We start from the raw sequence: 40,984 nt of genomic DNA, 5'->3' as shown, positions 1-40,984 counted from the left end.
AAAAAATGGAAAATTACGAACAGAAACTAGGTATAAAGTTATGGGCAGAAGAAGATCGCCCGCGTGAAAAACTTTTGTTACATGGCCGGAGACATTTAACAGATGCCGAACTGATTGCGATTTTAATTGGCTCGGGAAGTAGAAATGAAACTGCTGTGGATTTAAGCAAAAGGATTTTATCTTTTTACGATAACAATTTAACAAAACTGGGAAAAGCCTCCATTCTGGATCTTTCGAGGTTTAGAGGCATTGGAGAAGCCAAAGCCTTAACCATTATTGCTGCTTTAGAACTTGGTTTACGTCGGAAGGAAACTGCTGAAGAGTCCATTACCCACGTTACGACCTCTAACGATGTTTATAAATATTTGCATCAAACTTTCGTTAATCTCAATCACGAAGAGTTCTGGATATTACTTCTCAACAGGTCTAACCGGGTAATTGGCAAATTTTTGATCAGTAAAGGTGGGCAGGCAGGTACGGTAGCCGATCCGAAAATTATTTTTAAAACCGCTCTAGAAAACAATGCCGCAAATATTGTATTGGCACATAACCATCCTTCAGGTAATGTAAAGCCCAGCGAGAGCGACGATAAATTGACCAGGAATATGGTTGCCTCCGGAAATTTGCTCAGTTTGTATGTGGTTGATCACGTGATTTTCGCCAATAACCGTTACTATAGTTACAGAGATGAAGATTTAATTTAAAAGATATTTGATTGTTAAAGTACAATTAACCTTAAATTAGTATTATAGCAGCTTAAAATTAGTTGTTATTGGCCTGCCAGCATTAATTAAATGGTGAAATTATATTTATGAATACTTTAAAACTCATCCCTGTTTTTCTTCTATTAACGGTTATGGCTTTCGCTCAGAAAAAAGCGGGCCCAATTAATATCATTACCTATAACATCCGCTTAAATGTAGCATCAGATGGTGTTAACGCCTGGCCAAACCGAAAAGATAATGTAAAAGCTTTGGTGAAATTCCATGATGCCGATATTCTTTGCGTGCAGGAAGCTTTACCAGAACAATTTGATGCCCTGCTCGAAAATTCTAACTTCGATGTAGTAGGGGTTGGGCGTGATGATGGCAAACGAAAAGGAGAATTTTCAGCAGTTTATTTTGATAAAGACAGGTTTGCCAAAAAAGATGGCGGAACGTTTTGGCTTTCAGAAACGCCTGATGTGCCTTCAAAAGGTTGGGATGCCGCTTTAAACCGGGTTTGCAGCTGGGTTAAACTATATGATAAACTGAATAAAAAAGAGTTTATTGTTTTTAATACCCATTACGATCATATTGGTGTTCAGGCGAGAATAGAATCGGCTAAATTGCTCAAACAAAAAATTCAACAGATTGCACCAACCTTGCCTGTTGTTTTTACGGGCGATTTAAATGTTACGCCGGAAACAGAAGCGATCGCCACCATCAAATCTTTTCTTACGGATGCAAAAGAGGTATCGGTAGAAGCGCCGTATGGACCGGCAGGTACCTTTAACGGCTTTCATTTTGATAGCGAGCTAAAAGACAGGATTGATTACGTTTTTGTAAATAAAGGTTTTAAAGTGCAGAAATTTGCTGTGCTTACCGATAGTAAAGACAAAAGGTATTATTCTGATCATTTACCTGTTTTTTGCCGGCTTTTCTTTAAGTAAATGCTATTGAAATCTCTATCGGTATTTCCTTTCCAGTTCGAACTTTTTGGTAGCCAATATCATTATCATTATATTTTCGAAACACTCGCATTTATTGTCGGTGTAAGGCTTTATTATTATTATAAAAAAGGTATTGTAGATCCAATATCTGATGAGAACAGGTTGTGGATTATGTTGGGCGCCATGTTGGGCGCATTGATTGGATCGCGGTTGGTTGCGGTGCTCGAAACGCCAGAGGTTATCCATCACCTTACTTTTTCAATCCTATATCAAAGTAAGACCATTGTTGGTGGTTTGCTTGGCGGCTTATTTGGCGTCGAATTAATAAAAAAGATAATAGGTGTTCATGTCGCCTCCGGAGATATTTATGTTATTCCCATTTTGGTTGCCCTGATTATTGGCCGCATCGGTTGTTTTTCTATGGGGATTGATGAACCGACCTATGGAGTTCCCACGCATTTTTTTATGGGTATGGATCTGGGCGACGGCATTCTTCGGCATCCCATTATGCTTTATGAAATGATTTATCTGTTGCTCTTGATTTGTCTTTTTAAGAGATTAAAGCAAGTGGAATTAATTAATGGAGATCGCTTTAAGTTATTGATGGTACTGTATTTCCTGTTCCGTTTTTTGATAGAATTTATCAAACCTTACCATTCGTTATTTTTAAATTTAAGCAGCATTCATTGGTCGGCATTGTTTATTTTTATTTATTATTATAGATTCATCATCAGAATTTCGAAAAGGATCTTACCTAAACAGTAAATGCTATGGCCAATACAAGAGATTATATATACTACGATTATACCAAAAGTCTTTGTCCCGAATGTTTACAGCTTTGCGACGCAAAAATTGTTTTTCAGGATGCCAAGGTATTTATGCTTAAAAACTGCAGGACCCACGGCGATAGCAAAGTGATGATTGCTGATGATGTAGATTATTACAAACAGATCCGGAATTACAATAAACAATCCGAAATGCCACTTAAGTTTAATACGAAGGTGCATTATGGTTGTCCATACGATTGTGGCTTATGTACCGATCACGAACAGCATTCTTGTTTAACCGTAATAGAAGTTACCGATCGTTGTAACCTGGCTTGTCCTACCTGTTATGCCATGTCGTCGCCAAGTTATGGCAGGCACCGCACTTTGGAAGAAATAGAACGCATGATGGACGTTGTAGTCGCAAATGAGGGTGAGCCCGACGTGGTTCAGCTTTCGGGTGGTGAACCAACAGTGCACCCGGATTTTTTTAAAATCTTGGATCTTGCCAAAACGAAACCCATTAAACATTTAATGGTCAATACGAACGGCATCAGGATTGCGAAAGACATCAACTTTGTGGAGAAATTGGCCAGTTATATGCCCGATTTCGAAATCTACCTGCAGTTTGATAGTTTCAGTGCCGAGGTGCTAACCAAGCTAAGGGGCGAAGACCTTACCGAAGTGCGAAGAAGGGCCATTGATCATCTGAATCAGTTTAATGTATCTACTACCCTGGTGGTTACCTTACAAAATGGGTTGAACGATCACGAAATTGGTGATATATTGGATTATGCGCTAAAACAGAAATGTGTTCGCGGGGTTACCTTTCAGCCTACACAGGTGGCGGGTAGAAATGATAATTACAACGATCAGCAGGGAAGGATTACCTTAACCGAGGTGCGCAGAAAAATTTATGAGCAATACCCAACTTTTACCCCACAGGATTTAATACCGGTTCCCTGTAATCCGGATGCCCTGTGTATGGCCTATGCCTTAAAAATTGGGGATGAGGTAATCCCGATGACTCATTTGATCAATCCTGAAGATTTATTGAACAACTCAAAAAATACCATCGTTTTCGAACATGACGAGAAACTGAAAGAGCACATGCTTAATCTGTTTAGTACAGGTGTTTCGGTAGATTGTGCAGAGGATACCTTTGGCGAACTAATGTGTTGCTTACCAAGGGTGAAATCGGATAATCTAAGCTATGATAATTTATTCCGGATCATCATTATGAATTTTATGGACCCCTTGGATTTTGATGTGCGTGCCGTTAAGAAATCATGCGTTCACATTGTAAGCGATAAATACAAAATGGTTCCTTTTGAAACGATGAATATATTTTACCGCGATAATAAAATAGATCTGATCAGAGAAAAATTAAATATGAACTAGTATGGGCGGTTTATTCTTATTATTGGTTATTTATGTGCTTACCGCCATCGTTCTTTTTGTGGTCGGCATTATCCAGATTATCATTAAATCATCAAGGAACGAACCCGTAAAATCAGGGTTGAAATTGGTTATTATTTCAGTAATCATGGTGGTAATCGGTTTTGGTGCCTGTGCCATATTACTCGCCAACAGTTAATACTTAGCTTAAAGCTTATGGGAATTTTTATCATATATTGGGTAATTGCCGTTTTACTGTTTGTGGTTGGTATTATTCTGATCATCATAAAAGCAATAAATGATCAACCGGTTAAGCCTGGTCTTAAATTGGTGATTGCCTCGGTTATTATGCTGGTCATAGGAGCAGGAGCGTGTGCAGTTATTCTATCCAATCTGAATATTGGTCATTAGTGATTTATATTGTGTACTTGAATCAGGGTTTTAGCCTGCATAAGTCTCAAATCTCATGTCAGGAATCTCAAATCTCAATAATTTAGCTTTCTCCTTTGGGCTTTAAATAATATCTTTGCGTTTTATGAAATTAGAGTATCGGCCGAGCTTGTCTCGGTACTTGATACTTGTTACTTGATTCCCCAAAATGAAAATATCATATAACTGGTTAAAACAATTCGTACAGATCGATAAAACACCTCAGGAGCTTTCGTTAATCCTTACCAATGTAGGTTTGGAAGTAGAAAGTGTAGAAAAGGTTCAGCCTGTGGTGGGTGGCTTGGAAGGTTTGCTGATCGGTGAAGTATTGACCTGTGTGCAACATCCCAATGCCGATCGGTTGCGCATTACTACTGTAAACGTTGGTGCTAAAGAAAATCTTCAGATTGTTTGCGGTGCACCTAATGTGGGCGCTGGTCAGAAAGTTGTTGTGGCCATAGTGGGTACTACCGTTTATCCTTTAGAAGGTGAACCTTTTAAAATCAAAGAATCAAAAATAAGAGGAGAACTTTCTCAGGGAATGATCTGTGCCGAAGATGAAATCGGTTTAGGCAAATCGCACGATGGCATTATGATCCTTTCCGATGATACCGAAGTGGGCATCCGTGCAAAAGACCATTTCAAAATGGATGATGATTATGTTTTCGAAATCGGATTAACGCCAAACCGTGCCGATGCGGCTTCACATTTAGGTGTGGCGAGAGATTTAGCTGCTTATTTCCGAAGTGAATATGAAATGCCTGATCTTTCAGCTTTTAAAACGGATAATGAGAATCTGGTTATTCCGGTAGAAGTGGCAGACTTGGCCGCTTGTCCACGTTATAGCAGCGTGACCATTTCTGGTGTTACCGTGAAAGAATCACCAGAGTGGTTAAAAGATAAATTAAAGGTCATCGGTTTACGTCCGATCAATAATGTGGTGGATATTACCAATTATATTCTGCATGGCCTGGGGCAGCCTCTACATGCTTTCGACGCCGATAAAATTACCGGTGGAAAAGTAATCGTGAAAAAAGTTGCCGAAGGTACACCTTTTGTAACCCTTGATGACGTAGAACGCAAGTTAAGTGCCGATGATTTAATGATCTGCAATACCGAAACCCCAATGTGCATTGCAGGTGTTTTTGGTGGCAAATCATCAGGTGTGGAGGCTGGTACCAAAAACATCTTTTTAGAAAGTGCTTATTTTAATTCCGTATCTGTTCGTAAAACATCGAAAAGACATGGCTTAAAAACCGATGCATCTTTCCGTTATGAGCGTGGTACCGATCCTGAAATTACCGTTACCGCCTTAAAATATGCGGCTTTATTGATTAAGGAACTGGCAGGTGGAGAAATCTCCTCTTCAATTTCTGATATCTACCCAAGCCATATCAAGCCTTTTGAGTTTGAGGTAAGTTATACCAATATCAATAAATTAATCGGCGCGAATATTCCTTCAGCCGAAATCAAACATATCATTACCGCTTTGGGTATTTCGGCAACGAGTACATCAAACGATACGTTGGCTTTAAGGGTGCCGTCATTTAAGGTTGATGTGACCCGCGAATGCGATATTACCGAAGAGGTATTGCGTATTTACGGCTACAACAATATCGAAATCCCAACAAAGGTAAACGCATCACTTTCTTACAGCACTAAACCTGAAAAAGAAAATACGCACAACGTAATTGCGGATATGCTTACCTCAAATGGTTATGCCGAAATTATGTGTAACTCGCTAACCAAATCGGCTTATTCGAAAAATTTAGCGGAAGCCGTATTTATTTTAAACCCTTTAAGCAGCGATTTAAATGTAATGCGTCAAAATTTATTGATGCCTGCATTGGAGAGTGTAGCTTACAACCAAAACCGTAAAAATGCCGATGTTAAGTTTTACGAATTTGGTAAAACCTATCATTTAATTAATGAAAAATACGTAGAACGCTCCCGGTTGTTGCTATTGATTTCCGGCGCGAAGCAAAGTGAGCAATGGAACCATAATGCTAAATCATCCAGCTTCTATAACTTAAAGTCGGCGGTAGATGCTATTGTCTCCCGTTTGGGGATTTCAAGCTATCAAACCGATACGTTGAATGATGAAAATTTTGCCTATGGAATTAAATACTTCCGTGGAGACAAAACCCTGGTAAGTTTCGGAGCAGCATCAAAAGCAGACCGTAAGGTCGCAGATGTAAATGCAGAGGTTTATTATGCCGATTTTGATTGGGCCACCTTGCTGGATATTGTGAAGAAAAATAGAATCATCAATAAAGAAGTTTCTAAATACCCACAAGTGCGCAGGGATTTGTCGTTATTGATCGATCAAAATGTAACCTTCGATACCTTAAAAGGAATTGCTTTCAAAACCGATAAAAAACTGATCAAAGAAGTTGGGGTGTTCGATGTATACGTTGGCGATAAATTGCCCGAGGGTAAAAAATCCTATGCCTTAAATTTCATTTTGCAGGATGAGGAGCAAACCCTTACCGATAAGCAGATCGAAAACACCATGCAGAAGCTAATTGCCAATTTAACGGCACAAGCTGGTGCAGAAATTAGGAAATAAAATATAATTTCGTATTTTTAGAAATAAATTCATGACTTCTGTTGCAGATCAATTAGATAAAGTATTACAAAAAACGGCTCGGGTAATTGAGTTATGTAATGCGCTACAGGAAGAAAATGATTTATTAAAGCTTGAAAATCAATCGTTAAAAGTTGCACTTGATACGGCAAAAGGCAAAAATGTAGAACTTGATGAAAAACTAAGGGTTACAAAATTGGCAAAAAGTATCGAGGGAACAAGTGAAAAGTCACTTGACATTAAACAAAAAATTAACGATTTTGTGCGGGAGATTGATAAAAGTATTGCATTATTGAAAAAATAAATGATGCAAAGAAATCAGAAACTAAGCTAAACAATGGGAGAAATCTCGATTAAAATAACCATTTCCGACCGTATTTATCCCTTAAAGGTGAATATGGAAGAGGAAGAAATTGTGAGACGGGCAGCAAAAATGATCAACGAGCGCATAAAAGATTACCAGGACAATTATGCGGTTAGAGATAAGCAGGATCTTCTTTCTATGGCAGTGTTGCATTACGCAACGGCCGTACTAAGAACAGAAAATAAAGTACAAAACCAGGATACCGCTGTTGCCGATAAAGTTGAAGAATTGGATGTTTTACTCAATAATTTCTTTTCAAAATAAGGTTCGTTCTTTCAAAGCATACGTCATCCTGATGCAGGTCAGGATCTAATGAGTTAAGAGGTTAATCATAGTGATAGGGTTAACATGCCGCATGCTTTAAATATATTAGCACAAAAATATAGCCGCAGCTAGTTTTTGAGTTTCAAATTTTATAAAACTTAACACTTCAATATCTATAGGGTTAAGAGGGCGTATTTCATCTGCTATGGCACCTGAAAATGGCTTAAACCCTAATTATGCTTAGTTGAGGTTTAAAATGTATGAGACTTTAAAAAATTAGTTGCGGTTTTTTTTTACTTAAAAAACAAAATGGAAATAGTTGAAATATTAGGATACGTATTTGCCGTAATAGCGGGTATAGCTATCGGAGTAGTGGTAGGAAGATTCCTCCTGCGTAACTTGCTTAAACAGCAGGAAGTTGCTGCACAGAACAAAGTGAAGAAGATTTTAAAAGATGCAGAGAACAATGCAGAAATCTTAAAAAAGAATAAACTTTTAGAAGCAAAAGAAAAGTTTTTGCAAATGAAAGCGGAGCATGAGCAAGAAGTGAATGCGAAGAACAACAACATTAACCAACGCGAAAATACCATGAAGCAGAAAGAGCAATCGGTAAATCAGCGTATGGAGAATTTCAATAAAAAAGAACAGGAACTCGATAAGCAAAAAAGTATTCTCGAAAAACAGACCGAAATCGCTGTCAAAAAGCAAGAAGAAGTTGAAATACTAAAAAACCAGCACCTCACGCAATTGGAAACCATTGCTGGTTTATCGGCTGAAGAAGCTAAAAACCAGTTGGTCGAAAACTTAAAGGAAGTGGCGCGTACACAGGCCATGATCCAGATTAAGGATATTGTTGATGAGGCAAAACTTACAGCAAGTAAAGAAGCCAAAAAAGTGGTTATCCAAACCATTCAACGTACCGCTACCGAAGCGGCGATTGAAAACTCAGTTTCTATCTTCCATATCGAGAGCGATGAGATTAAAGGCCGTGTGATTGGTAGAGAGGGTAGAAATATCCGTGCTTTAGAAGCTGCCACGGGTATCGAGATTATTGTTGATGATACCCCTGAGGCGATTATTTTATCTGGTTTCGATCCGGTAAGAAGAGAGATTGCCCGTTTGGCCTTACACCGTTTGGTAACCGATGGCCGTATCCACCCGGCACGTATCGAAGAAATTGTAGCCAAAACCAAAAAACAGATCGAAGATGAAATCGTTGAAATCGGCGAGCGTACAGTGATCGATTTAGGTATCCATGGTTTACACCCTGAACTGATCCGTATGGTTGGTCGTATGCGTTACCGTTCGTCTTACGGACAAAACCTTTTACATCACTCACGTGAGGTAGCCAATTTCTGTGCTACCATGGCTGCAGAATTGGGTTTAAATGCAAAAATGGCCAAACGTGCGGGGTTATTGCACGATATTGGCAAAGTGCCTGATGATAATCCTGAATTGCCGCACGCAATTTTAGGGATGCAACTGGCCGAAAAATATAAAGAACATCCTGAAATCTGTAATGCAATTGGTGCCCACCATGATGAAATCGAGATGACTTCAATGATTTCTCCGATCATCCAGGCTTGTGATGCAATTTCTGGCGCCCGTCCGGGAGCACGCCGCGAGGTGGTAGAAAGTTATATCAAACGTTTGAAGGATTTAGAAGAACTGGCTTTATCTTATCCAGGTGTGGAGAAAACGTTTGCTATCCAGGCAGGTAGGGAATTACGTGTTATTGTAGAAAGCGAACGCATCACCGATGCACAGGCAGAACTTTTAGCTGCTGATATTTCTACCCGTATCCAAACCGAAATGACCTATCCAGGACAGATCAAGGTTACAGTAATCAGGGAAACCCGTTCTGTCGCATTTGCGAAGTAAAGAAAATGATTACACCGACTTTGTGATTGTCCTGATTTAATTTTATTTCGCTGGCCTCGGTTAGTGTCTTCACGAAACGAACCCTGCACAGGGTTTGCGAAGGAATAAAGTTCGGTAAAGATTAAACAGAATATAAAGCGATGGATATTCCATCGCTTTTTTTATTTTTACATAATGAGCAAGCAAACCCTAACAACCGAACCAAAACGACCGGTAGATGTACTTTTCGATAAGTACGCCGAGAGCCATCAAAACCCAACCAACAAATTGGTGCATTGGATCTGTGTTCCATTAATTGTGTTCAGTTTACTGGGTTTGATCTGGCAGATCCCTTTTCCGTATATTGGCTTTTTAGGTAGCTATAACGGTTTCTTTAACTGGGCATCTTTTCTGTTGGCTTTTAGCCTGTATTATTATTTTACCTTATCGCCGGTATTGTTTTTCCTGATGATCTGGGTGGTAGGCCTAATGAGTTACGTCATCGTGAAAATTGAGCAGGCCGTTGGTTTAGGCAGTGGAACAGCCTATGCCATTTATGCAACAATATTTGTGGCCGCCTGGGTAGGCCAGTTTATCGGGCATAAAATCGAAGGAAAAAAACCATCTTTTCTGGATGATGTTAAATTCCTGTTAATTGGTCCGATCTGGTTATTGCACTTCATTTGCAATAAGGCAGGTATCAGATACTAATCCTGAGCCTGGTAACATTACGTTAACCTTTAGCTAAACAAATGTTAATTAACACCTAACATATAGCTAACATTGTGGTAATAGCTTTGCCTAAAATTAAATACAGGCAAATTGGAATCAATCACATTTTTTAAAAGAACAGTATTAACTGTACTCGTTCTATTTCTAAGTATAGCAGCCTACGCTCAAACAGGTAAAATTTCCGGAACAGTAAGTGATAAAAAAACTGGAGAAACCTTAATTGGTGTAACTGTTAAAGTTAAAGGAACGACCAAAGGCGTTTCTACTGATGTTGATGGAAAGTATATTCTCCAGGCAATGGCTAACGGAAAATACACACTTGAGTTTTCATATGTGGGTTATCAAACAAAAGAAATATCCGATATCGAGGTTAAATCTCCATCAATCACGAGTTTAAATATTGTACTTAACGAAGCTGGCGGACAAAACTTGCAGGAAGTTGTGGTTAAGGCAAGTTTTAAACAAGAATCGGTTAACTCGTTGTACGCACAACAAAAAAACAGTGCCTTAATTTCTGATGGTATTTCCAGCGACCAGATTAAAAAATCACCAGATAAAAATACATCTGATGTGTTAAAAAGAATTAGTGGCGCTACCATACAAGATAACAAATTTGTGGTTGTACGTGGTTTAAGTGATCGGTATAATACCGCTACTTTGGATGGTTCTACACTGCCGAGCACTGAGGCCAATAGAAAAGCTTTCTCATTCGATATTGTTCCTTCCAACCTTGTAGATAAAATTACGATCAGTAAAACAGCTACTCCTGATTTACCAGCAGATTTTGCTGGGGGGGCAGTTCAAATTGTTACAAAAGATATTCCTGATCAGAATTTCCTTTCATTGGGAATTGGCTATGGTTACAATAGTCAGTCTACATTTAAAGATTTTCTTGGAACTAAGAAAAATGCTTTGGCCTATTTAGGTTATGAAGATGGTTCAAAGCAACTTGCTGAAAACTTTCCAAGTCGTATTGCAATTGCAAACGGAACACTATCTGATGCTAAAACCATTGCAGCTTTAAAATCTTTTCCAGCTGATAACGCTATTAAAACTACGAGCGCTTTACCCACTCAAAACTACCAATTTAATTTAGGCCGGGTAAAACATTTTGAAAATGGGAATAGCTTTGGAGCAACAATGTCTGCGACTTATAGAAACTCACAGAATATTAATGAGAACGTGGAACGAAATTTTTATATCTATAATTATAACGATAACCAATATAAATTCTCTAGCAGCTTAGGTGCATTGGCAAATTTTGCATACAGCTTTGGTAAAAACAAAATAAGTTTCAAGAACATCTACAACAAAAATTATGATGATACTTATACTGTTCGTACAGGAATCAGGGATGGCAATACCCTGAATCAGTTCTATGCGTATGATATTATGCAGAAGTCACTTTATAAAGCAACTTTCGAGGGTGATCATCAGATTGGGGAAGGAAATAATAAGTTAAAATGGACTGCATCCTACAGTAACATCACCAACAATCAGCCCAATCAGTTAAAAATTAACTATCAGAAAGCTTTATCCGCACAAAATGATCCTTCTGTTCCTTATCAGGCCAATATTACATCGTTAGGAAAAGAAAATACACGATTGTTTTCTGATTTAAATGAAAACCTATATGCGGGAGACATTAATTATAGCACACCGTTTAAGCTGTTCGATGCTTCAACTATAATGAAAGTGGGTTTAGGTTCACAATATCGTGAGCGGACTTTCAATGCACGTTTTATCGGTGCGCAATTGCAAACGAATGATATCGACTTACAGACTAAGATAAGATCTTTACCTATTACTGAAATATATTCTCAATCATTAATTGAATCTGGTGTATATAAATTAGCAGAGGTTGGTAATGAATTGGATAACTATGATGCCAATTCATTTACTAATTACGGTTATCTAATGCTTGATCAAAAAATCGGTGAAAACTTTAGAGCTGTATACGGTGCAAGGGTAGAGAATTATAATGTGAAGTTAATGAATACCTTAGGTACTTATGTTGATGATACACAACTTGATGTACTCCCTTCATTGAACTTAACTTACAGTTTGACAAAAATGGCAAATTTACGCGCTTCGTATTACCGTACATTGGCAAGACCAGAATTTAGAGAGCTATCTTTATCAGGATATTATGATTATGAACAATTAAGTAATATTATTGGTAATCCAAATTTGAAGCGATCAATTATAGATAATTTTGATCTACGCTATGAAATTTACCCTGAAGCAGGCCAGCTTTTCTCGGTGTCAGCTTTTTATAAGCACTTTACGAATGCGATAGAAACATATCGTTACGACGTATTATCAACAGTTGATGTAAACTTTTTTAATACGCCAAAGGCTTATGTTTATGGCTTAGAGTTTGAAGGAAGAAAAAATTTGAACTTTATCAGTGATGAAGGCTTCTTTAAAAATACCACAGCATATTTCAACTTATCACTGATCAAATCTAAGGTTACCAACCCAACAGATCAGGATTATATTGATAAGACCCGTCCAATGGTTGGTCAATCTCCTTATCTAATCAATGCTGGTTTACAACATAGTGCACTGGATAACAAATTAAATTTCAATATTCTTTACAATAAAATTGGTAGAAGAATTGTTCAGGCGGGAGGTATCCGTTTTCCAAGTACGTGGGAAAATCCAAGAGATGTTATTGATTTCCAGGCCAGCTATAAAGTAATTAAATCGAAAGGTGAAATTAAATTAAATGTTGGCGACCTATTGAACCAAAGGAATATTATCTATTTCGATTATAATGGCGATAAAAAATACAATGGGAGCATAGGTAATGGTGGTGATGAAACATTTACATCTTATAAAACAGGAAGAAACATTTCATTATCATTTAACTACACATTCTAACCTTTAACAATATGTTAACAGGATATTAATCCTGAAGAAAAATTAAAAAGCTCTATTTGTACAAAATATTTAAAAGAAAAAAAAATGAAAAACCAATTTTTGCTACTTGCTTTGTCAGTAGTTTTGTTTTCAACTTCTTGCAAAAAGAATGTAATCGTTGAAGCACCTTCAACAGAAACACCTACAGGTTCAAATGCGAATGTTGTAGAGGTTACTGGTGAAATTTCAGCCAATACAACTTGGTCAGCAAGCAAAATTTATTTGTTAAAAGGATTCGTATTTGTTAGCAATGGCGCTACATTAACCATCGAGCCTGGAACAATTATCAAGGGTGATAAAGCTTCAAAAGGTACATTAATTGTTACCCGTGGTGCTAAAATAAACGCAACTGGTACAGTTGACAAACCAATTGTATTTACGTCAGCTTTAGCTTCTGGTGCACGTAGCCAAGGCGATTGGGGTGGGGTTATCCTTTTAGGTAAAGCACCGGTTAACCAAGGTACTGATGTTAAAATTGAAGGTGGTTTAGTACAACCTACAGGTAAAGATGAAAAAGCCTATATCTTTTATGGTGGTACAGAGGCAGCTGATAATTCAGGTATAATGAAATATGTGCGTATCGAATTTGCCGGGATTGCCTATTCGGTTGATAATGAAATTAACGGTTTAACAATGGGTGGCGTTGGTTCAGGTACAACTTTAGATTATATTCAGGTTTATCGGTCAGGTGATGATGCTTTCGAATGGTTTGGTGGTACAGTTAATGCTAAACACTTATTGGCTATCGGTACTTGGGATGATGATTTCGATACAGATTTTGGTTATTCAGGTAATGTACAGTTTGCGTTAGCGCAACGTGTGGCTACTGTTGCCGATCAATCACAATCAAATGGTTTCGAATCCGATAACAATGCTACTGGTACTGATCAAACACCTAAAACATCTGCTGTATTTTCAAATGTTACTATTTTAGGCCCGATCAGAGCGGCTGGTGGTGCTTATAATGCAAATTATTATCATGGTGCTCAAATCCGTCGTAATTCTTCAATCAGTATCTTAAATTCGGTAATCTCTGGCTTCCCAATTGGATTATATATTGATGATACCAAAGTTGTAACAGCGGGTTCAACTTCTGCAAACTTTAAGAGTGGTAGTATGGTAATTGCTAATAATTTGATTTACGGCATTAAAAACACTGAGGTTGTAGTAAGTAATACCGCAGCAGCTGCAGAGATAGAAACGAAGTTACGTCTTGACAATACATTTGCTCAAACTAGTTTCGCTAACGCATTGTTCACTTCTCCATACTTATTTGCGACTGATTTTGGTAGCGCTACAGCTACTCCGCTTCCTACAGCAGGTGTGCCTAATTTCAGTTTAGCTGCTAACTCAGTTGCCGCAACAGGTGCTGCATTCACTAATGCTAAAGTATCTGGTACATTCTTCGATAAAGTAGATTATAGAGGTGCTTTTGGAACAACTAACTGGGCTACTGGTTGGGCTGATGCTGATGCACAACTTTTAGCTTACACTACTCCAGGTGTAGTTAAATAATCTTAAGTTAAACTACGACTAGCCCTTAAACTAGGTTGACACTTATTTTAGGACTGGACATAATATTAAAAAAGGTCCTGATGAAAATCGGGACCTTTTTTAATAAAATTTTATTCTGATTCAGTCTCTGCCTTTACAGTTGCTTTTGCTTTTTTAACAACTTCTTTTGCTCCAACAGGTTTAACGGTTTTTTCTTTTGGGGTAGCAGGTGTAGCTTTATCCTCTTTTGTAAACGGAGCAATAGAATCGTCTTGCTTAGCGAAGGTAACTTTTTTAGTCAATTGCTTGGCGAACTTTTCTATTACTTTATCTGTCTTTTTTGCTTTGCCGTATGCGGTAACAACTTCGTTAAATGCAAGGGCTAATTTCGATTCTAATTCTTTACGTAGTTTCTTGCTTGCCGAATGATTTTTCGACTTGGATTTGTTCTTTTTCATCTAAAACTTATGGGTATTTTCAAAGATAAAGAATCGTAAAGTTAAATTAATATTATCATTATGTTAACACTTAGTCGTGTGCTTAACATGTAAAAAATTTCTCCTAACTTAGTTTAAATCAGGTCGGTTATATTTTAATCCAGCAAATATGAATGATCCAATATTGATCGGAGTTATCGTTTTGGTCGTTATTTTAGTAGGCTATCTTATCAAAAGAAACCAAAAGGATAAAAAAGAATTTGAACAAGAGGTGATCCAGTCGGAGCTTCCTCCTGAAAAAGACGACAAAGAAAATATCTAGAAGTGATGCCCGGGTGCAATAGCTCCGCCCAGATCTAATGTGTTCTGAAAACCTTCCAGATATTGAAGTAAATGTCGCTCAGCATTTGCATAAGAGGTAAATGTTGACGCAGGTTCGTAAGCATCAGCATCAGTTTTACTTTTATAAAATGAACTGATCTGGAAAACAAAAACTTTGTCGTCGTGAATTGGCGACATAATCCTCGCCTTTATGGCGTGGCCGTTTGCCTCAACAAAAAACTCTTTTAAAATGGTATATATTATTGCAGACATAAGGATAATTTATATTTAACATCAGTTCAAAGATAAAAATACTGCAATTACCCGATGATTCAGCTTGTTATTGATAAGATAACACTAATTAAACAATTAATTAACATTAAGATAATCTTTAGGAATTGCATTTCTACCGCTTAACCGGCTCATAAGCATACACTACCTCATATTTAATGTTTTTAAGACTGGTGGCAATCTGCCCGATATTTAAGTTTTCTTTTTGAGGTGTGGCTTCGCAAAAAGAATATTTTTTACCATTATAGGTTATGCATTCACCAATAGGCTTATCAAACTGAACAGCCATAGTTAAATGGGTAGGATAAAGCAACGCAACCATTGGTAAGTTGTAAATTTCTTTAACCAGATAAAAAAACAAAGCTGCCCGGTCATCGCAGTCGCTATATTTGTTTAACAGGGTTTGCTCTGGTGATAGTCTTTTTTCGGTCCCAAAATTTTGCTCGTCATTTTCGTAAAGGAAGGCATATCGGGTAAAACGCATTAAATAATCTACCCCTTTCTTTTGATCCATCCCTTTTAAATTCGTCTTTAAAATAGGAATTAACGAACTATAAGTTTCATGGCTTAATGGTATATTGAAATAACTTTCGAAATCTACACCAGGATAATTTTTGAAAATAGCTTGTACATCTTCGTTCACTTTTAACTTAAAGTGGTAAATTTTTTGACGGTAGCTAAACTGAACATCCTTCTCTTCATAACTTTCGGGTTTAAAGTCGGGCATGCGGGTTACCTTGTATGAAAAAGAGTTTTTTGCCTCCGGAATAGAAATTTTAACCGGCTTGTAGGTGTCTGCCTGTCTAAATAATTTTCCATAGTCATGATAATTCAGGCACATGAATTTTTTGCCATCTATCATAAAAAATGGGATATCGCTAATGTCCTCGTCATTTCGCACGTAAAAAATAACCTGATCGTTGCCAACGGCCAGCCTGGCATCATAACCACATTTACTGAGCAAAAACCATTTATATAAAGTATAACGAAAATAATTATCGGCTTTTGGGCTAAGCTGTTCTGCTGTTTTACGAATCAGTTGATAATAGATCCAGTCGTTTAAATTATATTTTTCCTGGTATTTTTTGAGTGAAGAAATCAGCGCAGTATAATTGCCTGAAGAAATATTGCTGTAAAATTTAGCGACTTCAGCAGAGGTAGCGCTTTTGGATACAGGAAGAACTACGGAAGAATCAATGCTAAAATTGAAGGTGCCATTATAAAAATCGAAAGAGTAGTTCTGTCCCCTTACGAGAAAACTATTCATCATCAGGCAAGCAAATAAAAAAGTGCTCAGAAAAAATATGTAAACCCCTCGTTTCAAATCGCATTCCATTTGGTTACATTAAATTTATCTATTATTAACATAAAAGCAACAATTTATTTATGTTAACACATGCTTGTTAAGGTAATCTTAACTTAACAATCTTTATTTGGTTGTTTTTTGTTGATTATAAGTATTTCGAAATCGGGATGGGTTTTCGCCGACAATTGCGTTAAATAACTTATTAAAGTAAGATAAACTCGTAAAACCTACCAGGTAACAGGTTTCGCTCACATTATGGTTTTGCATCAACAGGTTTTTGGCCCTTTCTATCCTAAACTGATTAACAAAATCGGTAAAGGTCATATTGGTTTGACGTTTAAAATACCTGCAAAAAGCAGGAGTAGTCAGGTTTATTTTTTCTGCTACCCTGTTTACATCGGGTTTTTGATGATACGAATTACTGACATACTCATATATGGCCCCCATTCTTATTTTGTCCTTAATGATAAAATCCTTACTACTTAAATCATTGTTTAAAATAGTTGCATCATCAGCGGAAGCCAATAATTGAAAGATCGAAATCAATTCAAGGAGCTGCTCTAAAGAATTTAACGCATTTAATTTTTTTAGCTTTTCGCCAATTATCGTTTTAATCTCTCCATTGAAAGCGATTCCATATGCCGCGTTTTTAAACATGTTATTAACCAATGCGAGTTCCGGCACCAAACCAATTGCTGTGCCTAAAAAATCTGTCCTCAATTGGATCACGATTTGATTATACGCTGTTCTAAGCCTGTAGTCGAAATTTAGGTGCGGTAAATTACTGCCAATAAAAACCAGATCACTTTTAGTATAGGTAGAAACATGTGTACCAACATGCCTGATCCCCGCATCTGCTTCAACATAAACCAATTCGAATTCTGGATGATAATGCCAGAAATAGGTGTTTTTTAAACGTGGAGAAAATAGTTTAAAAGATTTACCCGGTTCAAAATCTATTTGTTCCAATTGGATCACATTCATTCTGTATTGCCATTAAATATGTCATTTACATTATTAGTATATCAATGTAGCACAAATTATGGATAATGCAGAGAAAAATAACTCATCTTCTTCCGGGTAATTTTGAAGTGTAAACCTAAAATAAGATCTACATGAAAATGGAACCTAATGATTTGCACAAGGAAATACCAGGTAATCCTTCTACAGCAAAAACGAGTGAAATTAAATTAAACGACAGAAGTAACGGGGAACCTTTACGTTTGCTAACAGAAGAAGACTGGAATTTTTGGATAGAGAACGGCTACGTTGTGATTAAAAACGCGGTGCCAAAAGAACAGGCCAAACGCCTTGCTGATTATTTGTGGACTTATGAAAATAAAGACCCTGATGATATGGAAAGTTGGTATAAAAGACCAAATGCTGAAATAGAAATGAGTGAGTTGAACAATACAGGCATGGTAGAAATTTATAACCACCAGTATTTATGGGATAACCGGCAATATCCAAAAGTACATCAGGCATTTGCAGATATTTGGGGTACTGATAAACTATGGTCGACCATTGATCGGGCAAATTTAAATTTTCCGTTGCGACCGGGTTTTGAATATAAGGGTTTTATCCACTGGGATTACGACCCGGAAACCAAACCACAAAATGTGCAGGGCGTTTTGGCTCTGGCCGATCAAACGGATGAAAATATGGGCGGTTTTCAATGTATTCCGGAATTATTTAGAACCTATGAAACCTGGAAATTGAGCCAGCCAGAAGATCGTGACCGTTATAAACCCGATACATCAGGCTTTGAAGTCGAAAAGGTAAAAATGGAAGCAGGCGATCTTTTGATTTTTAACAGTTTACAGCCGCATGGGATAAGACCAAATACAAGTACCAATAAAGTTCGTATTGCACAATACATTGCCATGATGCCCGCTCAGGAAGAAAATGAAGCGTTAAGGCAATGGCGGATCAACAGTTGGCAAAGCCGCGAACCGATGCAGGGTTTTGCTTTTCCCGGTGATTCCTTAAAAAGAGAACAGCAAAATGAAGTGGCAAAACTTAGCGATTTAGGGAAAAAATTGCTGGGGTTGGAGAAATGGTAACAAGTAATCATGTACCAACCATATAAGTCATTTTAAGGTGAGCATTCAACTTCTATGCCTTTGTTTCTCTTATATGGTTATACCCTTTATTGTGTTGGTATTATCCATACCAGGAATATTAATCGGCTGTAATGTTGCTTAGAGGGTTAATATTTAGTTTAGCGTGGTATTTTTCTTTTTTTAAGGTGTAAACCGAGGTTCTCAGATATTTTAAAAGCGAAATATTGCATTTCCAAAGTTCAGGATCTTTTTAAATACAAAAAGACCTAAAACATAGCTTAAATATAAGGGAGGGAAACATCGTGTTTTGTAAAGAAGGATGTTCAACATAGCTCATACAGCGTAGCTGAAGTTAAGAGAATAATATAAACAAGTGCGTATTTATTCATTAACAAATTGTATCGTGAAATATTCTATAAATAACATATCATTAATATCAATTTAACAAGCTCACCTTACTTTTGTGGCATAAATATTTGGTTAGTATTTATAAAGTTTAGGTTAGTTGATAATAAAAAACCCAGATGGATGTCTGGGTTTTTTTATTGCCTAAAATTATAGGTTCTTGCCAAGCTTTTCCAGCATTTCTGGTGGAATGTTATGTGTATCAACCACTAAGAAACCATCTAAACAATCCGAAAATTTTGGGTCAATATTAAAAGAGATAATCTTCGCATTCAGGTTCATATACTGCCTTAACAATACCGGGATTTTAATGTGCGAATTTTCAATATCGCCGATAATACTGTCTAAATCTTTAAAAGATTCGCTGCTATCCACCAAGGTATCAGTAGAAATAGGTAAAAGATCCGCCTTAAATTTGTTTCTCGGTTTAACATACTTAGCCATCTCGTAATCGAAATGGTTTTTGGTAATATAATCAACAATTAAAGCCTTGCTAAATTTAGAGAAATTGTTGCTGATACTTACCGGCCCGAACATATAGCGGTACTGTGGATTATCGATCAGGTATTTTAAAATCCCTTTCCAAAGCAAAAATAAAGGCAATGGTTTACCCTGGTATTCTTTTCTGATCCAAGATCTGCCCAGTTCGATCCCCTGGCGCAACATCGGGTAAAACTGATCTTTCATTTTAAAGAGTTCAGAAAGATAAAACCCACGGCGGCCCATGCTTTCTAAAATTTCATCACCCTTACCAATGCGGTAAGCGCCTACAATATTCTCTAAATCCTTATCCCAGATAAATAAATGGTTATAATAGATGTCGTAGTTATCCAGGTCGATTTTTTTGTTTGTTCCTTCACCCACTTCGCGGAAGGTAATTTCACGCAAGCGACCAATCTCTCTTAAAATATTGGGTATTTTTAGTGTCGGAACAATATATACCTCATAATTTTTCTCCGTCCAAACCTTAAAATCTTCTAATTTCTCTACCTCACTTTTAATCGATAGCCTGGAGGTTTCTTCAATTACCTCAACAGGTTTCTTTTTAATTTTAAATAAGTTTAGTGGATTGAAAAGTTTTTTCTCCGTATCCAGGCCAATTCCAAGCGCATAAGTACGGGCCCTTAAAAAGTCCATTAACTTGTTGCTGCTGTTCATGTGCGAGATTTCAGAAATCGCAATTGGCTTCCCGATCCTTACCTTAATGGTGCGACCATGTTTATTTAAAAATTCCGAAGGCAGCTTAGCTGTACGTAAAGTAGGGTGGATGAAACTTAAAATATTAAAGAAAACACCATTGTTGCCATGGAAATAAATAGGTACAACCGGAACTTTTGCTTTGGCAATCAGTTTGCCCACAACGGGGTGCCACATCCTGTCGGTTACCTGCTGTGCATCCAATTTAAAGGTTGAAACCTCTCCAGCCGGAAAAATGCCAATCGGAACACCGTTTCTAAGCAAATCAAACGTCGTTTTTAAACCACTGATACTTGAGGAGTGCTGAACATTTTCGAAAGGGTTTACTGCAACAAAAAACTCATCAAGGTTCGGGATTTTTTTCAAAATGAAGTTTACCATCACTTTAGCGTCTGGCCTAACTGTACATAAAAGTTTAACCAGCGCCAAACCTTCTACACCACCGTAAGGGTGATTCGCAATGGCGATAAAGGGGCCTGTTTTTGGAATACTATTTAAGTCATCATCATCAAATTCGATAGAAACGCCAATGGTTTCCAATATCTTATCTACAAATTCTAAACCTTTAAAGTGTTGATTTTGAGCGAATACGTCATTAATGTCGTTCAGTTTCATGATCTCCATCATCAAACCTGCTAAACCCGGTACACCTAGCTTATCTATCTTTGTTGCTTTCGCAAACTCAGACGTAGTTATGATCTTCATATAAAATTCTTATGGCGTTGATAAGCAAAACCTGTTCAGTTTTGCAATCCCAAAAATAAGATTTATATTTATAATACACATGTCATATCGCATCAATGAGAATTTGGCTCAATAAAAATTTTGGTTTTAGTAAGGGTGAGTTCAATGGATTGCTGCTTCTCATCCTGATTATTATTATATTAAAAGCCATACCTGTTATTTATAGTGCTTATAAACCTGTTGAAAAAGACGAGCCCAATCTTTTGGCAAAAATTCAGAAAATAACTATTGAGGATCAGAAGTATGCAAATACTGTTCGCAATAGAAATGAAAATTCAAAAGCTAAAAAAATAGTCAAACTCTTTAATTTCGATCCCAATACTTTGGATGTGGGTGGCTGGCAAACTTTAGGCTTATCCGGAAAGCAGGCCCAAGCTATCATAAATTACACCAGCAAAGGGGGACATTTTTATAAAGCCGAAGATCTGCAGAAAATGTATACCATTTCTCCGGAGACGTACAAAAAGATATTCCCTTATGTTAAAATAGCGACTCAGCCCAATAGCAGTTCAAAGTCATATGCTCCTTTCGAGAAAAAGGAGTATGTAAAAAAAGCACCGGTAATTGTCGATATCAACAAGGCAGATTCTGCGCAATTGGATGAAGTTAAAGGTATTGGTGGTACTTTTGCCAATAGGATTATCAAATACCGTGAGCGTTTAGGTGGTTTTTACAAAAAGGAGCAGCTGATGGAAGTTTATGGTTTAGATGCCAATAAATATGCCGAAATAGAGAGTCAGATTTTTATCAGCGCAGGATCTTTAAAAATGATTAACATCAATACCGCTACTTTTGACGATTTGAAAAGAAATCCTTATTTGTCATACAAACAGATCAATGCTATTCTTCAATATCGCAAACAGCATGGCAATTATTCCGGTCTGGCCGATTTAAAAAAGATCGTAATCTTAAACCAGGAGATAATTGACAAGATTACGCCTTATATTTCTTTTTAGAAGGTATTCAGATAAATGGATATTAAGAAATGTTCTGTAAAAACAAGATGTATGCATGATGATCCTTCAGTCCATATTCGTCAAAAGCCCGGTTTAGTTAAAATATTCGCATTTGGTTGTGAAAAAAATAAAAAAACTTTCCTGTTTAATTTCGAGGTTTAGAAATTAAACGAATAACTAATTGAACCAAATACCATTTCATTCTGCAATTACACAAATATTTAATGGTAACTAACTATCAAATAATTGTTTATAATTGCCCCAACTAACTTAAAATATAAAATTTAATGAGCGTAAGCTTCGATTTTTCGGAAACAGAAACTCAGCAAAGCGTAAAGGCTATGGTCCGCGATTTTGCAGAGAAAAACATTCGTCCAAACATTATGGACTGGGATGAGGCGCAACATTTCCCAATAGAACTGTTTAAACAACTTGGAGAATTGGGCGTAATGGGTGTTTTGGTTCCCGAAACCTATGGTGGTGCTGGATTAGGCTATCAGGAATATGTTGATGTGATTGTAGAGGTGGCCCGGGTTTGTGGCTCAATCGGTTTATCGCTGGCTGCGCATAACTCTTTATGTACCGGCCATATTTTGGCCTTCGCAACCGAAGAGCAAAAACAAAGATGGTTGCCGAAACTGGCCACAGCCGAATGGATTGGCGCCTGGGGTTTAACTGAAGCGAATACCGGTTCGGATGCCTTAAGAATGATGACAACCGCTATTGAAGATGGCGATGATTATATTATAAACGGTGCGAAAAACTGGATCACCCATGGTAAAAGCGGTGATATCGCCGTGGTAATGGTAAGAACAGGAGAGCAGGGGAGTTCTAAAGGGATTTCGGCCATTGTGGTAGAGCGTGGTACACCCGGTTTTACAGCAGGCAAAAAGGAAAATAAACTCGGCATGCGTGCATCAGAAACCACAGAAATGATTTTTGATAATTGCCGCGTACCAAAGGCTAATTTGTTGGGAAATGTGGGGGAGGGCTTTAAACAGGCCATGAAAGTTTTGGATGGGGGAAGAATTTCTATCGCAGCATTGGCCTTAGGCATTGCCAAAGGTGCTTTTGCTGCAGCGGTATCGTATTCTAAACAACGCCAGCAGTTTGGTCAGCCAATCTCCAGCTTTCAGGCGATTAGTTTTAAACTTGCTGATATGGCTACTGAAATTGAAGCAGCCGAATTGCTGATCCGTCAGGCGGCAGATTTAAAGAACAGGCATTTGCCTATGACAAAAGAATCGGCCATGGCGAAATATTTTGCCTCGGAGGTTTCGGTAAAGGTAGCAACGGAAGCTGTTCAGATATTTGGCGGCTATGGTTATACCAAGGATTTTCCGGTAGAAAAGTTTTATCGCGACAGTAAATTATGTACAATAGGTGAAGGCACATCCGAGATACAAAAGATTGTAATCGCCAGAGAAATATTATCAAGGTAGAGGATTTTAAGGTAGAAGGTTTAGGGCTCTATGCATTGAACCTTATACCTTAAACCTTCCGCCTTCAACCTTATTAAAAACCAAATATATTATGAGTAATCCGGACGGTTTAACCACCTCCGGATTTTTTTTGTTTAAATTTTCAAAACCAAGCGGCCTGAAGGCATGTTTTTATAATGACCAATGACCTAAAATATGGCAAAGTATTCAGAAAAAGCTGGTGAGAAAGTAGAAAAAACCATGCACGAAATGAAAGAGGGCAAGCTTAAAAGCGGCTCTGGCAAAAAAGTAACCTCCAAAAAGCAAGCAGTTGCTATCGGGCTATCAGAAGCCAGGAAAGCAGGAGCGAAAGTGCCGAAGAAAAAGGATTAAAGACCAAAGCGAATAGAGATATGCTAAAACTACCTGCATTGCGCTTTCAGTTTTAGTCTTTGGACTTTCAGCTTATTGTGGTATATCTTTCGAAGTTAAGATACTATCTACTACATATACACTAAATCCACGCCAGGGCAGGGTATTTTTGTATTCTTTATAGTGCAGTTCGTAAAATTTACCACTATTGGCCATCATTTTTTCTGCGATTTCCTTGTTGGCGATTGAAAATTCAAACTCATTGTTTTGTAAGGTTCCTGCCTGTCTGGATTTTACGCCACTCTGGATCAGTTTACCTTCGTAGGTTTTAAATACATAGCCCTTCTTTACGACATAATTTAATTCGCCGGCTTTAACGCCTTCGCCAAAAACAAAGAAATAGCGGTAATAACAAATCGCGACTAATGCGATAACCACTATAACTGCGATAATTGAGGTAACTTTTTTGCCTGTTGTCATATAATGATGATGTATATATAAATGTAGTTAATCAACAGATGAATTTGCTTAATGATTTAAATAAAATTTCTTTTTTAAAAACCTTTCTCATTTTCAATCTTTTGCTTACATTTGCATCCCCGATAACACGGGAAATTTAAAAACCACGAGAGGAGGTATTTCAGCGTTATGATCATTATCAACATTAAAGACGGCGAATCATTAGATAAAGCCCTTAAACGTTTCAAGAAAAAGTTTGAAAAAACTGGTGTATTGAGAGAACTACGTAGTCGCCAAGCATACGAGAAAAAATCCGTTGCTCGCCGTACTGAAATTAAACATGCTGTTTACATTCAGAATATGAATCTAGATACAACTTCTTAGTTGTTTACGATATAAATACATTAAAGTCCCGGTCATTAGATCGGGACTTTTTTGTTTTAAGAAGAAATCCAAAACTTTACAATAAACAATTAATTAATGATTTCTTTATATCAAAACTATTTGTAACTTCATATCAATGCCTCCCAAAAAGATATTGAATGTTGCTAAAAAGTTTTATTACCTATTTAACTCACGAGAAGCGCTATTCTCAGCATACTGTTACTTCTTATCAGACAGATTTAGATCAGTTTGAGGCGTATATCAATATCACATTCGATCTCAGTTTTCTGGAAATTAAGCATGTCCATCTCAGAAGTTATATGGTGGAGCTGATGGAACAGGAAATATCAGAAAATACCATCAACCGCAAAATTTCTACGTTAAGGAGTTTTTATAAGTTTTTATTGAGGGCAGGAAAAATCGATCAAAACCCTACTGTTTTAATTAAAGCACCTAAGATACCCAAAAGACTTCCGGTATTTGTGGATACACAAAAGATGGATCAGCTATTGGATTCGGAGCAATATTTTAACGAAAGTTTCCCCTCTGTTCGCGATCACCTGGTGATCGAACTGCTCTTTGGCACCGGCATGCGTTTAACCGAATTACTTCAGTTAAAAGATACGGATGTTGATGTGTATTCGGGAACGATAAAGGTGCTGGGTAAAAGAAATAAAGAAAGAATTATTCCTATAAATAAACAGCTTATCAATCAGGTTAATACCTATATTGAACTAAAAAAGTTGCAAAACTTTAATAACAATTTGCTTATCTTAATCGTTACCAATACAGGTGCAGCGGCATATCCAAAGTTAATATACCGTATTGTTACCTCATACCTAAACCACGTTTCAACCCATGAGAAGAAAAGTCCCCACGTGCTCCGGCACAGTTATGCTACAAGTCTGTTAAATGCGGGAGCAGATTTAAATGCCATTAAAGAACTTTTGGGCCACGCCAGTTTAGCGGCAACCCAGGTTTACACCCACAATTCGATCGAAAGATTAAAAACAATTTATAAACAAGCCCATCCAAAGGCGTAAAAAAAGGAGGAAAAATGAAAATCGGAGTTCAATCAATCCACTTCAGTGCAGACAGTAAGTTGTTAGATTTTATACAAAAGAAAGCAAATAAGCTAGATCAGTTTTTCGACCAGATCATCAGCGGCGAAGTGTATTTAAAGTTAGAGAACGTAGAGGACGAGGCCAACAAGATCAGTGAGATCAAACTCATTGTACCGGGGGGGACCCTCTTCGCTAAAGAACAATGTAAATCATTTGAAGAAGCCACCGATCTGGCAATCGAGTCGTTAAGAAAGCAGATCACTAAACATAAAGATAAAACACGAGCAAAATTAAGTGAGCACAAAGCAATTTTAACCGAGAGCGAAGCTGCTGACTACTAAAATAGTTCACCCTTAATGAAACGGCAACATCATTGATCATGGTGTTGCCGTTTTTTTATGAATAACATTTGTTGGAGATGGGATTTTAAACAATGTATGATCTGTTTTTAAATGCAATAAATCATGCGATCAGGCTTTTTTTTAAAATTTCGGATGAATTGAAGCGATTTAGCTGTAATCAGGAGTATATAGATTGATCGTTGGTTTGGCTTGATAAATAAAGAAAAGAACAGTTCGGGCTAAAAACCGATTCGCGGAACTTTAAACCACATAAAAAGTTAAAAAAAATAATGCGTTTTTATGTCGGGGCAAAGCGACTGATTATGAAGTACCTATTCTATTAAATCGTGTATAATGCGTTAAAGGACTAAAAAAGTTCGCTATTTTTTTTCAAATTTATTTTGAAGTGAAATATAAGTGTGTATATTTGCATTCCCTTTCGGAAACGGTGTTAGGCCAATAAGAAAAGGGTTGTTCTTTAAAAAGATAAAAGTTTTAAAAAAACACGTTAATAGTATGAAAAATGAAGATTTTTCGTATCATTGCACAAAATTTAAAGCCTCCTTAGCTCAGCTGGTAGAGCAACTGACTTGTAATCAGTAGGTCATTGGTTCGATTCCGATAGGAGGCTCTTTTTATTTTAAAGTGTTAACATTTTGAAGTAAAAAATGGGGAGATTCCAGAGCGGCCAAATGGGACAGACTGTAACTCTGTTATCGCAAGATTTCGAAGGTTCGAATCCTTCTCTCCCCACACTTTAAATGAATGACCAAATGTTTTAATGATAGAATAAATCTCTCATTCTTTCATTCAATCAATCACTAGTTTTTAAAAGCGGAAGTAGCTCAGTTGGTAGAGCGATAGCCTTCCAAGCTATAGGTCGCGAGTTCGAACCTCGTCTTCCGCTCCAATAAAATTAGAAAAAGTGGGCAGTTATTGGTTACAGTTTTAAATTGTTTAAAACTAAAAGGCTGGAACTGGAAACTAAAAAGCCGACTTAGCTCAGCGGTAGAGCACTTCCTTGGTAAGGAAGAGGTCATGGGTTCAATTCCCATAGTTGGCTCAGGATAATAAAGCTTTGTTAAATCTGTTTAATATGCAGTGTAGACAAGGTTTTTTGTGTTGCATTGCATCAAAACAATAAATAAAAATTAATAAAAAGTTAACCTACTAATTAGTTATAAATAAAATGGCAAAAGAAAAATTTGACCGTAGTAAACCGCACTTAAACATCGGTACAATCGGTCACGTCGATCACGGTAAAACAACTTTAACAGCAGCTATTACAAAAGTTTTAGCTGATGCAGGTTTATCTGAGGCACGTTCATTCGATTCAATTGACTCAGCTCCTGAGGAAAAAGAAAGAGGTATTACAATTAATACTGCGCACGTTGAGTATTCAACTGCAAACCGTCACTACGCACACGTAGATTGTCCAGGTCACGCGGATTATGTTAAAAACATGGTTACAGGTGCGGCTCAAATGGATGGTGCTATTATCGTTGTTGCTGCTACTGATGGTCCAATGCCACAAACTCGTGAGCACATCTTATTGGCTCGTCAGGTTGGTGTACCTTCATTGGTTGTATTCATGAACAAAGTGGATATGGTTGATGATCCTGAATTATTAGAATTAGTAGAAATGGAAGTTCGTGAATTATTATCGTTCTACGATTTCCCTGGTGATGATATTCCTGTTATTCAAGGTTCTGCTTTAGGTGGTTTGAACGGAGATGCTAAATGGGTAGCAAAAATTATGGAATTAATGGACGCTGTTGATAGCTACATTCCAATTCCTCCACGTTTAACTGATCTTCCATTCTTAATGCCTGTTGAAGATGTATTCTCGATCACTGGTCGTGGTACTGTAGCAACTGGTCGTATCGAGCGTGGTGTAATCAACTCTGGAGATCCTGTTGAAATCTTAGGTATGGGTGCTGAGAACTTAAAATCTACAGTAACTGGTGTTGAGATGTTCCGTAAGATCTTAGATTATGGTGAAGCTGGTGATAACGTAGGTTTATTGTTACGTGGTATTGAGAAAACTGATATCCGTCGTGGTATGGTAATCTGTAAACCAGGTTCAGTAACTCCTCACACTGATTTCAAAGCTGAGATCTATGTATTATCAAAAGCAGAAGGTGGTCGTCACACTCCATTCTTCAACAAATACCGTCCTCAATTCTATTTCCGTACTACAGACGTAACTGGTGAGATTTCACTAGCTGAAGGTACTGAGATGGTAATGCCAGGTGATAACGTTACCATCACTGTAAAGTTGATCAACGCTATCGCAATGGAAAAAGGTCTACGTTTCGCTATCCGTGAAGGTGGTAGAACAGTAGGTGCAGGTCAGGTAACTGAAATTTTAAAATAAATCTTGAATTCCGATTTATCGGGGATTAAGAAAAATAAGAAAAGCAAAGTGTTTGAGCGCGCTTAAGCACTTTGCTTTCTAATTACGGGAATAGTTCAACGGTAGAATAGAGGTCTCCAAAACCTTTGATCAGGGTTCGAATCCTTGTTCCCGTGCTCAAAATAATGATTGATTTGGTGAATGTTTTAATGATTGAATGTGTTTTCATTCTCTCGCTCACTAACTCAATCATTTAATCATTATAATATGGCTAAAGTAGTTGAGTTTATAAAAGAATCGTACGATGAAATGACCAATAAGGTTACATGGCCTACTTGGGGTGAACTGCAAAGTTCTGCAATTCTTGTATTGGTAGCTTCTTTAATTATTGCATTGGTTATTTTTGCAATGGATAAGGGATCTACATTTGTGTTAGATACTTTTTATAAATCACTTTCTAATTAATATTGACGAATGAGCGATCTAAAGTGGTACGTTGTAAGGGCTGTTAGCGGTAAAGAGAAGAAGGTAAAGCAGTACATTGATGCTGAGATCAGCCGTTTAGGTTTCTCTCATTTGGTTCCACAGGTTTTAATCCCGATGGAAAAATATTACCAAATGAAAGATGGTAAAAAAATTGCCAAAGAACGTAACTTTTATCCTGGTTATGTTTTAATCGAAGCTACATTAGATGGAGAGTTAGAACATATTATTAAAGGAATTAATAGCGTTATTGGTTTCTTAGGTGACAAAGCTGGCAACCCAATCCCGATGCGCCAGGCAGAAGTGAACCGTATTTTAGGTGTGGTTGACGAAATGAGCGAACAGGGTGAAACCATGAATGTTCCTTATTATGTGGGTGAAGGTATTAAAGTAATGGACGGACCTTTCAATGGTTTCTCAGGTATTATCGAAGAGGTAAACGAAGAGAAGAAAAAACTGAAAGTAATGGTTAAAATCTTTGGACGTAAAACACCACTTGAGCTTAACTACATGCAGGTAGAAAAAGAATAAGAAATTATTTAAAATATTAAAGGGCCTTAGAATTTATTTTCTGAGGCTTTTTTGCTTTAGATCAATTTATATCTGATCACTCCCGGTTTTAGGTTATCTTTAATTACTTATTAACGTCTAAGTACCGTACCAGCTATGAAAGGACCTGTTATATTTATGATTTGTATATTTTGTTATGCTGCTGATGGTTTCAGTACGCATCACTGTTCAATCGAAACATCACCTGATACGTCCGCTATCATCAAAAAAATACAATCAGATTATTCCACAATCAATAAAAAGTTAAAGCATTATAAAAAGAAAATCAAAGATGCGCCCGACATGTCGGCAGAAGGTGGAGAGGTAACCGGCTATTACGATAAAAATATACTAAAGAAGATACATGCTGTTTTCTACGGTGAAACAGGAAGAGCTGAAGTGGATTATTATCTGAATAACAAAAAGTTATTTTTTGTATTCCGAAATGATATATTTTATGATAAGCCGATGTACCTGAAAAATTCTAAGGTAAAAAATACTGTCGAAACACGTTATTACCTGCATGGTCATCAGGTGATCAGATGTATGGTGAAACCCAACACAGCAACAGTATTATCTTACAGTGAAATAGGAGAAGTTTTAAAACAAATCTTAGGTATATTAGATTCCAAATAGGCCGGGTCCAATTTAAATGCTTTGCAACTATTGACCCAATATATTTTATATACACTCGATTTAATAAAATATATTTTTTATTATCTATTGCAGTAATGCAAGATAATCCATATCTTTGCAGTCCTTTAAGCTTTATAGGAGCTATAAGGAATTAAATGTTACATGCTTCCAATATTTAACATTGAGTTTTAAATAAACAAAAAACACAAAATGGCAAAAGAAGTCAGTGCAATGATCAAATTACAGATCAAAGGCGGAGCGGCAAATCCATCGCCACCGGTAGGACCTGCATTAGGTGCTAAAGGGGTGAACATTATGGAGTTTTGCAAACAGTACAACGCTCGTACCCAAGATAAAGCAGGTAAAGTATTGCCAGTTGTAATTACTGTTTATGCTGATAAGTCATTCGATTTCATCATCAAAACCCCTCCTGTAGCTATCCAGTTAAAAGATGCTACTAAATTGCAGAGTGGTTCTGCTGAGCCTAACCGTAAAAAAGTTGGATCGGTGACCTGGGACCAGATTAAAGTTATTGCTGAAGATAAAATGCCTGATTTAAATGCATTTACAATCGAATCTGCAATGAGTATGGTTGCTGGTACAGCACGCAGTATGGGAATCACCGTTTCTGGTGACGCACCCTGGAACAATTAATTAAAAAACAGTTTACAACAGTGGCGAAATTAACTAAAAATCAAAAAAAGGCACACGCTAAAATAGAAGCTGGTAAAGCTTATACTTTACAGGCTGCTGCTGCTTTGGTAAAAGAAATCACTACCACTAAATTCGATGCATCAGTTGATATTGATGTATCTTTAGGTGTTGATCCGCGTAAAGCGAATCAAATGGTACGTGGTATTGCTACTTTACCACACGGTACAGGTAAAACTGTTCGTGTTTTAGCTTTGGTAACTCCTGATAAGGAAGAAGAAGCAAGAGCAGCCGGCGCAGACTTCGTAGGTTTAGACGAATATGTGGCTAAAATTGAAGGTGGTTGGACCGATGTAGACATTATTATCACAACACCAGCTTGTATGGCAAAAGTAGGTAAATTAGGCCGCGTTTTAGGTCCAAGGAACTTAATGCCAAATCCAAAATCTGGTACAGTAACCAACGAAGTTGGTAAAGCTGTAACAGAGGTTAAAGCAGGTAAGATTGATTTTAAAGTAGACAAAAGCGGTATTATACACGCTTCAATAGGGAAAGTATCATTCCCGGCAGATAAAATTTATGAGAATGCACTTGAAATCATTCAGGTAATTTCAAAATTAAAGCCATCTGCTGCTAAAGGAACTTATTTTAAGAGCATTCACGTGTCTTCTACAATGAGTCCTGGAATTGCAATTGAAACAAAATCAGTAGCGGGGATTTAATCATGAACAGAGAAGAAAAAAACGAAGTAGTTTTAGAACTACAAGGACAAATGCAAGAGTATGGCAATTTCTATATTGCTGATACTTCTAGCCTTTCTGTTGAGCAGATTAACAACATCCGCCGCAAATGTTTTGAAGGTGATATCATCATGAAAGTGGCTAAAAACTCTTTAATCCGCAAAGCGATTGAAGGTTTAGATGGCGATGCTTCTGAGATATACGAAGCCCTTAAAGGTTCATCATCATTATTATTCTCAAAAACAGCAAACGCTCCGGCTAAGTTGATTAAAGCTTTGAGAAGAACATCTGATAAACCATTGCTTAAAGCAGCATTTATAGATTCATCAGTATATGTTGGCGATGATCAATTGAATAACTTAGTAAGCTTGAAATCAAGAGAAGAGCTTATCGGAGATATCGTTGGATTATTACAGTCACCAGCTAAGAATGTTATATCTGCGCTTAAATCAAGCGGAGGCAAAATTGCAGGAATTGTTAAAACTCTACAAGAGAGAGAAGGTTAACGAACACCTTAAGTTCGCAATAAAACAAAATTATTTTTACGTAAATTTTTAAAATCTTAATAAAATGGCAGATTTAAAATCGTTTGCTGAGCAATTAGTAAACTTAACCGTTAAAGAAGTTAACGAATTAGCTCAAATCTTAAAAGACGAGTATGGTATCGAGCCTGCAGCTGCTGCTGTAGTTGCTGGTCCTGCTGCTGGTGGTGATGCACCTGCTGCTGCTGCAGAAAAAACATCATTTGATGTTATCTTAAAAGAAGCTGGTGGATCTAAATTAGCAGTTGTAAAACTTGTTAAAGACTTAACTGGCCTTGGTTTAAAAGAAGCAAAAGACTTAGTTGATGGTGCACCAAAAGAATTAAAAGCTGGTGTTGCTAAAGACGAAGCAGAAGCTCTTAAAAAACAATTAGAAGAAGCTGGAGCAGTAGTTGAGATTAAGTAATCACTTAACTTAGCTAAGCTAAAAATGTATTAGACACCGACTGAAAATGTCGGTGTCTTTACCTGTTTATAAACATCTCATTTTGTTTGGTTAATGAGAATGCTTGAAACCGAAACCAAACAAATAGTTTATTCTTAAACTAAAATCTTTTAGTCCATTGGCAAAGACAGTCGAACAAAGAGTAAATTTTGCAACTAGTAAGCACATTATAGACTATCCGGATTTTCTGGATGTGCAATTGCAATCATTCAGAGAATTTTTCCAGATAGATACCACATCAGACGATCGCTCTAGCGAAGGTTTGTTTAAAGTGTTTGCTGAAAACTTTCCAATAACAGATTCAAGAAATATCTTCGTATTAGAGTTTCTTGATTATTTTGTTGATCCGCCACGTTACGATATACACGAGTGTATTGAGCGTGGATTAACCTACAATGTTCCATTAAAAGCAAAGCTGAAGCTTTCTTGTAATGATGTAGAACATGAAGATTTTGAAACCATTATCCAGGATGTGTACTTAGGTACGATCCCGTATATGACACCAAAAGGTACGTTTGTTATCAACGGTGCAGAACGTGTTATCGTTTCGCAATTACACCGTTCACCAGGTGTGTTCTTCGGTCAAAGCCGTCACACAAATGGAACCAAACTGTATTCTGCACGTGTTATTCCTTTCAAAGGTTCATGGATCGAGTTTGCTACAGACGTTAATAACGTAATGTATGCTTATATCGATCGTAAGAAAAAATTCCCGGTTACCACTTTATTACGTGCTATCGGTTACGATTCTGATAAGGACATCTTAGAACTTTTTGACCTTGCTGACGAAGTAAAAGTGAGTAAATCAGGTTTGAAGAAATACATCGGTCGTAAACTGGCTGCAAGAGTATTGAAAAAATGGGTTGAAGATTTTGTTGATGAAGATACTGGTGAGGTAGTTTCTATCGACCGTAATGAAGTGATTCTTGAAAGAGAAACCGTTTTAGAAGACGAACACATTGATATGGTTATCGAGGCTGGCGTAAAAAGCATCATCTTATCAAAAGAAGATGGCGCAAGTCAGGCAGATTATACCATTATATATAATACATTACAGAAAGATACATCAAACTCAGAAAAAGAAGCTGTTGAGAACATCTATCGTGCTTTGCGTAACGCAGAACCACCTGATGAGGAAACTGCTCGTGGTATCATTGATCGTTTATTCTTCTCGGATAAACGTTACGATTTAGGTGATGTTGGTCGTTACCGCATTAACCGTAAATTGAAAATGAATACCCCTGATGAGGTAAAAGTATTAACAAAAGCGGATATTATCGCGATTGTGAAATACCTGATCAAATTGATCAACTCAAAAGAAGAGGTAGATGATATCGATCACTTGTCTAACCGTCGTGTACGTACGGTAGGTGAGCAATTGTACGCACAATTTGGTGTTGGTTTAGCCCGTATGGCCAGAACCATCCGTGAGCGTATGAACATTCGCGATAACGAGGTGTTTACACCAACTGATTTGATTAACGCCCGTACGTTATCATCGGTGATCAACTCGTTCTTTGGTACCAATCAGTTATCTCAGTTTATGGATCAAACCAATCCATTGGCAGAGATCACGCACAAACGCCGTTTATCGGCCTTGGGCCCAGGTGGTTTATCACGTGAGCGTGCCGGTTTCGAGGTACGTGACGTTCACTATACGCACTATGGTCGTTTATGTACGATTGAAACTCCAGAGGGACCAAACATTGGTTTGATTTCATCACTTTGTGTGCATGCTAAAATCAATAACTTAGGTTTCATTGAAACACCATACAAACGTGTTGAAGATGGTAAAGTAGTTGTAGATTCAGACGTTATTTATTTATCTGCTGAAGATGAAGATGGTAAAACCATCGCTCAGGCTAATGCAGAGTACGATGATAAAGGTAACTTTACTACACCACGTGTTAAAGCACGTTACGAGGGTGACTTCCCGATTATTGAGCCTGAGAAATTAGACTTAATGGACGTTGCGCCTAACCAGATTACTTCAATCGCTGCTTCGTTGATTCCGTTCCTAGAACATGATGATGCGAACAGGGCTTTGATGGGATCGAACATGCAACGTCAGGCCGTACCATTATTACGTCCTGAAGCACCAATTGTTGGTACAGGTTTAGAAGGTCGCGTTGCACGTGACTCAAGAACTTTGATCAACGCAGAAGGTGATGGTGTTGTAGAATATGTAGATGCGAACGAAATCACTATTAAATACGAACGTAACGAAGATGATCGTTTAGTTTCATTTGAAGGTGACAGCAAAACTTACCGTTTAATCAAGTTCAAAAAAACCAACCAGAATACTTGTATCAACTTAAAACCAATCGTAAGAAAAGGTCAGAAAGTTACAAAAGGTCAAGTACTTTGCGAAGGTTATGCAACTCAAAACGGTGAATTGGCATTAGGTAGAAACCTGAAAGTGGCTTTCATGCCTTGGCAAGGTTTCAACTTTGAGGATGCGATTGTAATCAACGAGCGTATCGTTCGGGATGACGTTTTCACTTCATTGCATATTGAAGAGTTTGAATTAGAAGTACGTGATACTAAACGTGGGGAAGAGGAATTAACACCAGATATCCCTAACGTTTCTGAAGAGGCTACTAAAGACCTTGATGAAAATGGTATCATCCGTATTGGCGCTGATGTAAAAGAAGGTGATATTTTAATTGGTAAGATCACTCCAAAAGGAGAATCTGATCCTTCACCGGAAGAGAAATTACTACGTGCAATCTTTGGTGATAAAGCAGGTGATGTTAAAGATGCGTCTTTAAAAACTCCTCCTTCTATCCAGGGTGTAGTAATTGATACTAAATTATTCAGCCGTGCTAAGAAAACTACAAAAGCTGAAGAGAAATCGGCAATTGAGAAATTAGACAAAGGATATAACAATATCACTGAGAAATTAAAAGCAGAATTAGTAGACAAGTTATTCACAATCGTAAACGGAAAAACATCTCAGGGTGTATTTAACATTTACAAAGAATTATTGGTTGCTAAGGGCGCTAAATTTACTCAGAAAATTTTAGCAGAACTTGAATTTGCACACATTAGCCCTAACAAATGGACTACTGATGATGACAAAAACGAGTTGATTAAAATGTTGCTTCACAACTACGGTATCCGTGTTAACGAAGAACTTGGTGCTTACAAACGTGATAAATTCGCGATCAGTGTAGGTGATGAGCTTCCTTCAGGAATCGTACAGATGGCAAAAGTTTATGTAGCTAAAAAACGTAAATTAAAAGTAGGTGATAAAATGGCAGGTCGCCACGGTAATAAAGGTATTGTTGCACGTATTGTACGTGATGAAGATATGCCTTTCTTAGCCGATGGTAGCCCGGTTGATATCGTATTGAACCCACTGGGTGTACCTTCACGTATGAACCTTGGTCAGATCTACGAAACTATTTTGGCTTGGGCAGGACAGGAATTGGGTGTTAAATTTGCAACGCCGATTTTTGATGGTGCTACCCATGATGAAGTAGAAGAGTGGATTGCTAAAGCGGGCGTTCCTGCTTCAGGAAAAACCTACTTATACAATGGTTTAACAGGTGAGCGTTTCGATCAGACTACAACTGTAGGTATTATCTACATGCTGAAATTAGGTCACATGGTTGATGATAAGATGCACGCCCGTTCAATCGGACCATACTCATTAATTACACAACAACCATTGGGTGGTAAAGCCCAGTTCGGTGGTCAGCGTTTTGGTGAGATGGAGGTTTGGGCATTAGAGGCATTCGGTGCAGCTAATATCCTTCAGGAGATCTTAACCGTTAAATCGGATGATGTTATTGGAAGAGCCAAAACTTACGAAGCCATTGTTAAAGGTGAAAACCTACCAACTCCAGGTGTACCAGAATCGTTCAACGTATTGGTACATGAGTTACGCGGTTTAGGTTTAGATATTACGTTAGACTAAGTATTGAGTATTAAAGTATCGAGTATCAAGATTGGATTCCCGTCTTGATACTTGATGCCAAGTACTTGCTACTAAAAACAAAAAGATATGTCTTACAAAAAGGATAATAAATTAAAAAGCAATTTCACATCAATCACAATTAGCTTATCGTCGCCAGAAATTATTTTGGAACGTTCGAGCGGTGAGGTGTTGAAACCAGAAACCATTAACTACCGTACTTACAAACCTGAACGTGATGGTTTGTTCTGTGAGCGTATTTTTGGTCCGGTAAAAGATTACGAATGTCACTGCGGTAAATACAAACGTATCCGTTATAAAGGTATTGTTTGCGACCGTTGTGGTGTTGAAGTAACGGAGAAAAAAGTACGTCGTGAGCGTATGGGCCACATTGCTTTAGTGGTTCCTGTTGCACACATCTGGTACTTCCGCTCTTTACCAAACAAAATCGGTTATTTATTAGGTTTACCTACTAAAAAACTTGATTTAATTATCTATTATGAGCGTTATGTAGTGATTCAATCAGGCTTAATGGCTGAAGAAGGTATCAATTATATGGACTTCTTAACGGAAGAAGAGTATTTAGATATCTTAGATAAATTACCTAAAGAAAACCAATACTTAGATGATAAAGATCCTAATAAATTCATTGCCAAAATGGGTGCTGAAGCATTAGAAGATTTATTAAAACGTATTGATTTAGATACTTTATCTTATGATTTACGTCACCAGGCTGCTAACGAAACTTCTCAACAACGTAAAAATGAGGCTTTAAAACGTCTTCAGGTTGTTGAAGCTTTCCGTGGTGCCAACACACGTATCGAGAATCGCCCTGAGTGGATGATTGTTAAAATCGTTCCGGTTATTCCACCAGAATTACGTCCTTTGGTTCCATTAGAAGGTGGCCGTTTCGCTACTTCAGATTTAAATGATTTATACCGTCGTGTAATTATCCGTAACAACCGTTTAAAACGTTTGATCGAGATTAAAGCACCAGAGGTAATCTTACGTAACGAAAAACGGATGTTGCAGGAAGCTGTAGATTCGTTATTCGATAACTCACGTAAAGTTAACGCGGTAAAAACTGAAGGTAACCGTGCTTTGAAATCACTTTCAGATATCCTGAAAGGTAAACAAGGTCGTTTCCGTCAGAATTTATTGGGTAAACGTGTGGATTATTCAGCCCGTTCGGTAATTGTTGTAGGGCCTAGCCTTAAATTACACGAGTGTGGTATTCCTAAAGATATGGCTGCTGAGCTTTACAAACCGTTCATTATCCGTAAGATGATTGAACGTGGTGTGGTAAAAACAGTTAAATCTGCTAAGAAAATCGTTGATAGAAAAGATCCATTGGTTTGGGATATCTTAGAAAATGTACTAAAAGGTCACCCGGTATTATTAAACCGTGCACCTACCTTACACAGATTAGGTATTCAGGCTTTCCAGCCAAAATTAATTGAAGGAAAAGCAATCCAGTTACACCCGCTAGTGTGTACCGCATTCAACGCCGATTTTGATGGTGACCAGATGGCTGTGCATTTACCTTTAGGTAATGCAGCAATTTTGGAAGCCCAAGTATTAATGTTGGCGGCACATAACATCTTAAACCCTGCAAACGGTACGCCAATTACAGTACCTTCACAGGATATGGTTTTGGGTCTTTATTATATTACTAAAGGCCGCAGAACAGATGATAGCCGTGTGGTAAAAGGACAGGACTCGAATTTCTATTCTCCGGAAGAAGTAATCATTGCTTATAACGAGAAAGAATTAGACTTGCACGCATTTATCAAAGTAAGGGTAAATGTTAAACAAGCTGATGGTTCTATCGTAAATAAATTAGCAGAAACTACTGTTGGTAGAGTATTGTTCAACCAAATGGTTCCTGAAGAAGTTGGTTATATCAATGAACTGTTAACTAAGAAATCTTTAAGAGATATTATTGGTGAAGTGGTTAAAATGACTGGTATGGCACGTGCTTCCCAGTTCTTGGATGATATCAAAGAATTAGGTTTCAAAATGGCATTTCAGGGTGGTTTATCGTTCAACTTACAAGACGTAAACATTCCGGTAGAAAAACATACTTTATTAGAACAAGCAGCTGCTGAAGTTGAAGAGGTAAGAAACAACTATAACATGGGTTTCATTACCAACAACGAGCGTTACAACCAGATTATCGATATCTGGACCCGTATCAACAACAGGTTAACTACTTTCGTTATGACGCAGTTATCTAGCGATAACCAAGGTTTTAACTCAGTTTACATGATGCTTGATTCAGGTGCACGTGGTTCGAAAGAGCAGATTCGTCAGCTTTGCGGAATGCGTGGTTTGATGGCGAAACCTCAAAAATCTGGTTCAGGTGGCGATATCATTGAAAACCCGATCTTATCAAACTTTAAAGAAGGTTTATCGGTATTAGAGTACTTTATCTCTACTCACGGTGCACGTAAAGGTTTGGCGGATACGGCGTTAAAAACAGCTGATGCGGGTTACTTAACCCGTCGTTTACATGATGTTGCACAGGATATGATTGTTAATTCAGTGGATTGTGGTACTTTAAGAGGTATGTACACCACTGCGTTAAAAGATCAGGAAGATATTGTTGAGCCATTATACGACAGGATTTTAGGCCGTACTTCATTACATGATGTTTATAATCCTTTGGATAATACATTGTTGGTAAGTGCTGGCGAAGATATCAATGAAGATGTTGCTAAATTGATAGAAGAATCTCCATTAGAAGGTATCGAAATCCGTTCGGTATTAACATGTGAGAACAAACGTGGTGTTTGCGCACTGTGTTACGGTCGTAACTTGGCATCTGGTAAACGCGTTCAAAGAGGTGAGGCAGTTGGAGTAATTGCAGCACAATCAATCGGTGAGCCAGGTACACAGTTAACACTTCGTACTTTCCACGTGGGTGGTACTGCATCAAACATCGCTGCAGAATCTAACATCGTAGCTAAGTTTGATGGTGTAATCGAATTCGAAAATATCCGTACTGTTGATACACAAACAGAAGAAGGAACAGTTCAGGTGGTATTAGGTCGTTCAGGTGAGTTCAAAATTGTTGAGCCAGGAACCGGACGTATCATTGTAACCAACAACATTCCTTACGGTGCATTCTTATTCGTTAAAGAAGGTGATAAACTTTCAAAAGGTGATAAAATCTGTTCATGGGATCCGTACAACGCGGTTATTCTTTCAGAATTTGCCGGTAAAGCACAATTTGATGCCATTATTGAAGGTGTTACCTTCCGTGAAGAATCAGATGAGCAAACTGGTCACCGTGAAAAAGTGATTATCGATACACGTGATAAAACTAAAAACCCTTCAGTTCAGATCGTTGATAAGAAAGGTGAATTCATCAAAGGTTATAACATTCCGGTAGGTGCCCACGTTTCAGTTGATGAGGGTGAGATGATCCAAACTGGTCAGATTATCGCTAAGATTCCTCGTGCAACTGGTAAAACCCGGGATATTACGGGTGGTTTACCTCGTGTAACGGAATTATTTGAAGCACGTAACCCATCTAACCCAGCTGTAGTAACTGAGATTGATGGTGTGGTAACTTTAGGTGGCGTTAAGCGTGGTAACCGTGAGATCACCATCGAATCAAAAGATGGTGAAGTTAAAAAATACCTTGTTCCATTGTCGAAACACATCCTTGTACAGGATAACGACTTTGTGAAAGCAGGTATGCCATTATCAGATGGATCAATTTCTCCAGCGGATATCTTGTCAATTAAAGGCCCTGCAGCGGTTCAGGAATACTTAGTAAATGGTATTCAAGAGGTTTACCGTTTACAAGGTGTGAAAATTAATGATAAACACTTCGAGGTAATTGTTCACCAGATGATGCAGAAAGTTCACATTGAAGATCCGGGTGATACTATTTTCTTAGAAAACAATGCGGTTGACCGTTGGGATTTTGCCGACGAGAACGATGCCATGTACGATAAGAAAGTTGTTGAAGACGCAGGTGATTCTACAGATTTCAAACCAGGTCAGATTGTTTCATTGCGTAGATTAAGAGATGAAAATTCTCAATTGAAACGTAAAGATTTAAAACAGATTACGGTTAGAGATGCCAGACCAGCAACTGCAAGTTCTATCTTACAAGGTATTACACGTGCATCATTAGGTACTAAATCGTTCATTTCTGCGGCTTCGTTCCAGGAAACTACGAAAGTATTAAATGAGGCAGCAATTGCGGGTAAACGCGATAATATGTTAGGCTTGAAAGAAAATGTGATCGTTGGTCACTTAATCCCTTCAGGTACTGGTGTACGTGGTTACGAAAGAATCATTGTTGGTTCTCAAGAAGAATACGATAAATTATTGGCTTCGAAACAAGAAGAAGTAGAAGCATAATATTTTTGATATTTAGTTTAAAACTCTCTCACCTTTAGTGAGGGAGTTTTTTGTTTG

Annotated in this window: 37 protein-coding genes and 5 tRNA genes; 36 read left to right on the top strand and 6 right to left on the bottom strand. The window is 37.6% G+C overall.

Annotation, left to right across the window (positions count from 1 at the left end):
* The first annotated feature begins 5 nt into the window (after positions 1 to 5).
* The 13 genes from radC to AC04Q1_RS26010 all read left to right on the top strand — a co-directional run bounded on the left by radC (position 6) and on the right by AC04Q1_RS26010 (position 14,489).
* Positions 6 to 704, top strand: a complete 699-nt coding sequence (radC, locus tag AC04Q1_RS26070) for a RadC family protein (RefSeq protein WP_478367453.1) — start codon at positions 6 to 8, stop codon at positions 702 to 704.
* 107 nt (positions 705 to 811) lie between these two features.
* Positions 812 to 1,651 carry an endonuclease/exonuclease/phosphatase family protein gene (locus AC04Q1_RS26065; RefSeq protein WP_478367452.1) on the top strand — a complete coding sequence of 280 codons (840 nt, stop codon included), beginning with the start codon at positions 812 to 814 and terminating at the stop codon, positions 1,649 to 1,651.
* Positions 1,652 to 2,416 (top strand): prolipoprotein diacylglyceryl transferase, encoded by a 765-nt coding sequence (locus AC04Q1_RS26060; protein WP_478367451.1) that lies wholly within the window; start codon positions 1,652 to 1,654, stop codon positions 2,414 to 2,416.
* A 5-nt stretch (positions 2,417 to 2,421) separates the two neighbouring features.
* The gene (locus tag AC04Q1_RS26055) at positions 2,422 to 3,816 is read left to right on the top strand and encodes a radical SAM protein (RefSeq protein ID WP_478367450.1); all 1,395 of its coding nucleotides are present in this window, start codon (positions 2,422 to 2,424) and stop codon (positions 3,814 to 3,816) included.
* A 1-nt stretch (position 3,817) separates the two neighbouring features.
* Entirely contained in the window at positions 3,818 to 4,012 is a 195-nt protein-coding gene (locus AC04Q1_RS26050) for a hypothetical protein (protein WP_478367449.1), read from the top strand.
* 17 nt (positions 4,013 to 4,029) lie between these two features.
* Positions 4,030 to 4,224, top strand: coding sequence for a hypothetical protein (locus AC04Q1_RS26045; RefSeq protein WP_478367448.1), 195 nt, complete (start codon positions 4,030 to 4,032; stop codon positions 4,222 to 4,224).
* Positions 4,225 to 4,411: 187 nt separating this feature from the next.
* Positions 4,412 to 6,811: a phenylalanine--tRNA ligase subunit beta gene (pheT, locus tag AC04Q1_RS26040; RefSeq protein ID WP_478367447.1), complete on the top strand. Its 2,400-nt coding sequence runs from the start codon at positions 4,412 to 4,414 to the stop codon at positions 6,809 to 6,811.
* 31 nt (positions 6,812 to 6,842) lie between these two features.
* A complete protein-coding gene (locus tag AC04Q1_RS26035) occupies positions 6,843 to 7,133 on the top strand; it encodes a hypothetical protein (protein WP_055914926.1) in 291 nt (96 codons plus the stop codon).
* Between the two features lie 33 nt (positions 7,134 to 7,166).
* The gene (locus AC04Q1_RS26030) at positions 7,167 to 7,457 is read left to right on the top strand and encodes a cell division protein ZapA (protein ID WP_025143281.1); all 291 of its coding nucleotides are present in this window, start codon (positions 7,167 to 7,169) and stop codon (positions 7,455 to 7,457) included.
* A 309-nt stretch (positions 7,458 to 7,766) separates the two neighbouring features.
* Positions 7,767 to 9,338: a ribonuclease Y gene (rny, locus tag AC04Q1_RS26025; RefSeq protein WP_478367446.1), complete on the top strand. Its 1,572-nt coding sequence runs from the start codon at positions 7,767 to 7,769 to the stop codon at positions 9,336 to 9,338.
* Between the two features lie 174 nt (positions 9,339 to 9,512).
* Positions 9,513 to 10,028, top strand: coding sequence for an Mpo1 family 2-hydroxy fatty acid dioxygenase (locus AC04Q1_RS26020; protein ID WP_478367445.1), 516 nt, complete (start codon positions 9,513 to 9,515; stop codon positions 10,026 to 10,028).
* Between the two features lie 111 nt (positions 10,029 to 10,139).
* Entirely contained in the window at positions 10,140 to 12,935 is a 2,796-nt protein-coding gene (locus tag AC04Q1_RS26015) for a TonB-dependent receptor (protein ID WP_478367444.1), read from the top strand.
* 84 nt (positions 12,936 to 13,019) lie between these two features.
* On the top strand, positions 13,020 to 14,489 hold the full coding sequence (locus AC04Q1_RS26010; RefSeq protein ID WP_478367443.1) for a hypothetical protein: 1,470 nt from the start codon (positions 13,020 to 13,022) through the stop codon (positions 14,487 to 14,489).
* A gap of 110 nt (positions 14,490 to 14,599) precedes the next feature.
* Here the strand turns inward: AC04Q1_RS26010 and AC04Q1_RS26005 are convergent, their stop codons facing one another.
* Positions 14,600 to 14,926 carry a hypothetical protein gene (locus AC04Q1_RS26005; protein ID WP_478367442.1) on the bottom strand — a complete coding sequence of 109 codons (327 nt, stop codon included), beginning with the start codon at positions 14,924 to 14,926 and terminating at the stop codon, positions 14,600 to 14,602.
* Positions 14,927 to 15,074: 148 nt separating this feature from the next.
* On the opposite strand from AC04Q1_RS26005, the gene AC04Q1_RS26000 reads away from it, so the two are divergent.
* Positions 15,075 to 15,227 (top strand): hypothetical protein, encoded by a 153-nt coding sequence (locus tag AC04Q1_RS26000; RefSeq protein WP_478367441.1) that lies wholly within the window; start codon positions 15,075 to 15,077, stop codon positions 15,225 to 15,227.
* On the opposite strand, the gene AC04Q1_RS25995 is transcribed toward AC04Q1_RS26000, so the two are convergent.
* The 3 genes from AC04Q1_RS25995 to AC04Q1_RS25985 form a co-directional block, all read right to left on the bottom strand.
* A complete protein-coding gene (locus tag AC04Q1_RS25995; protein ID WP_478367440.1) occupies positions 15,224 to 15,499 on the bottom strand; it encodes a hypothetical protein in 276 nt (91 codons plus the stop codon). The two genes, AC04Q1_RS26000 and AC04Q1_RS25995, sit on opposite strands and share 4 nt — an antisense overlap.
* A 133-nt stretch (positions 15,500 to 15,632) precedes the next feature.
* Positions 15,633 to 16,787: a hypothetical protein gene (locus AC04Q1_RS25990; RefSeq protein WP_478367439.1), complete on the bottom strand. Its 1,155-nt coding sequence runs from the start codon at positions 16,785 to 16,787 to the stop codon at positions 15,633 to 15,635.
* 159 nt (positions 16,788 to 16,946) lie between these two features.
* Complete coding sequence (locus AC04Q1_RS25985; protein WP_478367438.1) at positions 16,947 to 17,807, bottom strand: AraC family transcriptional regulator; 861 nt, start codon at positions 17,805 to 17,807, stop codon at positions 16,947 to 16,949.
* Positions 17,808 to 17,938: 131 nt separating this feature from the next.
* Between AC04Q1_RS25985 and AC04Q1_RS25980 the strand changes: the two genes are divergently transcribed.
* A complete protein-coding gene (locus AC04Q1_RS25980; RefSeq protein ID WP_478367437.1) occupies positions 17,939 to 18,886 on the top strand; it encodes a phytanoyl-CoA dioxygenase family protein in 948 nt (315 codons plus the stop codon).
* 555 nt (positions 18,887 to 19,441) lie between these two features.
* On the opposite strand, the gene AC04Q1_RS25975 is transcribed toward AC04Q1_RS25980, so the two are convergent.
* A complete protein-coding gene (locus AC04Q1_RS25975) occupies positions 19,442 to 21,193 on the bottom strand; it encodes a lysophospholipid acyltransferase family protein (protein WP_478367436.1) in 1,752 nt (583 codons plus the stop codon).
* Positions 21,194 to 21,288: 95 nt separating this feature from the next.
* On the opposite strand from AC04Q1_RS25975, the gene AC04Q1_RS25970 reads away from it, so the two are divergent.
* The 3 genes from AC04Q1_RS25970 (at position 21,289) to AC04Q1_RS25960 (ending at position 24,002) form a co-directional block, all read left to right on the top strand.
* Positions 21,289 to 22,188 (top strand): ComEA family DNA-binding protein, encoded by a 900-nt coding sequence (locus AC04Q1_RS25970; protein ID WP_478367435.1) that lies wholly within the window; start codon positions 21,289 to 21,291, stop codon positions 22,186 to 22,188.
* Positions 22,189 to 22,475: 287 nt separating this feature from the next.
* On the top strand, positions 22,476 to 23,630 hold the full coding sequence (locus AC04Q1_RS25965; protein ID WP_478367434.1) for an acyl-CoA dehydrogenase family protein: 1,155 nt from the start codon (positions 22,476 to 22,478) through the stop codon (positions 23,628 to 23,630).
* Between the two features lie 195 nt (positions 23,631 to 23,825).
* Complete coding sequence (locus AC04Q1_RS25960) at positions 23,826 to 24,002, top strand: DUF6496 domain-containing protein (RefSeq protein ID WP_175270383.1); 177 nt, start codon at positions 23,826 to 23,828, stop codon at positions 24,000 to 24,002.
* Positions 24,003 to 24,074: 72 nt separating this feature from the next.
* Here the strand turns inward: AC04Q1_RS25960 and AC04Q1_RS25955 are convergent, their stop codons facing one another.
* Positions 24,075 to 24,461 (bottom strand): hypothetical protein, encoded by a 387-nt coding sequence (locus AC04Q1_RS25955; protein ID WP_478367433.1) that lies wholly within the window; start codon positions 24,459 to 24,461, stop codon positions 24,075 to 24,077.
* Positions 24,462 to 24,629: 168 nt separating this feature from the next.
* Here AC04Q1_RS25955 and rpsU point away from each other — a divergent pair, with 168 nt between their 5' ends.
* The 18 genes from rpsU to rpoC all read left to right on the top strand — a co-directional run bounded on the left by rpsU (position 24,630) and on the right by rpoC (position 40,927).
* The gene (rpsU, locus tag AC04Q1_RS25950; protein WP_025143268.1) at positions 24,630 to 24,824 is read left to right on the top strand and encodes a 30S ribosomal protein S21; all 195 of its coding nucleotides are present in this window, start codon (positions 24,630 to 24,632) and stop codon (positions 24,822 to 24,824) included.
* A 158-nt stretch (positions 24,825 to 24,982) separates the two neighbouring features.
* Entirely contained in the window at positions 24,983 to 25,867 is an 885-nt protein-coding gene (locus AC04Q1_RS25945) for a tyrosine-type recombinase/integrase (protein ID WP_478367432.1), read from the top strand.
* A 14-nt stretch (positions 25,868 to 25,881) separates the two neighbouring features.
* Positions 25,882 to 26,229: a ribosome hibernation-promoting factor, HPF/YfiA family gene (gene hpf, locus AC04Q1_RS25940; RefSeq protein WP_055914885.1), complete on the top strand. Its 348-nt coding sequence runs from the start codon at positions 25,882 to 25,884 to the stop codon at positions 26,227 to 26,229.
* 558 nt (positions 26,230 to 26,787) lie between these two features.
* A tRNA-Thr gene (locus AC04Q1_RS25935) sits at positions 26,788 to 26,860 on the top strand.
* A 39-nt stretch (positions 26,861 to 26,899) separates the two neighbouring features.
* A tRNA-Tyr gene (locus AC04Q1_RS25930) sits at positions 26,900 to 26,982 on the top strand.
* A gap of 81 nt (positions 26,983 to 27,063) precedes the next feature.
* Positions 27,064 to 27,139 (top strand) — tRNA-Gly (locus AC04Q1_RS25925).
* 81 nt (positions 27,140 to 27,220) lie between these two features.
* A tRNA-Thr gene (locus AC04Q1_RS25920) sits at positions 27,221 to 27,292 on the top strand.
* Positions 27,293 to 27,418: 126 nt separating this feature from the next.
* The gene (gene tuf / locus AC04Q1_RS25915) at positions 27,419 to 28,606 is read left to right on the top strand and encodes an elongation factor Tu (protein ID WP_057932476.1); all 1,188 of its coding nucleotides are present in this window, start codon (positions 27,419 to 27,421) and stop codon (positions 28,604 to 28,606) included.
* Positions 28,607 to 28,690: 84 nt separating this feature from the next.
* Positions 28,691 to 28,761, top strand: a tRNA-Trp gene (locus AC04Q1_RS25910).
* A gap of 91 nt (positions 28,762 to 28,852) precedes the next feature.
* Positions 28,853 to 29,050: a preprotein translocase subunit SecE gene (gene secE / locus AC04Q1_RS25905; RefSeq protein ID WP_025143264.1), complete on the top strand. Its 198-nt coding sequence runs from the start codon at positions 28,853 to 28,855 to the stop codon at positions 29,048 to 29,050.
* A gap of 9 nt (positions 29,051 to 29,059) precedes the next feature.
* Positions 29,060 to 29,599, top strand: a complete 540-nt coding sequence (gene nusG, locus AC04Q1_RS25900; RefSeq protein WP_025143263.1) for a transcription termination/antitermination protein NusG — start codon at positions 29,060 to 29,062, stop codon at positions 29,597 to 29,599.
* A 156-nt stretch (positions 29,600 to 29,755) separates the two neighbouring features.
* Positions 29,756 to 30,253, top strand: a complete 498-nt coding sequence (locus AC04Q1_RS25895; RefSeq protein WP_478367431.1) for a hypothetical protein — start codon at positions 29,756 to 29,758, stop codon at positions 30,251 to 30,253.
* A gap of 210 nt (positions 30,254 to 30,463) precedes the next feature.
* Positions 30,464 to 30,907 carry a 50S ribosomal protein L11 gene (gene rplK / locus AC04Q1_RS25890; protein ID WP_010601094.1) on the top strand — a complete coding sequence of 148 codons (444 nt, stop codon included), beginning with the start codon at positions 30,464 to 30,466 and terminating at the stop codon, positions 30,905 to 30,907.
* Between the two features lie 20 nt (positions 30,908 to 30,927).
* Positions 30,928 to 31,626 carry a 50S ribosomal protein L1 gene (gene rplA / locus AC04Q1_RS25885; protein ID WP_116250007.1) on the top strand — a complete coding sequence of 233 codons (699 nt, stop codon included), beginning with the start codon at positions 30,928 to 30,930 and terminating at the stop codon, positions 31,624 to 31,626.
* A 2-nt stretch (positions 31,627 to 31,628) separates the two neighbouring features.
* Positions 31,629 to 32,150 carry a 50S ribosomal protein L10 gene (gene rplJ, locus AC04Q1_RS25880; RefSeq protein WP_108200815.1) on the top strand — a complete coding sequence of 174 codons (522 nt, stop codon included), beginning with the start codon at positions 31,629 to 31,631 and terminating at the stop codon, positions 32,148 to 32,150.
* A gap of 64 nt (positions 32,151 to 32,214) precedes the next feature.
* The gene (gene rplL, locus AC04Q1_RS25875) at positions 32,215 to 32,592 is read left to right on the top strand and encodes a 50S ribosomal protein L7/L12 (protein ID WP_478367430.1); all 378 of its coding nucleotides are present in this window, start codon (positions 32,215 to 32,217) and stop codon (positions 32,590 to 32,592) included.
* A gap of 157 nt (positions 32,593 to 32,749) precedes the next feature.
* The gene (gene rpoB, locus AC04Q1_RS25870; RefSeq protein WP_478367429.1) at positions 32,750 to 36,553 is read left to right on the top strand and encodes a DNA-directed RNA polymerase subunit beta; all 3,804 of its coding nucleotides are present in this window, start codon (positions 32,750 to 32,752) and stop codon (positions 36,551 to 36,553) included.
* 87 nt (positions 36,554 to 36,640) lie between these two features.
* Positions 36,641 to 40,927 carry a DNA-directed RNA polymerase subunit beta' gene (gene rpoC / locus AC04Q1_RS25865; protein WP_478367428.1) on the top strand — a complete coding sequence of 1,429 codons (4,287 nt, stop codon included), beginning with the start codon at positions 36,641 to 36,643 and terminating at the stop codon, positions 40,925 to 40,927.
* The last annotated feature ends 57 nt before the right edge of the window (positions 40,928 to 40,984 follow it).

The sequence above is a fragment of the Pedobacter humicola genome, from assembly GCF_056490705.1.
Note: the sequence above shows the minus strand (reverse complement) of the source record. Positions and strands in the feature narration are given on the sequence as shown.

Bases quoted from the DNA above. Each gene is read 5' to 3' on its own strand.
- AC04Q1_RS26020 (WP_478367445.1), top strand. From the start codon at position 9,513: ATGAGCAAGCAAACCCTAACAACCGAACCAAAACGACCGGTAGATGTA.
- rplK (WP_010601094.1), top strand. From the start codon at position 30,464: ATGGCAAAAGAAGTCAGTGCAATGATCAAATTACAGATCAAAGGCGGA.
- AC04Q1_RS26060 (WP_478367451.1), top strand. From the start codon at position 1,652: ATGCTATTGAAATCTCTATCGGTATTTCCTTTCCAGTTCGAACTTTTT.
- AC04Q1_RS25965 (WP_478367434.1), top strand. From the start codon at position 22,476: ATGAGCGTAAGCTTCGATTTTTCGGAAACAGAAACTCAGCAAAGCGTA.
- rplL (WP_478367430.1), top strand. From the start codon at position 32,215: ATGGCAGATTTAAAATCGTTTGCTGAGCAATTAGTAAACTTAACCGTT.
- AC04Q1_RS25980 (WP_478367437.1), top strand. From the start codon at position 17,939: ATGAAAATGGAACCTAATGATTTGCACAAGGAAATACCAGGTAATCCT.
- AC04Q1_RS26035 (WP_055914926.1), top strand. From the start codon at position 6,843: ATGACTTCTGTTGCAGATCAATTAGATAAAGTATTACAAAAAACGGCT.
- AC04Q1_RS26005 (WP_478367442.1), bottom strand. From the start codon at position 14,926: ATGAAAAAGAACAAATCCAAGTCGAAAAATCATTCGGCAAGCAAGAAA.
- rny (WP_478367446.1), top strand. From the start codon at position 7,767: ATGGAAATAGTTGAAATATTAGGATACGTATTTGCCGTAATAGCGGGT.
- rpsU (WP_025143268.1), top strand. From the start codon at position 24,630: ATGATCATTATCAACATTAAAGACGGCGAATCATTAGATAAAGCCCTT.
- AC04Q1_RS25955 (WP_478367433.1), bottom strand. From the start codon at position 24,461: ATGACAACAGGCAAAAAAGTTACCTCAATTATCGCAGTTATAGTGGTT.
- AC04Q1_RS26045 (WP_478367448.1), top strand. From the start codon at position 4,030: ATGGGAATTTTTATCATATATTGGGTAATTGCCGTTTTACTGTTTGTG.
- AC04Q1_RS25995 (WP_478367440.1), bottom strand. From the start codon at position 15,499: ATGTCTGCAATAATATATACCATTTTAAAAGAGTTTTTTGTTGAGGCA.
- tuf (WP_057932476.1), top strand. From the start codon at position 27,419: ATGGCAAAAGAAAAATTTGACCGTAGTAAACCGCACTTAAACATCGGT.
- AC04Q1_RS25945 (WP_478367432.1), top strand. From the start codon at position 24,983: ATGTTGCTAAAAAGTTTTATTACCTATTTAACTCACGAGAAGCGCTAT.
- radC (WP_478367453.1), top strand. From the start codon at position 6: ATGGAAAATTACGAACAGAAACTAGGTATAAAGTTATGGGCAGAAGAA.
- nusG (WP_025143263.1), top strand. From the start codon at position 29,060: ATGAGCGATCTAAAGTGGTACGTTGTAAGGGCTGTTAGCGGTAAAGAG.
- AC04Q1_RS25960 (WP_175270383.1), top strand. From the start codon at position 23,826: ATGGCAAAGTATTCAGAAAAAGCTGGTGAGAAAGTAGAAAAAACCATG.
- AC04Q1_RS26065 (WP_478367452.1), top strand. From the start codon at position 812: ATGAATACTTTAAAACTCATCCCTGTTTTTCTTCTATTAACGGTTATG.
- AC04Q1_RS25985 (WP_478367438.1), bottom strand. From the start codon at position 17,807: ATGAATGTGATCCAATTGGAACAAATAGATTTTGAACCGGGTAAATCT.
- AC04Q1_RS26055 (WP_478367450.1), top strand. From the start codon at position 2,422: ATGGCCAATACAAGAGATTATATATACTACGATTATACCAAAAGTCTT.
- rpoC (WP_478367428.1), top strand. From the start codon at position 36,641: ATGTCTTACAAAAAGGATAATAAATTAAAAAGCAATTTCACATCAATC.
- AC04Q1_RS25895 (WP_478367431.1), top strand. From the start codon at position 29,756: ATGATTTGTATATTTTGTTATGCTGCTGATGGTTTCAGTACGCATCAC.
- pheT (WP_478367447.1), top strand. From the start codon at position 4,412: ATGAAAATATCATATAACTGGTTAAAACAATTCGTACAGATCGATAAA.
- AC04Q1_RS26010 (WP_478367443.1), top strand. From the start codon at position 13,020: ATGAAAAACCAATTTTTGCTACTTGCTTTGTCAGTAGTTTTGTTTTCA.
- AC04Q1_RS25975 (WP_478367436.1), bottom strand. From the start codon at position 21,193: ATGAAGATCATAACTACGTCTGAGTTTGCGAAAGCAACAAAGATAGAT.
- AC04Q1_RS25970 (WP_478367435.1), top strand. From the start codon at position 21,289: ATGAGAATTTGGCTCAATAAAAATTTTGGTTTTAGTAAGGGTGAGTTC.
- rplJ (WP_108200815.1), top strand. From the start codon at position 31,629: ATGAACAGAGAAGAAAAAAACGAAGTAGTTTTAGAACTACAAGGACAA.
- hpf (WP_055914885.1), top strand. From the start codon at position 25,882: ATGAAAATCGGAGTTCAATCAATCCACTTCAGTGCAGACAGTAAGTTG.
- AC04Q1_RS26050 (WP_478367449.1), top strand. From the start codon at position 3,818: ATGGGCGGTTTATTCTTATTATTGGTTATTTATGTGCTTACCGCCATC.
- AC04Q1_RS26030 (WP_025143281.1), top strand. From the start codon at position 7,167: ATGGGAGAAATCTCGATTAAAATAACCATTTCCGACCGTATTTATCCC.
- AC04Q1_RS25990 (WP_478367439.1), bottom strand. From the start codon at position 16,787: ATGATGAATAGTTTTCTCGTAAGGGGACAGAACTACTCTTTCGATTTT.
- AC04Q1_RS26000 (WP_478367441.1), top strand. From the start codon at position 15,075: ATGAATGATCCAATATTGATCGGAGTTATCGTTTTGGTCGTTATTTTA.
- secE (WP_025143264.1), top strand. From the start codon at position 28,853: ATGGCTAAAGTAGTTGAGTTTATAAAAGAATCGTACGATGAAATGACC.